This is a genomic window from uncultured Pseudokineococcus sp., assembly GCF_947495735.1.
Classification (GTDB): domain Bacteria; phylum Actinomycetota; class Actinomycetes; order Actinomycetales; family Quadrisphaeraceae; genus Pseudokineococcus.
Window position 1 is genome coordinate 1 of sequence record NZ_CANMAA010000018.1, and the last position, 56,997, is coordinate 56,997.

At 76.8% G+C, this 56,997-nt stretch carries 49 protein-coding genes and 2 riboswitches (1 of these 51 only partly in view); of the genes, 23 read left to right on the forward strand and 26 right to left on the reverse strand.

Features of this window, described 5'->3' with window-relative positions; translation table 11 throughout:
* Positions 1–175: 175 nt before the first annotated feature.
* Positions 176–655: a MarR family transcriptional regulator gene (locus tag Q0848_RS17070; protein WP_366146665.1), complete on the reverse strand. Its 480-nt coding sequence runs from the start codon at positions 653–655 to the stop codon at positions 176–178.
* A gap of 122 nt (positions 656–777) precedes the next feature.
* Here Q0848_RS17070 and Q0848_RS17075 point away from each other — a divergent pair, with 122 nt between their 5' ends.
* From Q0848_RS17075 to hemQ, 3 genes are all read left to right on the forward strand, one after another.
* Positions 778–1,047 carry a hypothetical protein gene (locus tag Q0848_RS17075; protein WP_299039702.1) on the forward strand — a complete coding sequence of 90 codons (270 nt, stop codon included), beginning with the start codon at positions 778–780 and terminating at the stop codon, positions 1,045–1,047.
* A 104-nt stretch (positions 1,048–1,151) separates the two neighbouring features.
* Positions 1,152–2,054 (forward strand): sulfurtransferase, encoded by a 903-nt coding sequence (locus tag Q0848_RS17080; RefSeq protein ID WP_299039704.1) that lies wholly within the window; start codon positions 1,152–1,154, stop codon positions 2,052–2,054.
* An 86-nt stretch (positions 2,055–2,140) separates the two neighbouring features.
* A complete protein-coding gene (gene hemQ / locus Q0848_RS17085) occupies positions 2,141–2,791 on the forward strand; it encodes a hydrogen peroxide-dependent heme synthase (RefSeq protein ID WP_366146666.1) in 651 nt (216 codons plus the stop codon).
* Positions 2,792–2,910: 119 nt separating this feature from the next.
* Here hemQ and Q0848_RS17090 read toward each other — a convergent pair whose 3' ends face one another.
* The 5 genes from Q0848_RS17090 to pdxH all read right to left on the reverse strand — a co-directional run bounded on the left by Q0848_RS17090 (position 2,911) and on the right by pdxH (position 8,553).
* Positions 2,911–3,552 (reverse strand): recombinase family protein, encoded by a 642-nt coding sequence (locus Q0848_RS17090; protein ID WP_299039707.1) that lies wholly within the window; start codon positions 3,550–3,552, stop codon positions 2,911–2,913.
* Positions 3,553–3,701: 149 nt separating this feature from the next.
* Positions 3,702–4,202 (reverse strand): HNH endonuclease, encoded by a 501-nt coding sequence (locus tag Q0848_RS17095; protein ID WP_299039709.1) that lies wholly within the window; start codon positions 4,200–4,202, stop codon positions 3,702–3,704.
* A 520-nt stretch (positions 4,203–4,722) separates the two neighbouring features.
* Entirely contained in the window at positions 4,723–5,775 is a 1,053-nt protein-coding gene (locus Q0848_RS17100) for a C40 family peptidase (protein ID WP_299039710.1), read from the reverse strand.
* Between the two features lie 5 nt (positions 5,776–5,780).
* Positions 5,781–5,969, reverse strand: a riboswitch (cyclic di-AMP (ydaO/yuaA leader).
* 336 nt (positions 5,970–6,305) lie between these two features.
* On the reverse strand, positions 6,306–7,040 hold the full coding sequence (locus Q0848_RS17105; protein WP_299039711.1) for a metal-dependent transcriptional regulator: 735 nt from the start codon (positions 7,038–7,040) through the stop codon (positions 6,306–6,308).
* A 706-nt stretch (positions 7,041–7,746) separates the two neighbouring features.
* On the reverse strand, positions 7,747–8,553 hold the full coding sequence (pdxH, locus tag Q0848_RS17110; RefSeq protein WP_299039713.1) for a pyridoxamine 5'-phosphate oxidase: 807 nt from the start codon (positions 8,551–8,553) through the stop codon (positions 7,747–7,749).
* Positions 8,554–8,647: 94 nt separating this feature from the next.
* On the opposite strand from pdxH, the gene Q0848_RS17115 reads away from it, so the two are divergent.
* The 4 genes from Q0848_RS17115 (at position 8,648) to Q0848_RS17130 (ending at position 13,722) form a co-directional block, all read left to right on the forward strand.
* A complete protein-coding gene (locus Q0848_RS17115; protein WP_299039715.1) occupies positions 8,648–9,778 on the forward strand; it encodes a citrate synthase in 1,131 nt (376 codons plus the stop codon).
* A gap of 61 nt (positions 9,779–9,839) precedes the next feature.
* Positions 9,840–11,018, forward strand: a complete 1,179-nt coding sequence (gene serC / locus Q0848_RS17120) for a phosphoserine transaminase (RefSeq protein WP_299039716.1) — start codon at positions 9,840–9,842, stop codon at positions 11,016–11,018.
* A gap of 110 nt (positions 11,019–11,128) precedes the next feature.
* On the forward strand, positions 11,129–11,956 hold the full coding sequence (locus Q0848_RS17125) for a 1-acyl-sn-glycerol-3-phosphate acyltransferase (protein WP_299039720.1): 828 nt from the start codon (positions 11,129–11,131) through the stop codon (positions 11,954–11,956).
* 5 nt (positions 11,957–11,961) lie between these two features.
* The gene (locus tag Q0848_RS17130; RefSeq protein ID WP_299039723.1) at positions 11,962–13,722 is read left to right on the forward strand and encodes an FAD-binding oxidoreductase; all 1,761 of its coding nucleotides are present in this window, start codon (positions 11,962–11,964) and stop codon (positions 13,720–13,722) included.
* Between the two features lie 86 nt (positions 13,723–13,808).
* On the opposite strand, the gene Q0848_RS17135 is transcribed toward Q0848_RS17130, so the two are convergent.
* The 4 genes from Q0848_RS17135 to Q0848_RS17150 all read right to left on the reverse strand — a co-directional run bounded on the left by Q0848_RS17135 (position 13,809) and on the right by Q0848_RS17150 (position 17,276).
* Positions 13,809–14,714: a dienelactone hydrolase family protein gene (locus Q0848_RS17135; RefSeq protein ID WP_299039725.1), complete on the reverse strand. Its 906-nt coding sequence runs from the start codon at positions 14,712–14,714 to the stop codon at positions 13,809–13,811.
* A 286-nt stretch (positions 14,715–15,000) separates the two neighbouring features.
* Positions 15,001–15,294, reverse strand: coding sequence for a hypothetical protein (locus Q0848_RS17140; RefSeq protein ID WP_299039727.1), 294 nt, complete (start codon positions 15,292–15,294; stop codon positions 15,001–15,003).
* Between the two features lie 111 nt (positions 15,295–15,405).
* Positions 15,406–16,728: an MFS transporter gene (locus Q0848_RS17145; protein WP_299039729.1), complete on the reverse strand. Its 1,323-nt coding sequence runs from the start codon at positions 16,726–16,728 to the stop codon at positions 15,406–15,408.
* Positions 16,725–17,276 (reverse strand): MarR family winged helix-turn-helix transcriptional regulator, encoded by a 552-nt coding sequence (locus tag Q0848_RS17150; RefSeq protein ID WP_299039731.1) that lies wholly within the window; start codon positions 17,274–17,276, stop codon positions 16,725–16,727. The genes Q0848_RS17145 and Q0848_RS17150 overlap by 4 nt, the downstream gene beginning before the upstream one ends.
* A 104-nt stretch (positions 17,277–17,380) precedes the next feature.
* On the opposite strand from Q0848_RS17150, the gene Q0848_RS17155 reads away from it, so the two are divergent.
* The 3 genes from Q0848_RS17155 (at position 17,381) to Q0848_RS17165 (ending at position 20,306) form a co-directional block, all read left to right on the forward strand.
* The gene (locus Q0848_RS17155) at positions 17,381–17,683 is read left to right on the forward strand and encodes a DUF2530 domain-containing protein (RefSeq protein ID WP_299039733.1); all 303 of its coding nucleotides are present in this window, start codon (positions 17,381–17,383) and stop codon (positions 17,681–17,683) included.
* 9 nt (positions 17,684–17,692) lie between these two features.
* Positions 17,693–18,565: an LLM class flavin-dependent oxidoreductase gene (locus tag Q0848_RS17160; protein WP_299039736.1), complete on the forward strand. Its 873-nt coding sequence runs from the start codon at positions 17,693–17,695 to the stop codon at positions 18,563–18,565.
* 91 nt (positions 18,566–18,656) lie between these two features.
* Complete coding sequence (locus Q0848_RS17165; protein WP_299039738.1) at positions 18,657–20,306, forward strand: peptide chain release factor 3; 1,650 nt, start codon at positions 18,657–18,659, stop codon at positions 20,304–20,306.
* A 70-nt stretch (positions 20,307–20,376) separates the two neighbouring features.
* Here Q0848_RS17165 and Q0848_RS17170 read toward each other — a convergent pair whose 3' ends face one another.
* The 5 genes from Q0848_RS17170 to Q0848_RS17190 form a co-directional block, all read right to left on the reverse strand.
* Positions 20,377–20,859 (reverse strand): hypothetical protein, encoded by a 483-nt coding sequence (locus Q0848_RS17170; RefSeq protein ID WP_299039740.1) that lies wholly within the window; start codon positions 20,857–20,859, stop codon positions 20,377–20,379.
* A 10-nt stretch (positions 20,860–20,869) separates the two neighbouring features.
* Positions 20,870–23,860 carry a GH92 family glycosyl hydrolase gene (locus Q0848_RS17175; RefSeq protein WP_299039742.1) on the reverse strand — a complete coding sequence of 997 codons (2,991 nt, stop codon included), beginning with the start codon at positions 23,858–23,860 and terminating at the stop codon, positions 20,870–20,872.
* 146 nt (positions 23,861–24,006) lie between these two features.
* The gene (locus Q0848_RS17180) at positions 24,007–27,654 is read right to left on the reverse strand and encodes a hypothetical protein (protein WP_299039743.1); all 3,648 of its coding nucleotides are present in this window, start codon (positions 27,652–27,654) and stop codon (positions 24,007–24,009) included.
* 14 nt (positions 27,655–27,668) lie between these two features.
* The gene (locus Q0848_RS17185; protein ID WP_299039744.1) at positions 27,669–28,439 is read right to left on the reverse strand and encodes a DUF3027 domain-containing protein; all 771 of its coding nucleotides are present in this window, start codon (positions 28,437–28,439) and stop codon (positions 27,669–27,671) included.
* A gap of 3 nt (positions 28,440–28,442) precedes the next feature.
* Positions 28,443–28,823 carry a cold-shock protein gene (locus tag Q0848_RS17190; protein ID WP_299039745.1) on the reverse strand — a complete coding sequence of 127 codons (381 nt, stop codon included), beginning with the start codon at positions 28,821–28,823 and terminating at the stop codon, positions 28,443–28,445.
* 280 nt (positions 28,824–29,103) lie between these two features.
* Between Q0848_RS17190 and Q0848_RS17195 the strand changes: the two genes are divergently transcribed.
* The gene (locus Q0848_RS17195; RefSeq protein ID WP_299039747.1) at positions 29,104–30,459 is read left to right on the forward strand and encodes a hypothetical protein; all 1,356 of its coding nucleotides are present in this window, start codon (positions 29,104–29,106) and stop codon (positions 30,457–30,459) included.
* Entirely contained in the window at positions 30,456–31,268 is an 813-nt protein-coding gene (locus Q0848_RS17200; RefSeq protein WP_299039749.1) for an aspartate/glutamate racemase family protein, read from the forward strand. The genes Q0848_RS17195 and Q0848_RS17200 overlap by 4 nt, the downstream gene beginning before the upstream one ends.
* A 157-nt stretch (positions 31,269–31,425) precedes the next feature.
* On the opposite strand, the gene Q0848_RS17205 is transcribed toward Q0848_RS17200, so the two are convergent.
* Positions 31,426–32,109: an HAD family hydrolase gene (locus tag Q0848_RS17205; protein WP_299039751.1), complete on the reverse strand. Its 684-nt coding sequence runs from the start codon at positions 32,107–32,109 to the stop codon at positions 31,426–31,428.
* Between the two features lie 293 nt (positions 32,110–32,402).
* Between Q0848_RS17205 and Q0848_RS17210 the strand changes: the two genes are divergently transcribed.
* The 3 genes from Q0848_RS17210 (at position 32,403) to Q0848_RS17220 (ending at position 38,704) form a co-directional block, all read left to right on the forward strand.
* Positions 32,403–35,417: a S8 family serine peptidase gene (locus tag Q0848_RS17210; protein WP_299039753.1), complete on the forward strand. Its 3,015-nt coding sequence runs from the start codon at positions 32,403–32,405 to the stop codon at positions 35,415–35,417.
* Between the two features lie 171 nt (positions 35,418–35,588).
* Positions 35,589–38,060, forward strand: a complete 2,472-nt coding sequence (locus Q0848_RS17215; protein WP_299039756.1) for a helicase-associated domain-containing protein — start codon at positions 35,589–35,591, stop codon at positions 38,058–38,060.
* A 56-nt stretch (positions 38,061–38,116) separates the two neighbouring features.
* Entirely contained in the window at positions 38,117–38,704 is a 588-nt protein-coding gene (locus Q0848_RS17220) for a hypothetical protein (protein ID WP_299039758.1), read from the forward strand.
* 81 nt (positions 38,705–38,785) lie between these two features.
* Here the strand turns inward: Q0848_RS17220 and Q0848_RS17225 are convergent, their stop codons facing one another.
* Positions 38,786–40,003: a glycosyltransferase gene (locus Q0848_RS17225; protein WP_299039760.1), complete on the reverse strand. Its 1,218-nt coding sequence runs from the start codon at positions 40,001–40,003 to the stop codon at positions 38,786–38,788.
* Positions 40,004–40,181: 178 nt separating this feature from the next.
* Between Q0848_RS17225 and Q0848_RS17230 the strand changes: the two genes are divergently transcribed.
* On the forward strand, positions 40,182–41,846 hold the full coding sequence (locus Q0848_RS17230; protein ID WP_299039762.1) for a DNA repair helicase XPB: 1,665 nt from the start codon (positions 40,182–40,184) through the stop codon (positions 41,844–41,846).
* A 442-nt stretch (positions 41,847–42,288) separates the two neighbouring features.
* Here Q0848_RS17230 and Q0848_RS17235 read toward each other — a convergent pair whose 3' ends face one another.
* Both Q0848_RS17235 and Q0848_RS17240 read right to left on the reverse strand, forming a co-directional pair.
* On the reverse strand, positions 42,289–43,170 hold the full coding sequence (locus Q0848_RS17235) for a hypothetical protein (protein WP_299039764.1): 882 nt from the start codon (positions 43,168–43,170) through the stop codon (positions 42,289–42,291).
* Positions 43,171–43,181: 11 nt separating this feature from the next.
* A riboswitch (cyclic di-GMP riboswitch) is annotated at positions 43,182–43,257 on the reverse strand.
* Between the two features lie 163 nt (positions 43,258–43,420).
* Positions 43,421–44,485, reverse strand: coding sequence for an AraC family transcriptional regulator (locus tag Q0848_RS17240; protein WP_299039766.1), 1,065 nt, complete (start codon positions 44,483–44,485; stop codon positions 43,421–43,423).
* 117 nt (positions 44,486–44,602) lie between these two features.
* On the opposite strand from Q0848_RS17240, the gene Q0848_RS17245 reads away from it, so the two are divergent.
* On the forward strand, positions 44,603–45,448 hold the full coding sequence (locus tag Q0848_RS17245; RefSeq protein ID WP_299039769.1) for an NmrA family NAD(P)-binding protein: 846 nt from the start codon (positions 44,603–44,605) through the stop codon (positions 45,446–45,448).
* Positions 45,448–45,894 carry a DUF1772 domain-containing protein gene (locus Q0848_RS17250; RefSeq protein WP_299039771.1) on the forward strand — a complete coding sequence of 149 codons (447 nt, stop codon included), beginning with the start codon at positions 45,448–45,450 and terminating at the stop codon, positions 45,892–45,894. Before Q0848_RS17245 ends, Q0848_RS17250 begins: the two co-directional genes overlap by 1 nt.
* A gap of 634 nt (positions 45,895–46,528) precedes the next feature.
* Here Q0848_RS17250 and Q0848_RS17255 read toward each other — a convergent pair.
* Entirely contained in the window at positions 46,529–46,960 is a 432-nt protein-coding gene (locus Q0848_RS17255) for a VOC family protein (RefSeq protein WP_299039773.1), read from the reverse strand.
* Positions 46,961–47,063: 103 nt separating this feature from the next.
* Here Q0848_RS17255 and Q0848_RS17260 point away from each other — a divergent pair, with 103 nt between their 5' ends.
* Positions 47,064–48,101, forward strand: a complete 1,038-nt coding sequence (locus Q0848_RS17260) for a YafY family protein (RefSeq protein ID WP_299039775.1) — start codon at positions 47,064–47,066, stop codon at positions 48,099–48,101.
* Positions 48,102–48,284: 183 nt separating this feature from the next.
* Here Q0848_RS17260 and Q0848_RS17265 read toward each other — a convergent pair whose 3' ends face one another.
* From Q0848_RS17265 to Q0848_RS17275, 3 genes are all read right to left on the reverse strand, one after another.
* On the reverse strand, positions 48,285–49,466 hold the full coding sequence (locus Q0848_RS17265; protein ID WP_299039776.1) for an SDR family oxidoreductase: 1,182 nt from the start codon (positions 49,464–49,466) through the stop codon (positions 48,285–48,287).
* A gap of 118 nt (positions 49,467–49,584) precedes the next feature.
* Positions 49,585–50,565: a sugar phosphate isomerase/epimerase gene (locus Q0848_RS17270; protein WP_299039779.1), complete on the reverse strand. Its 981-nt coding sequence runs from the start codon at positions 50,563–50,565 to the stop codon at positions 49,585–49,587.
* A gap of 77 nt (positions 50,566–50,642) precedes the next feature.
* On the reverse strand, positions 50,643–51,449 hold the full coding sequence (locus Q0848_RS17275; protein WP_299039781.1) for a TIM barrel protein: 807 nt from the start codon (positions 51,447–51,449) through the stop codon (positions 50,643–50,645).
* A 148-nt stretch (positions 51,450–51,597) separates the two neighbouring features.
* Between Q0848_RS17275 and Q0848_RS17280 the strand changes: the two genes are divergently transcribed.
* Positions 51,598–52,620: a Gfo/Idh/MocA family oxidoreductase gene (locus Q0848_RS17280; RefSeq protein ID WP_299039782.1), complete on the forward strand. Its 1,023-nt coding sequence runs from the start codon at positions 51,598–51,600 to the stop codon at positions 52,618–52,620.
* Positions 52,621–52,830: 210 nt separating this feature from the next.
* Here Q0848_RS17280 and Q0848_RS17285 read toward each other — a convergent pair whose 3' ends face one another.
* A complete protein-coding gene (locus tag Q0848_RS17285) occupies positions 52,831–53,940 on the reverse strand; it encodes an adenosine deaminase (RefSeq protein WP_366146667.1) in 1,110 nt (369 codons plus the stop codon).
* Positions 53,941–54,196: 256 nt separating this feature from the next.
* Positions 54,197–54,757 (reverse strand): helix-turn-helix domain-containing protein, encoded by a 561-nt coding sequence (locus Q0848_RS17290; protein ID WP_366146668.1) that lies wholly within the window; start codon positions 54,755–54,757, stop codon positions 54,197–54,199.
* Between the two features lie 91 nt (positions 54,758–54,848).
* Between Q0848_RS17290 and Q0848_RS17295 the strand changes: the two genes are divergently transcribed.
* The 3 genes from Q0848_RS17295 (at position 54,849) to Q0848_RS17305 (ending at position 56,402) form a co-directional block, all read left to right on the forward strand.
* Positions 54,849–55,574, forward strand: coding sequence for an AzlC family ABC transporter permease (locus Q0848_RS17295; RefSeq protein ID WP_366146663.1), 726 nt, complete (start codon positions 54,849–54,851; stop codon positions 55,572–55,574).
* Entirely contained in the window at positions 55,571–55,891 is a 321-nt protein-coding gene (locus Q0848_RS17300; RefSeq protein WP_299039788.1) for an AzlD domain-containing protein, read from the forward strand. The genes Q0848_RS17295 and Q0848_RS17300 overlap by 4 nt, the downstream gene beginning before the upstream one ends.
* A 307-nt stretch (positions 55,892–56,198) precedes the next feature.
* Positions 56,199–56,402, forward strand: a complete 204-nt coding sequence (locus tag Q0848_RS17305; protein WP_299039790.1) for a cold-shock protein — start codon at positions 56,199–56,201, stop codon at positions 56,400–56,402.
* 450 nt (positions 56,403–56,852) lie between these two features.
* Here Q0848_RS17305 and Q0848_RS17310 read toward each other — a convergent pair whose 3' ends face one another.
* Positions 56,853–56,997, reverse strand: the 3' end of a protein-coding gene (locus Q0848_RS17310; protein WP_366146669.1) for a DUF305 domain-containing protein. 386 nt of this gene lie beyond the right edge of the window; only the last 145 of its 531 coding nucleotides appear in the window; its start codon lies off the right edge, out of view; the stop codon is at positions 56,853–56,855.

Genomic DNA, 56,997 nt, shown 5'->3' on the forward strand with positions numbered 1-56,997 from the left:
GCACTCGGTTCTGAAGGACGCGTTTTTGACGCACCCGCCGAAGCCTCTCTAGCCGAGTGCTCCAAAAACCATCGGATTAGGCCAGGGACACTCCAGTAGGAGGATCCCCACAAGGGCCGCTCGGGCTGCCGGAGTCGAGAGCTGCGCGGGCCAGCTCGAGCCCTCAGAGCTGACGTCAGGGTGTCGCGTGCTCGACGGCTCGCAGGACCGGGACGAGGGCCTGGTGCAGGGTGATGAGCTGGTCCTGGCTCAGGCCGAGGCGGGCCACCACCTCGTGAGGGACGGCCTCGGCGCGCTGGCGCAACGCTCGTCCTGCCGGGCTCAGGCTCACGACCACCGACCGCTCGTCGTCCTGGCTGCGCTCCTTGGTCACCAGCCCCGAGACGGTCAGTCTCTTGACCAGCGGCGACAGCGTCCCGGAGTCCAGCTGGAGCAGCCGCCCGAGCTCCTTGACCGACAGCCCTCCGTGCTGCCACAGCGCCAGCATCACCAGGTACTGCGGATGGGTCAGCCCCAGCGGTTCCAGCGCCGGTCGGTACAGGCCGATCACGTTGCGCGAGGCCACCGCCAGGGCGAAGCAGACCTGCCGGTCCAGGGCCAGCGGGTCCTCGCTCGGCACCGCCTCCTGGGCCGCCGGTGTGGGCCTCGCCTCGATGGTCACACCGAGAGCGTACGGGACAGTCGTGTACCGTTCGGTTGTACGCAACTGAACCGTGCACCGTTTATCTGCGCGCTGTGCGCGGCGCCGCACGGTCCACGAAGGCTTGAGGAGCAGGGATGGCGAAGTCGAACGAGCAGTCGTGGCTGGCGCGGCTGGAGGCCACGTTCAAGCGGATCTACGGGCCCGCGGAGGTCGACTCCGCCAGCCAGCTGGATCCGCACGCGGCCAAGCGCCTGCAGGGCATCAACGGTGACTTCGAGGTTCGCCGCGACCGCAACGGGCGTAACTACCTCGTGGCCCGCCCGGCCGCACAGCCCCCGGCGCCCCAGGACGGCGCCCGATCTGGCGAGGGCGACGGCGAGCCCACCGACCGACCGCGCCGGTAGAGCACCACCGACCACCCACCCCCGGACCACCCGTCCCGCGGGCGCCTGAGGAGTCCTCAGCACGCGCCCGGGTCGGTCCCCCGCACCGACCCGATGGAGACTTCGTGACGCTGCCCCGAGACGCCCACCCCAAGTTCGCCGAGTACGCCCACCCCGAACGTCTGGTCAGCACCGACTGGCTGATCGACCACCTGGGCGAGCCGGGCCTGGTCGTCGTCGAAAGCGACGAGGACGTCCTGCTCTACGAGACCGGCCACATCCCCGGCGCCGTCAAGGTCGACTGGCACACCGACCTCAACGACCCCGTCACCCGCGACCACATCGACGGCGAGGCCTTCGCCGCCGTGATGGCCAGCAAGGGCATCAGCCGCGACACGACCATCGTGATCTACGGCGACAAGAACAACTGGTGGGCCGCCTACGCCCTGTGGGTGTTCACCCTGTTCGGCCACGCAGACGTCCGGCTGCTGGACGGCGGGCGCACCGCCTGGGAGGCAGCAGGCCACGACTACACCACCCAGACGCCGCAGCCCACCCCCGCGGACTACCCCGTCATCGAGCGCGACGACTCCGCGATCCGCGCCTTCAAGGACGACGTGCTGACCTTCCTCGGCGGCCAGCTTCTGGACGTCCGCTCCCCCGAGGAGTACACCGGCGCCCGCACCACGATGCCGGCCTACCCCGAGGAGGGCAGCCTGCGCGGCGGGCACATCCCCGGCGCCCAGTCAGTCCCGTGGGCCCGCGCGGCCGCCGAGGACGGCACCTTCAAGCCCCGCGCCGAGCTTGAGGCGATCTACCAGGGCGAGAAGGACCTGACCCCCCAGGAGCCGGTCATCGCCTATTGCCGCATCGGGGAACGCTCCAGCCACACCTGGTTCGTGCTCCACCACCTGCTCGGCTTCCCCGACGTGCGCAACTACGACGGCTCCTGGGTCGAGTGGGGCAACGCCGTCCGGGCGCCCATCGCCGTCGGACAGGACCCGGGCACCCCCGCGGTGGGCGCGTGAGCGAGACGAGCACCGGCCAGGCCACCCCGACACCCCCCGCGTCGGCCCCCGAGACGCCCCCGTCGTCGGCGGAGGTCAACGCGACGATCCGCTACACGATGTGGTCGGTCTTCCGCGCCGTGGACCACCTGCCCGACGACGAGCGCGACGCCGCGACGCAGGAGCTCGAGCAGCTGCTCGCCGCCGACGAGGACGTCGTCGTGCGCGGCCTCTACGACGTCAGCGGCCTGCGGGCCGACTCCGACCTCATGGTCTGGTGGCACGCGCCGACGGTGGAGGCGCTGCAGGCGGCCTACCACCGGCTGCGCCGCTCGGCCGTGGGTCAGGTGCTGGAGCCCGTGTGGTCCTCCACGGGGATCCACCGGCCGGCCGAGTTCAACAAGGGCCACGTCCCGGCCTTCATGGCCGGGGAGGAGCCCCGCGGCTACCTCTGCGTCTACCCGTTCGTGCGCTCCTACGACTGGTACCTGCTCGACGACGCCGACCGCAAGAAGATGCTGCGCGACCACGGCATGGCCGCCATGCCGTTCCCGGACGTGCGCGCCAACACCGTGAGCGCCTTCGCCCTCGGGGACTACGAGTGGCTCCTGGCCTTCGAGGCCGACGAGCTGCACCGCATCGTCGACCTCATGCGCGAGCTGCGCGCCACCGAGGCCCGCCGCCACGTGCGCGAGGAGCTGCCCTTCTTCACCGGCCCCCGCGTGAGCCCCGAGCAGGTCGTCGCCCGCCTGCCCTGAGGACCCCATGGGCGATAGTCGCCGAGCTCGGCTCCGGCCTCATCACGATGCGCGCCCCGAAGGCGCCGAGCGGGGACGGGGCTGCACGTGGGCGTCCAGCAGGGGGCAGAGGCGAGCAGTCACGACGTCGCCTGAACACCTCCCTCAGGACCGCCTGCGTCCGGCCGAGGTCCGGCGGTGATCTGCTCGGACGGCCGGGGTGGCAGGTGCCGGTACAGGCTGGTGCGGGCGATGCCGGTCTTGGCGACGATGTCGGCGATGGTGTGCCCGCCCTCACGCAGGTGGACCGCGTAGGCCAACTTGTCGGGGTCGACCACGGTGGGCCGCCCGATCCGGCGGCCCTTGGCCGCGGCGACCGAGCGGGCGTGCGCGGCGCGCTCCACGGTGTAGGTCCGTTCCATCTGCGCGAAAAGCGCGAGCAGCACCACGGCCAGCTGCGCCATCGGGTCCTCGGGACGCGAGGAGTCCACCCGGATCGGGTCGGCGAGGTTGCGCACGCCGACGCCGGCGTCGGTGAGCTCGTGGATCAGGTTCAAGGTGTCGCGGACGGTGCGCCCGAGCCGGTCCAGGGTGTGGACGACGATCACGTCGCCGGGGCGGGCGTAGGCCAGCGCGGCGCGCAGCCCGGGCCGGTCAGTGGTGGCCCCGGACTTCTTGTCGAGGTAGATCCGCTCCCGCGCGACGCCGGCCTCGACAAGAGCCTCGACCTGGCGCTCGAGGTCCTGCTTGGCCGTCGAGACCCGCGCGTACCCGATGTCCACGCCCCCGACCGTACCGGAGGTCAGCGCCGTACGGTCGATGCGGGACGGTGTTGTGGGGCTGGCTTTTGGGACGCCTTACGGCCTCTCCAGCGACTGCAGGGCGGCCCCTCGGCAGGCCGTCCCACTTCCAAGGAAGTGGGACTGTCCGGCTACGCCACCTCGGCGGCGACGGGCAGGTAGTCCGACCAGCCCGGGCGGCTCTCGACGCCCGTGAGGACCCACGCCGGGCCGACGGGCGCGACGGGACGGGTCCGCAGCGCCCAGCCCATCTCCTCCGGCGTCCTGCTGCCCTTGAGGCCGTTGCAGCGCAGGCAGCAGGCGACGAGGTTCTCCCAGGTGTCCCGCCCGCCGCGGCTGCGCGGCAGCACGTGGTCCACGGTCGTCGCCGACCGGCGGCAGTACGCGCACCGGCCGCCGTCGCGGCGCAGCACCCCCCGCCGGGAGACGGCGACGCGCCGGAGGTGGGGCACCCGCACGTAGCGCGTCAGGATGATGACCGAGGGCCTCGGCAGGCTCAGGGTCGCCGCGACGACGGGGACCTCGTCAGCGGCCAGCACGACCGCCTTGCCCGCGAGGACGAGCACGACGGCCCGCTTGAAGGAGACGACGCCGAGCGGCTCGTAGCCGGCGTTGAGGACGAGAGTGCGCATGACGACCCCGATCTGCCCGCGCCCGGCGCCGCGCACCGGGACACGAGCGCTCGCTCCGCGGCTGGAGTGCGCGCGGAGGGGAGGACGCACGACGGCGCCGACCAGCAGTGGTCGACGCCGTGGGGTGCGGGGAGTGCGGGGCTGACGCGCAGCCGGGTGGCCACGGGCAGCTGAGCGCCCCCGTCGAGCACCTGGCGGGGGCACCGCGGCGCGACCCGGCCCTGGAGCGGGCTGGACGCGCCGGTGCTGCCGCCACGAGACCTCCTCGACGGGGCCGGCCGCGGAGGTCCGCCGCCGACGCCGTCACGGTACGACTCCAGGGCCCTCCCGTCACGGGGGTTGGGAGGACGTCCTGCGCCCGCCGTCCGCCCGTCATCGCCGCTCCACCGCCCGGACGCCCTCCGCGTCGTCCGTCGCGACCCGCGGACGACGACGGCCCGCCACCCCGTGCGGGGTGGCGGGCCGTCGCGGCGAGCTGCTCGAGAGCCGGCTCAGGAGGCGGGCTCAGCAGCGGGCGTCCTCAGTAGCGGACGAAGTAGACGTCCGAGGTCCACATGTCGCGCAGGGACACCGACTTGCCCGGGCGGGGCGAGTCGTACCACTGGTTGCCGCCGGCGTAGATGCCGATGTGCGAGCCGTCCGAGACGACCGCGAGGTCACCGGGGCGCGCCTCCGAGCGGGAGACGCGGGTGCCCGCGGCGCCCTGGGCGGCGGCGGTGCGGGGCAGCGAGACGCCCGCCTGCGCGAAGACGTACTGGGTGAAGCCCGAGCAGTCGAAGCCGGACGGCGACGTGCCGCCGTAGGAGTAGGGCGTCCCGACGTACTGCGCGGCGATGTCGAGGACGGAGCCGCCCGCGCTCGAGGACGCCGAGCTGCCGGCCGAGTCGCTGGACGAGCTCTCCTGCGACGAGGACTCCTCGGAGGAGCCGCCCGAGGACGAGCCCTCCGAGGACGACTCGTCGGAGTCGTCGGACGACGAGCCGCGCTCGGAGTCCCGGGAGACGGCCCGGGTCTCCTCGCGCTCCGAGGACGCCGTCTCGTCGGAGCCCTCGGCGCCGGACTCCCCTGCCTCGGACGAGCTCCCGTCCGAGGAGGAGGACTCGTCGGACGAGCTCTCGTCGGACCGGTCCTCGTCGGCGGAGTCCGCCTCGACCGGCTCCTCCACGACCGGCGCGGGGGGCGGCGGCGGGGGCGGCGGCGCCGTGACGCCGGGCGCCGCGCTGCGCGCGAAGGTCACGGGCACGTCGGCCGCGACGACGAGCGCCTCGGTGACGGCGGGCTCGGCGACGGCGGCCTGCGGGGCCTCGACGCGCTCGGCCGGCGCGGTGAGGGCGGGCTGGGGGCGCGGCTCCTCGACGAGGGGCTCGGCGCTGGAGGTCGTGACGCCCAGGGTCATGACCAGACCGGTCGAGGCGACGACGACGGCGCCGCGGCGGGCGACGCCCCCGGCGCGGGCGGCGACGGCCTCGGTGAGCCCGCTGAGGGGCGTGCTGACCGGCCCAGGAGCGGCGTGCCGGGCGCGGTGGCGTCCGGCGACGGGCGCAGGGGCGTGCGAGGGGGCGTGCAGGGGCACGGGGTGTGGCCTCTCCCAGTCGCCTACGAGGTGAGCTGTCGGGTTCGGGTGGGAGCCACCCGGCCGTCTCTCCACGGGAGAGACCGGCTTCACCCCGAGGACCCGCGAGGGCCCGACCTCGCGGTCGGACCGATGTCGCGGGACCGGAAGTGGGTCCCCCGCCCCTGCCTCGTCGAGCTCGGTGGGACCTGCGACCCGGCGGCAGGGCTCGGCGCTCCGGGGCAGGCGCGCCCGGGTCCCCGGGCAGCGGCGGGAACGTAACCCACGGACACCCGCCGCGTCACATCCCGGTAACGGCGCGGCGTGGCGTCGGCGACATGCCGTGGTCGACATCACGCAGGGTGAGGTAAACCGCCGTCGCCCACCGGAGGGGTACCCGGCCCCGCTACCGACGGGCGGACGTGCGCGAGCGCCGACCCCCGAGCGGTCGTCATCCGCCGCTCGGAGGCGCGTCGTCGACTGCGCCCCCACGACCCGGCCGAGAGATGGTCAGGGGCCGGGAGCCCCTGTCGTCCCGCCCGAGCCGCTCCTCAGACCGCGGGCGCCACGAACACGTGGGAGGCGACGGAGTCCAGCAGCTCGAGACCGACCTCGGCGCCCTCGACGGCGACGACGACCGAGCCCTCGGAGCCGCGGCGCGCGGACGGGCGGCGCTCCAGCGTCACGGCGCTGCCCGGGCGCACCGACGCCGCGGCCAGCTGCGCCATCACCACGTGGTCGTACTGGACCGGCTCGCCGAGCCGTCGGACGACGAAGGAGCCGCTCCCGGACTCGCTGGCCTGGACGAGGGACACCACGCCCTCGAGGAAGGACGTCGTGGCGGCGCGCGCCGCGTCGGGCTCACCGCCCTCGAGCTCGCCGAGCCCCGGGATGGGGTTGCCGTAGGGCGACTCCGTCGGGTGGTCCAGCAGCTCCACGAGCCGCTTCTCGACGCGGTCGCTCATGACGTGCTCCCAGCGGCACGCCTCCTCGTGGACGTACTCCCAGTCCAGGCCGATGACGTCGGTGAGCAGGCGCTCGGCGATGCGGTGCTTGCGCATGACCCGGGTGGCGAGCGTGCGCCCGTGGTCGGTCAGCTCCAGGTGGCGGTCCCCGCTGACGACGACGAGGCCGTCGCGCTCCATGCGGGCCACCGTCTGGGAGACCGTCGGGCCGCTCTGGGAGAGCCGCTCGGCGATGCGCGCCCGCAGGGGGACGATGCCCTCCTCCTCGAGCTCGAAGATCGTGCGCAGGTACATCTCGGTGGTGTCGATGAGGTCGCTCACGCGGTGCCCTCCGTGTCGTCGTCCTCGCCCGCGCCCGTGCTCTCGCGCCGCGCCTGTCACCCGCCCCGCACCGGTGCGGACCTGGGCCCTCCTCGGGCTCGGCGCGCCGGTGCGACGTCGGGCTGTCTGGAACGATCCTAGAGTGGCGCGGCCCGCCCCGGCGCCCCCCGACGCCCGTCCGCCCCCGGCCGCCCGCGCGCTCGTCCGGACCCCGCCGCGCCTCGCCGCCGAGGCGCCCGCGGCCTCCTGCACGACGTCGGGGAAACCTCTGGCGCGGACCGCGGAGGCCGTCGTACGGTGCGCGGACACGAGAGAGGAGGTGGTCCTACCAGTGGTTGACAACAGGACGCGTGAGGTGGCTGCCCGCTAGCCGCCCGAGCACATCGGACGACGCTGCCCAGCAGTCGAGTCCGGCCGCCGACCGGGGAACAGTCCCCGGCCCGACAGAGGCGACCGGCGAGATCCAGGCAGCCACCGCAGCCCCCGGGTGCCGTGCCCGTCCAGCACGGCGCGACGTCGACGGCCCGCCGCCGACGTCGGCCCCGGGGGCTGTTCCGCGCCCGGCCCCCGGCGCGCGCCCCACCCGCGAAGCAGACGCCTCCTTCACCACGCGGAGGCGCCACACCGCGAAGCAGACGCCTCCTTCACCACCTGGACGCCCCTCGCGGCGAAGCAGACGCCTGCTTCACGGCAGAGGCGCGGCGGCTCAGGGCTGCAGGCGGGCGAGCTCCCAGCCACCGGCGTCGTCGAGACGCGCGGGCTCCCCCGTGCGCGAGGTCCACGCGGCGCGGTCGTGCAGGCGCGAGGCGCGGCCGGCCCAGAGCTCGACGGACGTCGGGAGCACCCGGACCCCGCCCCACGACGGCGGCAGCGGCACGTCCCCCCCGGCGAAGCGCTCCTCCAGCTCGGCCACGCGCTGCTCCATCGCCGCGCGGCTGGCCACGCGCTCGGACTGCGCGGACGCCCACGCCGCCACCTGCGAGCCCCGCGGCCGCTGGGCGAAGTAGGCCGCCGACTCCTCGCGGGTCAGGCGCTCGACGGCGCCCCGCAGGCGCACCTGGCGCGACATCGCGTGCCACGGCAGGACGAGCGCCGCCCGGGGGCGGGCCTCCAGCTGCCGGCCCTTGGCCGAGGCCAGGTTCGTGTAGACGACGGCGCCGCGGCCGTCGAGGCCCTTGAGCAGGACCGTCCGCGCGTCCGGCACCCCCTCGGGGTCCACCGTCGCCAGCACGACGGCGCCCGGCTCGACGACCCGCTCGTCGGCGGCCGCCTCGGCGTACCAGCGCTCCAGCAGCTCCAGCGGGGGCACCGGCGGGTCCGCCCGCCACAGCGGGGCGTCGTCGTCGAGGCCGGCACCGGTGTAGGCCACCCGCGCCGACGGGTCGACCACCGGCGGCCGCGCGGGACCGTGCTCCGGAGCGCCTCCCGCGGGCTGCCGGGCGCCGCCGTCCGCGACCGGTGCGCCGTCGCCCGGCGCCCGATCACCCCCACCGCTGCCCAGCCCACCGACCACGCCGGGCAGAGTAGGCCCGCGGCCGCGACGGTGCGCCGCGGGCGGCACCACCTCCAGACCGAGGGGTCGGCGCCGGTGACAAGGGGGAGGGTCCGTGCACGACGACGACGGCCGCGCGCCCGCGGAGGGTCGCGGGGGCCAGCACGACAGCGGGACGACGCGGCAGGACGGCCGCGCCGGCCTGGCCCGCGAGGCGGCGGTGGTCGCGAGGGTCGCCGGCGGCACCCGCGTCAGCGAGACGGGCCCCGGCGTCCTGCGCTACCGCGGTCGCGACGTCGCCGACCTCGCGGGGCGCGTCCCGTTCGAGGAGGTGTGGGGCCTGCTGGTCGACGGCGCCCCGCCGGCGCGCGGCGGCGTCGGCCCGCTGCCGCCCGCGGAGCCCTTCCCGCTGCCGGTGCGCACCGGCGACGTCCGCGTCGACGTCCAGAGCGCGCTGGCCCAGCTGGCGCCCGTCTGGGGCCTGGCGCCGCTGCGCGACACGACGCCCGAGCGGGCGCGGGAGGACGTCGCCCGGGCGAGCGTCCTCGCCCTGAGCTTCATCGCCCAGTCCGCCCGCGGCCCGGACGCCCCGATGGTCCCGCAGCGCCGGGTGGAGCAGGGGGCCACGACGGCGGAGCGGTTCCTCCTGCGCTGGCGCGGCGACGTCGACCCCGACCACGCGCGCGCCCTCGACGCGGGCTGGACGGTGCTCGCCGAGGACGGCCTGACGCCGGCCACGCTGACCGCCCGCATCGCCGCCGCCAGCGGGGCCGACGCCGCCGCGTGCCTGTCCGCCGCGGTGGGGACGATGAGCGGCCCCCTGTGCGCCGGCTCCCTCCCCCGGGTGCTGCACGTGCTCGACGCCGTGGACCGCAGCGGTGACGCCGACCGCGTCGTCGCCTCGGTGCTCGACGCGGGGCACCGCCTCATGGGCTTCGGCCTCCACGGGCGCAGCGGGCCCGACCCGCGCGTCCCGCTGCTGCGCGACGCCGTCCGCGCGCTCGCCCCGGCGCGCCTGCCCAGCGCCCTCGCGCTCGAGGAGGCCGGCGAGGCCGCCCTGGCCGAGCGCACGAGCCCCGACGACGAGGGCCGGCACCCCTCGGCCAACGCGGCCCTGTGGGCGGCCGTGCTGCTCGACGGCGCGGGCGTCCCCGCGTCGATGCTCACCCCGCTCGTCCTGTGCGCGCGGACGGCCGGGTGGTCCGCGCACGTCGTCGAGCAGCACGCCGACGACCGGGCGCGGTGACGCCGGACGCCCCGCGCGCCGTCCGGCGCGCGCCCGCGCCTGCGAGAGGATGGGGGTCGTGATGAGCCTCGCCGGGACCGCAGCGACCGCACCGCCCGCGGCGGCGGTGCCCGACCTGCGCGTGCCCGACCTGCGCGTGCCCGCGGGGCTGCTGCCCGCCGACGGCCGCTTCGGGTCGGGCCCGAGCCGCGTGCGCCCGGCGCAGGTCGACGCGCTGTCGGGCCTGGCGACGTCGGTCATCGGCACCTCCCACCGCCAGGCGCCGGTCAAGGACCTCGTGCGGCGCACCCGCGAGGGCCTCGCCGCCCTGCTGGGCGCACCGGACGGCTACGAGGTCGTCCTGGGCAACGGCGGGTCGACGCTCTTCTGGGACGTCGCGACGGTCGGGCTCGTGCGCGAGCGCGCGCAGGCGTGCGTCTACGGCGAGTTCACCGCCAAGTTCGCCGCCGCGCTGGCCGCGGCGCCCTTCCTCGCCGAGCCGGACGTCGTCCGCGCGCCGAACGGCTCGCTGGCGCTCCCGCGGGCCCGCGAGGGCGTCGACGTCCACGCGTTCGCCCACAACGAGACCTCGACCGGCGTGCTCGCCCCCGTGCGCCGGCCGGAGGGCGCCGGCGACGCGCTCGTCGTCGTCGACGCCACCTCGGCGGCGGGCGGTGTGCCGGTCGACCTGGCCGAGACCGACGTCTACTACCTCGCCCCGCAGAAGGCCCTGGCCTCCGACGGCGGGCTGTGGCTGGCCGTGTGCTCGCCCGCCGCGCTGGCGCGGGCCGAGGAGGTGGCCGCGCTGGGGCGCTGGACGCCGTCCTCGCTCTCCCTCCCGCTCGCCGTCGCGAGCAGCCGCCAGGACCAGACGCTCAACACCCCGGCCGTGATCACGCTCGCGCTGCTCGTGGACCAGCTGGAGTGGCTGCTCGCCCAGGGCGGGCTCGCCTGGGCCGCCGAGCGCACCGCCGCCTCCAGCGGGCACCTGTACGCGTGGGCGGACGAGCGCGAGTGGGCCCGGCCCTTCGTCCCCGACCCGGCGCACCGCTCCCCCGTCGTGGGCACCGTGGACCTGCTGCCGCCCGTCGACGCCACCGCCGTGCGGGCCGTCCTGCGCGCCAGCGGCGTCGTCGACGTCGACCCCTACCGCGCGCTGGGGCCCGACCAGCTGCGCGTCGGCATGTTCCCCGCGGTCGACCCCGCCGACGTCCAGGCGCTGACCGCCTGCGTCGACTGGGTCGTGGAGCGGCTCTCGTGAGAGGCCCCCTCGGCGGCCGGCACGGCGTCGCCCCGGGCGGCGCGGCGCGCGCCCGCGCCGCGGCCCGTCGACAGCCCGCGTCGCGGGACGCTGTCCGTAGGCTGCCCGCCATGTCACGCACCGCAGCGTGGGCGGTGGACGGCGCCCGCTTCGTCCTGCAGCGCCTGGTCCTCCGGCCTCTCGTGCGCGGCGTCGTCTCGGTCGACATCGAGGGCACCGAGCGCGTCCGCGACCTGGAGCCGCCCTTCGTCGTCGTCGCCAACCACTCCAGCCACCTCGACGCGCCGCTCGTGCTCGGGGCGCTGCCCCCGCGGCTGAGCCACCACCTCGCCGTCGCCGCGGCGGCGGACTACTTCTTCGACGCCCGCTGGCGCGCGCGCCTGACGGGGCTGGTCTTCAACGCCTTCCCCGTCGACCGCAGCGGCACCCGCGGCAGCTACCGCGGGCTCGCCGCGCAGCTCCTCGACGAGGGCGTGCCGCTGCTGCTCTTCCCCGAGGGCACGCGCTCGCGCGACGGGTCGATGGCGCCGTTCAAGGTGGGCGCCGCGGCGCTGGCCGTCACCCGCGGCGTCCCCGTCGTCCCCGTGGGGCTCGTCGGCGCCTACGACGCCATGCCGCGGGGCCGCAGCTGGCCGCTGCCCGGTCGGCCCCCGGTGCGGGTCGTCATCGGGGACCCGCTGCACCCGCGCGACGGCGAGAACGCCCGCGCCCTCACCCAGCGGGTCGCGCTCGCGGTCGAGCGCCTCGTGCGCGGCGAGGACGAGGCCGACGGCGAGGGCGAGGGCGGCCCCGGCGTCGTGTCGGTCCTGGAGACCGAGCGCCCCCGCGACGGGCGCCCCGCGGACGCGCAGCCGGACGGCGGGGGCACCCCGGACGGCAGCGCGCCGCCGCCGGACGGGGACCGCGACCGGAGCGGTCCCGACGCGCAGGCATCATGAGCCCCATGGACGACGCGGCGACCCAGCAGACCCCCTTCGACGCACCGGGGACGTCACCGCGCACCGACCAGGCCGCGCAGGACCGCCTCGAGGGTGACGGCGCCACCGGTGTCCAGCACATGAAGTGGTGGGGCTGGGGCCGTGAGGGCGTCAGCTTCGACCACCGCGACAAGCCGAAGCTGCGGCCCTTCGTCATCGATCGGGTCGGCATCGACCTCGACACCCCGGGCCGCGCCGCGCTCGACTTCGACCAGCTGCCCGTCCCGGACAGCCGCGCGCCGCAGGAGCTCCTCGACGCCCTGGCCGCCGCCGCCGGCGCGGACCACGTGCAGACCGGCGCCATGGAGCGCGTGGTCCACACCTACGGCAAGAGCCTGCGCGACCTCCTGCGCCTGCGCGCCGGCGACCTGCCCCGCACCCCCGACGTCGTCGTCTACCCCGGGGACGAGGACGCCGTGCGCGCCGTCGTGGACGCCGTGGCCGGCGCCGGGGCCGTGCTCATCCCCTTCGGCGGGGGCAGCAGCATCTCCGGGAGCCTGCACCCGGACGCCGGCGAGGAGCGCCCCGTCGTCTCCCTCGACCTGGGCCGGATGAACCGCGTCCTGGAGGTCGACGAGCACTCGCGCCTGGCGCGCGTGCAGGCCGGCGTCCTCGGGCCCGACCTGGAGGACCAGCTCGGCGCCCGCGGCTGGACGATGGGCCACGTCCCGGACTCCTTCACCCACTCCACGCTCGGCGGATGGATCGCGACGCGGTCCAGCGGCGCGCAGTCGGACAAGTACGGCGACATCGCCGACCTCACGCGTGCCCTGCGCGTCGTGCAGCCCGGTCGCGTCGTCGCCACCCGCCACGTGCCCAGCGAGGCCACCGGCCCGAGCGTGCGCGACATGCTCATCGGCTCCGAGGGGCGCCTCGGCGTCATCACCGAGGCCTGGGTGCAGGTGCACCGCCTGCCCGAGCAGCGGCAGATCCTGGGCTACTTCTTCCCCTCCTTCGAGGCCGGGATCGCCGCGATGCGCGACATCTCCGCCAGCGACGCCTCGACGGTGCTCACGCGCGTCTCCGACCCGAACGAGACCGCCTTCTCCTTCGCCACCGGCAAGCGCAGCCGCGGGGTCTCGCACCTCGTCAGCTCGGGCCTGAAGACGGTGCTCAAGCGGCGCGGCTGGGACCTGGACTCGATCTGCCTGTCCTTCGTGGGCTACGAGGGCGCCCCCTCCTTCGTGAAGGCGAACCAGGGGATCGTCAAGGGCATCGTCAAGGCCCACGGCGGCATCGTCGTCGGCAAGGGCCCCGGGACGCTGTACGACCAGAAGAAGTTCGACACGCCCTACATCCGCGACTACATCCTCGACCGCGGCGCGCTGGCCGACGTCTCGGACACCGCGGCGCCGTGGTCGGGGCTCCTGCCCCTGTACCGGCACGTGCGCGAGGAGGCCGACCGCGCCTTCGCCCGCGTCGGCGTCAAGGGCTGGATCATGTGCCACCTCTCGCACAGCTACCACGGCGGCGCGTGCCTGTACTTCACCTTCGCCTTCGCCCAGACGAGCGAGACCCCGCTCGTGGAGTACGACGTCGTCAAGGGCGCCATCCAGCAGGCGTTCGTGGACTCCGAGGGCACGCTCTCCCACCACCACTCGGTGGGCACCGAGCACGCGCAGTGGCTGGCCCAGGACATCTCCCCCGCGGGGCGCGCGATGCTCGGCGAGCTCTTCGCCGCGGTGGACCCGCAGCGGCAGCTGAACCCGGGCGCGATCGTCGACTGAGGCGCCCCGCTCTCCCCGGTCGCGACCGGGGGGAGCACGCCCCGCCGGGACGTCGACCGAGGACTCGAGCCCCCCGGTGGGGCGGGTCAGCCGACGCGCGTCGTCACCGCTCCGCCCGCGCCGACCCACCCGACGGGAGCGCTGCTGCTCGAGGGGACCGGCTCGTCGTCGGCACCGGTCAGCGGGGCCGACGCGCTGCCCGCCACCTGGTCGACCACCTGGTCGGCGTCGTCGACGCCACGGCCCCGCAGGTGCTCGTCGAAGAAGCCGAGGATGCGACGTCGCGCGTCGGCCGAGGCCTCGTGGTCGTGCGAGACGCCCATCACCCGGCGCATCACGGGCACCAGGGGCGAGGTGTCGGCGGTGCGGGTGATGAACCCGTGCTGGACGCCGTCGTACTCGCGGACGTCGTGGGGGACGCCGGCGCGCGACAGGGCGCCCTCGACCCGCGCGGCGGCGCCCGCCAGCAGGCGGTCGGCGCCGCCGAAGCTGGCCACGACCGGGCAGGCGCCCTGGACGGCCGCGTCGAGCGCGGCGTCGTCGTCCGGGAGGATCCCGTAGTTGACCGACGCAGCCGACCACCCGGGCCGACCGGCGAGCAGCAGCGCGAAGCCGCCGCCCATGCAGAAGCCGATGACGCCGACGGTCCCCGTGCAGTCGTCCCGCTGGGCGAGCGCGGCGCGGGCCGACTCGAGCCGCTCGAAGGCGGGCCCCTCGCCGCGGCCCAGCTGCTGCATCGTGCGCGCGACGCACGGCACGCGGCCCCAGCCCTGCGTGCGCCCGTCCCTGCTGTAGAGGTCGGGCAGCAGGGCCACGTGCCCGGCGGCGGCGAGCCAGTCCGCCTGGTCGCGCATGTCGTCGGACATGCCGAACGCGTCGTGGACGACGACCACGCCCGGCCACGGCCCGGGGTCGCGCTGCGTCGCGACGGGCGTCGAGAGGTACGCCGGCATCGTCGAGCCGCCGGGACCGGGCACCGAGGTCGTCGTCATCCCGGCACTCTCGTGCGGGGACCCGGCGATCGCGACCCGGGAGCGCGCTGCCGGACCGCCCCGCCTCAGCCGCGCCCGTCGTCGTCCTCGGCCGGGTGGAGCCAGCGGCCGACCAGGAGCAGGGCCAGCTCCCAGACGAGGAAGGCCGCGCAGAAGGCGGCTGCGGTCAGGACGACCCGCAGGAGCCAGGGTCCCGCGAGAACCCGTCCTGCAGCACGAGCGTCGCGACGGTGCTCCCCGTCGCGTAGACCACGGCCCACCGGTGCCGCCGCTCGGGACGCACGGCTCAGCGCCGCGAGGGGACCCTCAGCGAGGCGCGCTCGGTCCAGGCGAGGCCCAGGGACGCCACGACGACGGCACCCCACAGGGGCAGGAAGCCGCCGAAGCCGTCCTGCTCCGGCACGCGCGCCGACAGGAGCTGGTGCAGGACCACGCCGACCGCCAGCCACGCGAGCCCGGCGACCCAGCGCCGTCGCCGCGGCGCTCCGTGCCACGACGGCACGAGGCCCTCGCGCCGCTGCGCGTCCGGGTCGGCCCTCAGGCCGAGCCAGGCCACTGCTCGCCGTCCCCTGCCCACCACAGCGCTCTCCCCCGTCGGCGTCGACGTCCGGGTCGACCGTACGTGCCCGGGCGCGAGGTGTGGGGGCTCCACTGGCCTGGCATGGCCGCAGATCGGGGTCGCAGTGGGGCGTCAGGCCGCGGGGCGTGCGGCCCGCCCGCCGGCGGCGTCGAGGGACTCGCGGGCGGCGCGGCGGTCGTCGGGGTGGAGCACCTGCAGGTGCGGGTGGCCGTGCACGCGGTAGCGGATCTTCAGGTCGTCGTGGCGCAGGACCCACAGGACGGCGAGGCCGGTGACCAGCAGCGCCGAGATGCCCCCGACGTAGATGGTCCAGCGGGCGCCGAAGGTGTCGCCGAGCCAGCCGAGGAGGGGCGAGCCGATCGGCGTCCCGCCCATGAAGACCATCATGTAGAGCGCCATGACGCGCCCGCGCATCGCCGGCTCGGTGGTGGTCTGCACGAGCGTGTTGGCCGCCGTCATGAGCGTCAGCGCGGTCAGCCCCACGGGGATCAGCGAGACGGCGAAGGACCAGTACGTCGGCATGCTGGCGGCCACCATCGCCGCGACGCCGAAGGCGCCGGCCGCCCCGAGCACCAGCCGCAGCCGCACCTGGGCCCGCCCCGCGGCGAGCAGCGCTCCGGAGAGCGAGCCGATGGCGAGGATGGAGCCGAGGATCCCGTACTCGGCGGCCCCCTTGTCGAAGACCTGGGTGGCCACCAGCCCCGTGGTCAGCTGGTAGTTCATGCCGAGCGCGCCCACCGTGCCCATGACGACGAGCACCAGCACGAGGTCGGGCCGGCCGCGCACGTAGCGCAGCCCCTCCCGGATCTGGCCCTTGCCGCGGCCCGCGAGCGGCATGGGGTGCAGCTCGGAGGTCCGCAGCAGCGCCAGCGCCACCACCGTGGCGGCGAACGACACCGCGTTGATGAGGAAGACCGGGCCGGTGCCGAAGGCCGCGATGAGCAGGCCCGCGACGCCCGGGCCGACGAGCCGGGCGCCGTTGAACGACGCGCTGTTGAGGCCCACCGCGTTGCCGAGGTGGTCCGCCGGCACGAGCGCGGCGACGAAGGTCTGGCGCGCGGGCGCGTCGAAGGCCGTCGTGATGCCCAGCAGGGTCGCCAGGGCGTACACGTGCCACAGCTGGGCGAGGTCGGTGAGGACCAGCAGCCCGAGCACGAGGCCCCACAGGCCGGAGAGCCCCTGCGTGAGCATGAGCAGCTTGCGCTTGTCGAAGCGGTCGGCCACGACGCCCGCGTAGGGACCGAGCAGCAGCATCGGCAGGAACTGCAGCCCCGTGGTGATGCCGACGGCGACACCCGAGCCGGCGGTGAGGACCTGCAGGACGAGCCAGTCCTGGGCGACGCGCTGCATCCACGTGCCCACGTTGCTCACGAGGGCGCCGCCGAACCAGATGCGGTAGTTGGGGATGGACAGGGAGCGGAAGGTCGCGCTCACGGCGCCACCACCCGGCGCAGGATGGCGGCGGCCTCGGCGAGGACCGCGCGCTCGTGCGGGCTCAGCTGCGCGAGGCGCCTCGTGAGCCACTGGTCGCGGCGGCGGCGCGTGGCCTGCAGCAGGTCGCGCCCGGCCTGCGTCGTCTCGACGAGGACCTGGCGGCCGTCCTGCGGGTGCGGCCGGCGGTCGACGACGCCGGCCTCGACGAGCGCGGCGATCGTGCGCGTCATCGACGGCGGCTGCACGTGCTCGGCCTCGGCGAGGGCTCCCGGCGTCGTCGGCTCCAGGCGCTCGAGCAGCGCGAGCACCGAGTACTGGCTGTCGGGCAGCGCGTCCTCGGCCCGCTCGGCGCGGATGCGGCGCACGGAGCGCATGAGCGCGACGCGCAGCTCGGCGGCGAGGGCGGAGGGACCGGTGCCCGGCGCCCCCGGGCGCCGGGAGGACGGCGGGACGGCGCCCGCCGGAGCCGTGCCCGCCGGGGCGCTGGTGGACGGAGCCGGTGCGGGCGGGGCCTCGCCCGGGGCGCGGGTCTGCAGGCGCTGCGGCACCTCGTGAACGTACGTCATTACCCGGGCTAACGACATCCGGGGGCGGGGGCATTCCCCCTGCTCGGGCCTGGAGGACGCGCCCGGGGGCGCACTACGGTGCGGACGTGAAGTTCGCCGGCCTGCCCATGGAGGAGCGACCCACGCCACCCGCGCCGCGCACCGACGACCGCCTGGCCGCGCTCGCCGGGACGCTCGTGTGGGCGGTCTCCCTCGTCGTCGTGCTCGTGGAGCGGGACTCCCTGGTCGCCGACGACCGCGGCTGGTGGGTGTGGTGCTGCGTCGCGGGAGTCCTCCTCGGCCTCGTGGGCCTCGTGCACCTGCAGCGCCGCGAGATCCGCTACCGCACCGCCCGGCGCCGGGAGCGGCGCACCGCGCGCTCGGGGCTCACTGACGGGTCCCAGCCCTAGGGTCGCGCCATGACCGACCTCGGTGCCGTCTTCCTGCCGCAGCTGCCGCCCGAGCGCCTGCGCGAGGTGGCGCAGGCCGCCGACGCCTCCGGGCTCGACGAGCTGTGGCTGTGGGAGGACTGCTTCTTCGAGGGCGGCGTCTCCACCGCCGCCGCGGCGCTCGCGTGGACGGAGCGGGTGCGGGTCGGCGTCGGCCTGCTCCCGGTGCCGCTGCGCAACGCGGCCCTCGCCGCCATGGAGATGGCGGTGCTGCACCGCACCTTCCCCGGCCGCGCCGAGCTCGTGGTGGGCCACGGCGTCCAGGCGTGGATGGGTCAGGTCGGGGCCCGCGCCGCCTCGCCGCTGACGCTGCTCGAGGAGCACCTGGTCGCCCTGCGCCGCCTCCTCGCCGGCGAGGAGGTGACGACGTCCGGCCGCTACGTGCAGCTCGACGGGGTCCGCCTGGACTGGCCGCCGACCGAGCCCGTGCGCGTGCTCGCCGGCGCCGAGGGGCCCAAGACGCTGGAGCTGAGCGGGCGCGCCGCCGACGGCACCGTCCTCGTGGCCGGCACGACGCCGGAGCGCCTGCGCAGCGCGCGCGAGCGCGTCGACGCCGGGCGCGAGGCCGCCGGGCGGCACGACCACCATCGGGTCGTCGTCTACCACCTGGCCGCGACGGGGCCCGGCGCGGCCGAGCGCCTCGCCGGCAGCCGCGCGGCGTGGGACCTCCCGGACGCCGAGGACGTCGCCACGGCCGGCTCCGCCGAGCAGGTGGCCGACGCCGTGCGCCGCCTGGGCGACGCCGGGGCCGACGTCGTCGTGCTGCAGCCGACGGCGGACGAGCCCGACCCCGCGGGCTTCGCCGCCTGGGCCGGCGACCAGGTGCGCCCGCTGCTGGCCTGAGGCCCCGCGCGGCGGAGAGGGCCGGGCGCGCCCGACGCGGCAGCCGCGCGCGTCGGGGAGGATGGGGGCGACCGACCACGACAGGACAGTGATGACCAGCAGCGCCCCCACCGCTCCCGGAGCCGGCTCCGAGGCCGCCCCCCTCTCCGACGCCCCCTCCTCCGACGCCCCGAGCCGCCACGCGGCGGCGCGGCGCACCTTCGCCGTCATCAGCCACCCCGACGCGGGCAAGTCGACGCTCACCGAGGCGCTCGCCCTGCACACCGGCGCCGTCAACCGCGCCGGTCACGTCAAGGGCAAGGCCGGGCGCGCGGGCGTGGTCTCGGACTGGCAGGAGATGGAGCAGCAGCGCGGCATCTCGATCTCCTCGGCCGTGCTGCAGCTGGACCACCAGGGCCACGTGCTCAACCTCGTCGACACCCCCGGCCACGCCGACTTCTCCGAGGACACCTACCGCGTCCTCGCGGCGGTCGACTGCGCGATCATGCTCGTCGACGCCGCCCGCGGCATGGAGCGCCAGACGCGCAAGCTCTTCGACGTCTGCAAGCACCGCGGCCTGCCCGTCCTCACCGTCATCAACAAGTGGGACCGCCCCGGGCGCGAGGCCCTCGACCTCATGGACGAGGTCGCCGAGGTCACCGGCATGACGCCGACGCCGCTCACCTGGCCCGTGGGCGTGGCCGGGGACTTCCGCGGCGTGGTCGACCGGCGCACCGGCGGGTACACCGCCTACACGCGCACCCCCGGCGGCGCGACGATCGCCGTGCAGGAGCACCTGAGCCCCGAGCAGGCCGACGAGCGCGAGGGCGAGACCTGGACCACCGCCGTCGAGGAGGCCGAGCTGCTCGCCGTCGAGAACGGCGAGCACGACGAGGAGGCGTTCCTCGCGGGCCGCACGACGCCGGTGCTGTTCGCGGCCGCCGTCCTGAACTTCGGCGTCGACCACCTGCTGGAGGCGCTGCTGGAGCACGCACCGGCGCCCGGCCCGCGCCCGGACGTCGCGGGCGAGCCGCGGGCGCTGGACACCGGCTTCTCCGGGCAGGTCTTCAAGATCCAGTCGGGCACCGACCGCGCCCACCGCGACCGCGTGGCGCTCGTGCGCGTGTGCTCGGGCCACTTCGAGCGCGGGACGCCCCTGACCGTCGCGCGCACGGGGCGCACGCTGACGACCAAGCACGCCCAGCACCTGCAGGGCGCCACCCGCACGAGCATCGAGGAGAGCTGGCCGGGCGACGTCGTCGGTCTCGTCGGCGCTGCCGGCATCGAGGTCGGCGACACGCTGCACGCGCGCGGCGCCGTGGAGTTCCCGCCCATCCCCTCCTTCGCGCCCGAGCACTTCGTCGTCGCCCGGCCCGCCGACCTGTCGCGCTCCAAGCAGTTCCACAAGGGCATCGCCGAGCTCGACGCCGAGGGCGTCGTCCAGGTGCTGCGCTCGGACCTGCGCGGCGAGCAGGCGCCCGTGCTCGCCGCCGTCGGCCCGCTGCAGCTCGAGGTCGCCGTCCACCGCATGGCCGGCGACTTCAGCTGCCCGATCAAGACCGAGTCGCTCTCCTACAGCGTCGCCCGCCGCACGACCCGCGAGCACGTGCAGGCGCTGACCCAGCAGCGCGGCACCGAGGTGCTCGAGCGCCGCGACGGCGACCTGCTCGCCGTCTTCACCGACGTCTGGCGCCTGAACGGCGTCGTCCGCGAGCTCCCGGACGTCGTCCTCGAGCCGCTCGTCGCCGACACCACCGGCTGAGCGCGCGAGACGACCTGCAGAAGTCATCGCCGTCGCACCCGGCAGGCGGCTGACGTGCGGTGACGCTGCGTCAGCCGGACTTCTGCAGGTCGCCTGGCGCTCGTCGCCCCCCGGGCGGGTCCGCGCGCGCCGCCAGCACGGTCAGCACCGCCGAGACCGCGGCGATGACGAGCCGCGGGTGGGCGGCGCCGCGACGGCGCAGGAACGCCTCCGCCTCGCGGTCGAGGGCGAGCGCCAACCACTGGACGCCGGCGGTGAGCACGGCGGCCGCGGCGGGGAGAGCGGCGCCGGAGGGCAGCCCCGCCTCGGCGGGCAGCACGGCATCGGCGGGCCGCGGCGACCTCGCGGGGGCGGCAGCGGACGGCGAGGGCTCGTCGGGCCCCTGGCGCTGGCCGACCGCGACCGCCGTCGCGACGAGGGCCGCGGGAGCGCCGACCAGCACCGCCCTCAGCACCCCCGTCGCGCGCCCGACGGGCACCAGGCCGCCCAGGCCGCCGACGACCGCGGCCGTCACCGGGCTGCGCAGCACGGTCTGGACACGTGAGCGCTCCATCGCCCGGACCCTAGCGAGCGGTCGCGGGCCCGGCCCCGTCCTGCAGCGCCGCGACGGGGCCGGTCGCCTCGGCCGGCATCCCGTGGTCGACGGGCCGGTCCTCCGGCGCCGTGCCCCACGCCCGGTCGGGCTCCTCGCCGACGGCGACGCGGACGTGTCCGCCCTCGAGCAGGACCGAGGCGGGCAGCCACGAGCGGCTCCACGGCCGGCCGTCGACCCGCACGCCCCGGACGTGGACGTCGGCGCGGGAGGCCTGCGGCGCCGTGATGGTGGTCGTCGGGCCGCCGTCGCGGTGGATCCGGACCTGGGTGAAGGTCGGGCTGGAGATCAGCATCTCGCCGCGGCTCGGCGTCTGCGGGTACAGGCCGATCGCGCCCCAGACGTACCAGGCGGACATGGTCCCGAGGTCGTCGTTGCCGGGGAGCCCGCCGGGGCCGGTCGTGTAGACCTCGTCCAGGTAGGCGCGGACCGTCTCCTGCGTCTTCCACGGCTGCCCGAGGGCGTTGTAGAGCCACGGGACGTGGATGCCGGGCTCGTTCGTGGGGTCGTAGCCCTCCGGCCCGCCGGTCGCCCACGAGCCGTCGTCGTCGTGGAAGAAGTCGTCGAGCCGCTCGACGGCTCGCTCCTCACCGCCCATGAGCTGCGCCAGCCGGGCGACGTCGTGCTGGACCATCCACGTGTAGGTCGCCGAGGTGCCCTGGGCGAAGCCCACCTCGGTCCCGGGCGAGAAGGGCTCCACCCAGGAGCCGTCAGCGTTGCGCGCCTGCTGGTAGCCGTCGTCCGCGGTGGCCTCGGGGTTGAAGGTGTTCTGCCACCAGCCGGCCCGGTCGGTGAAGGTCTCGGCGACGTCGTCGCGTCCCAGCCGGCGCGCCCAGTCCGCCAGGGCGTAGTCCGCGGTGGCGTCCTCGAGCGTCTCCGCGGCCCCGCCCCAGCAGTGGCAGTCGTCCTGCGGGGCGTAGTGCAGGTCGAGGTAGGCGGCGAGGTTCGGGCGCATGCCGTGGCACTGCCCGGGGCAGCCGTAGTCCGAGAGCCCCTCGGGCCGGGGGACGGTCGCCTGGCGCACGAGGGAGTCGAACGCGGCCTCGACGTCGAAGCCGTCCACGCCGAGGGCGTGCATGCCGGCGAGCGTGGGCGCGCTCGGGTCCCCCGTCATGACCCTCGTGGCGCCGTTGACGTGGATCCACCGGTCCCAGACGCCGTCGTTCTGCTCGGAGAGGTTGAGCAGCGACTGGGCGAAGTCGCCGGCGACCTCGGGCTCGAGCAGCGCCAGCAGCTGCGTGTGCGCGCGGTACTGGTCCCAGCCGGAGAAGTTGCCGTACTGGGCCTCCTGGCCCTCGACCACGCGGTGCACCTGCTGGTCGCCGCCGGGGTAGGTGCCGGCGACGTCGCTGGTCACGTTGGGCTGCAGGAACGAGTGGTACAGCGCCGTGTAGAGCTTCGTCAGGTCCTCGGGGGTGCCGCCGCGGACCTGGACGCCCTTGAGCTGGCGGTCCCAGAGCCGGTCCCCCGAGCGGGCGACGCGCTCGACGGTGTCCCGGGGGCGCAGCTCGGCGGCGAGGTTCTCCTCGGCCGCCTCGGCGCTGGTGTAGGACAGCCCGACCCGCATGGTGACCGGCCCCTGCGCGGGGTCGAAGCCGACGTACCCGCCGGAGCCGCGGCCCGCGCGCGCCGCACCGGTCTCGAAGGTCTCGCCGCCGCTGGCCTCCAGCGTCCCCGGGCGCAGCTCGCCGTCGACCCAGGTGCCCGTCGTGGTGAAGTCCTGGTCGAAGTGCGCCGTGAAGTGCAGCCGGTAGTAGGAGTACTTGTTGCTGCCGCCGCCGTTGCCGCGCCGGCTGCAGAAGCCGCCGGTGAGCACCGACCCAGAGACGGTCCGGGCCTCGGGGTCGATGCGGACGTCCGCGTCCTCGCTGCCGTTCAGGGAGTTCGACGTGCGGAAGAGCAGCCGCGCCGGCTGGTCCTCCGGGAACTCGAGGGTGCCGACGCCGGCGCGGGTCGTGGCGGCGAAGTCCGTCGAGACGCCGTTGGCCAGGTCCAGGGCGTACCGACCCGGCTCGGCGACCTCGTCGGCGTGGGAGAAGTCGCTGGCGTAGACCGCGTCCGTCGTGTCCGCGCTCGGCGAGGACGTCACCTCCCCGACGTGCGGGAACACCGGGACGTCGCCGGAGGCCCCGGGGTAGCAGCCCGCGCCGTTGACGTGCGTGAGCGAGAACCCCCGCAGCCGGGTGGTGTCGTAGGCGTAGCCGTTGCTGCCGCCGGTCGTCGTCTGGTCGCCCCGGGTGGTGGTGGGCGACCACGACAGCATCCCGAAGGGCCGCACGGCGCCCGGGTAGGTGTTGCCCCCGCGGGCGGAGCCGATGAGGGGGTCGACGTACCCGGTGACGCTGGTGCCGCGAGGCGCGTCGAGGTAGCCGGGCGGCGGCGAGAACGCCGACGACGGCACGACCTGCTCCGCGAGCTGCGGGCTCGACCACCGCAGGACCAGGTCCGCCTCGCCGGTGACCTGGACGTGCTCGACCCGGATGTCGTGGGCGCGGTCGGCGCTGAGCTCCACCGGGGCGCTGGTCTGCTCGACCTCCCCCTCGTCGGCCCAGCGGTCGAGCACCGGCTCGCCGTCGACGAGGACGCGGAAGCCGTCGTCCCCGGTGGCCGAGAAGGTGTAGGTCGCCGTGGCGGGAGCGCTCAGCCGACCGGTCCACCGCGCCGCCACGTGCTCCCCGCGCCCCGCCACCCGCTCGTAACGGTCGCGCAGGTCCGTGAAGTCGATCGCGTCGTCCAGGACGGTGCCGCCCCGCTGCGCGAGGTCGCGCGCCCCGGGCGCCGAGGACGTGAAGTACTCCCCCACGAGGCCGTGCACGGCGTCGTCGACCGGGGCCGCCGCGGGGGCGCCGGGAGCCGCGGCCCGCGCTGCGGGGGCGGCGACGCCGAGCGGCACCAGCAGCGCCGTCGCCGTGAGGGCCGCCGCGGTGGCGAGCAGGGCGGGGACCGGACGTCGAGCGCTCACGTGCTCTCCAGGGACTCAGACCAGTGCGACCGGGCCAGCGAAGCACCGAACCGGTAGACGACGGGCGAAGGGGACGAGTCCATCCGGTGCTGAGTCATCACCGGGGCCGCACGTCGGGCCGACGACGGTCGAGAGGGAGGTCTGCGTCAGGACCCGGGCCGCTGGGTGACGCGGACCTCCACCTCGACGGGCGAGGGCGCGTCCAGGGCGACGTCGACCAGCAGCGCCCAGGCGGGAGCGGGACCGGCGGGCGCGGGCAGCCCCGCGGCGAGGAGCAGGTCGGTCAGGGCCGAGCGCGCGGACCAGGCGCCGGCCGCCCAGGCCAGCGCCCGCCCGGCGCCGCGGGCGTCGACCGCGGAGGCCGTGGCGGGCTCGCGGTCGGACACCGCCGACGCGACCCAGGCCTCGACGCGCTCGCCGTCGACGACGAGCGCGTCGTGGAGCACGAGGCGCACCTCCTCCGCGGCGGGGTCGCCGGCCAGGCCCAGGAGCGCGCGGACGGCGTCCGGGAGCGCCACCGCGCGTCCGGTGCTCTCGACGCGGCCCGGCAGGTCGTCGGCCGCCAGCGGCAGGTCGAGCAGCTCGGCCACGAGCTCGCCGGTGCCGCGCGGGACGAGGAGCGCCGGCCCGCACGCCGGGTGCGCCGCCGCGAACGGGTCGTCGACGACGCGAGGCTCCTCCCGGCGCACCGCGGTGCCGTCCGCGGCCAGGCACGCGAGGCGCTCGGGCACGTCCAGCACGACGGGCCCGGCCGCACCGGCGTCCGCGACGCGCTCCGCCAGGGCCCGCCACGCCCCGAGCAGCGCGGCGGTGCCGGCGGGACCGCCGGGCACCGACGGCGGGTCGAGCACCGCGGCCCAGGCCCCGGCGTCCAGGTCCTCCCAGCCCGCCACGACGCCGGTGGCGGCCCGCCACCCGGGCGGCAGGGCCGCTCCCCCGGGCGGCGGCGCGGGCAGCAGCGCCCGCAGGGCGGGCGGGGCGTCCGGGTCGGCGCAGGCGGCCCCCCGGTCATCAGGGGTGCCGGGGCGCAGCACCTCCGCCAGGACCACGGCGGTCGGGGACGCCACCACCGCCGTCTCCCCTCCTGGCCCGCGCAGCCGCAGGCGCGGGCGCAGGACGGCGGCGGCGCGGGGGCCCTCGAGCGCGGCGGCCAGCACGGCGACGACACCCGACGCGCCTCCCGTGCCGTCGTCGTCGTCCTCCTCGGGCGCGACGAGGTCCAGGTCGCGCACCAGCGCCACCTCGTCGGCGACCCACCCTCCGGCGCCCTGCGCGACCTCCTCCGCGGCGTCGAGCCAGCCCGGCGCCGCGTCGACGAGCTCCTCGGGCGGGTCGTCCAGGTCCACCTCGTCCCAGAGGAGGACGCCCGCCGACCCCGTGACCCCCACCGCCACGAGGGCGCTCGCCGACCAGCGCTCGAGGAGGTCGGCGGCGAGGGGCGCCACCTCGTCGGGGTCGAAGAACGCCGCGGCCGGCGAGCCGGGCAGGACGAGCGAGGCCGCGGGGGCCAGCTCGTCGCCGTCGTCCCGCAGGGGCAGGTCGAGCAGCCACGCCCGGGCCCCGGGCACGACGCCCACCGGCGCCGGCCCGGCGGGGAGCTCGTCCGCGCCGTCGGCCGTGACCCAGCCGAGCACCGCGGCCGCCAGCGCGTCGACGACGTCGTCCGGGTCCGCCGGCTCCGCCCGGTTCGCCGGGCTCCCGGCGCCGAGGCCCTCGACGAGGTCGTCGAGGTCGTCTTCGGCGAGGGCCTCGGCGACCGCGCGGACGGCGCCCGCGGTCGCCGGGTCGTCCAGCAGCGCCGCGGGCCCCGCCGGCACCGCGCCGAGGCGCTCGAGCAGGGCGGCCGCCGCCGGGTCGGCGCCGGCCCGCGGGTCGATCAGCCGCAGCCCGTGCTCGGCCAGGAGCGCTGCCACCGCCCTGTCCGCCGCACCGGTGCCGCCGACGACGTCGACCGCGGCGGGCCCGGCGAGCAGCGCCCCGCGGCAGCCGCGCACCCAGCGCCCGCCCGCCAGCGGCACGGGCAGCCCGGCCAGCGCCTCGCGCGCCCGCTGGTCGAGGGCCAGGGGGGCGAGCGCGGCCGCGAGCGCCCGCCACCGCGCGAGCCCCGCCCCCGGCTCCCCCGCCGCACCGTCCTGGTCGTCCCCCGTCGCGTCGCCCCAGGTCGCGTCGCCCCAGGTGGCGTCGTCCTCGGTCGCGTCGTGCCAGGTCGCGACATCGTCCGCCTCCGCCGCGCCCGGCGACGGGACCCCGCCGAGGTCCTCCCCCGGGGCGGGCAGCGGCCAGCCGTCGACGAGGTCGGCCAGCGCCAGGCGTCCGACGCCGAGCACCTCCAGCGCCGCCCGGTGCCGCCGGGGCGCCGCGACGAGCGCGGGCTCGGCGGCGGCGAGCGCCGCGAGCGCGTCGGCGTCCGGCGGGGTGCCGCCGTCCTCGAGCGCCAGGGCGCGCGCGCCGGGCAGCAGCCGTCCCGCACCGCCGGCCGCGGGGACCAGCAGCGGGACGTCCGGCAGGACCTCGTCGAGCACCCGTCGCAGGGCGGTGTCCACCCAGCCGGCCGACGGGCCCACGGGCACGAGGTCCAGCGGGTCGGGGAGGCCCTCGTCCTCGTCGTCGCCGGCGGTCCGCTCCGCCGCGACGAGCCCGAGGAGGTCCGCGTACGCCGCCCCGGCCTCGCGCAGCACGGCGGCCGCGGCCGGACCGGGCTCGACGTGGCGGCGCGTCGGCTCCAGCGGCAGCCCGGCCACCAGGACGGCCGGCCACGGCAGCGGCTCGTCGGTGGGCGTGGGGGCCAGCAGCACGCCCTCCCCCGCCGCGGCGACCGGCGCCGACCCGAGGGCCGCGGCCAGCGGGTCGAGCGGCGCCAGCCGTCGCGGCAGGGCCCACGCGAGCGACCACCGCGGGTCCGCCTGCTCCTCCGCGGGCCGACCGGCGAGCACCGCCGGTGCGTGCGTCCCCGTGCGGCGCACCACGACCCAGCGCTCGGCGACGTCGCGCAGCACCCGCGCCGGGGCGCCGGACCGCTCGAGCACCACCTCCCCGAGCGCCGGCAGCGCCAGCAGCAGCGGGTCGTCGACGGCGTCGAGCAGGCGCACGACCCCGTCCACGGCCGCCTCGCGCAGCGGCAGCGCGACGACGGTCGACCACCCGGCGTCCAGCAGCGCGACGGCCTCCGCGCCACCCGGCACGTCCTGCGGCCCCACGGCGAAGGGGGTGCGCAGCACCGGCAGCGAGGCGCCGCGGCGGCCGACCTCCGCGGCCAGCTCCCCGCCCGCCTCCTCCGCCGCCTCGTGCAGGAGCGCGGCAGCCCGGGCCCGGTCGAAGGCGACGCCCCCGGCCGCGGTGAGCAGCGCCGGCGCGTCGCTGACGCCGAGCACGGCCGTGAACCCGACCCCGAAGCGCCCGACGACGCCCTCCGGAGGGAGGTGCGCCCCGCCCGGGGCGCCCGCGGGCTGGGGTCGCTTGGTCGAGGCCCGCAGGCCCGAGAGCGCCCGCACGCCCGCCGCGTCGAGCGGGGCACCGGAGCTGGCGGCCAGCAGGACGGGCGGGGACGACGGCGCGGCGGGGAGCAGCCGCAGCAGCAGCCGCCCCCGGCCGGCCTCGCGCCCGCGGACGGCGGCGTCCGCGGCGTTCTGGGCCAGCTCGACGAGCACGCGGTCGCGGTAGCCCCCGCGCGCCAGCTCCTCCTCGGCGTTGGCGTCCTCGCGCAGCCGGTCGGGAGCCGCCGCCCAGGCGGCGAGCGCGCGGCCCGCGAGGGCCTCGCAGCCGAACGGGTCGGCGCCGACGGGGCCGGGCGCCACGGCCGTCCCGCCGGTCAGGCGACGGGGAGGACGTCGAGCACCTGGTCGTCGACGACCGGCGCGGGCACCTGCTCGCGGCGGACCTCGACGTCGGTCTCGCTGTGGGCGCCGCACCCGTGGTCGACGCTGACGACCGTGCCGTCCGACGGCGACCAGCCGTTCGCGCAGACGCCGAAGACCTGGCGCATCGCGCCCGGCAGGGGCAGGAAGAAGCCGCAGCTGCCGCAGCCGGCGGCCGAGACGCGGGCGCTCTCGGCCCCGGGGCCGTGGTCGCCGTCGTACCAGCGCCGGGCGGCCTCGGCCCGGCCGTCGCGCGAGAGCACCCGTCGGCGCCCGAGGCCCAGCTCGTGCACCGCGACGGCGTCGACGTCCTCCTCGCCGGTGGCGGCGAAGCCGGCGACGAGGCGGTCGTCGTCCTCGAGCCGGGGCAGCACGTCCGTGGGACCGACGTCGCCCGGCTGGATCCGCTCGGCCCAGGGCAGCCAGGTCGGGGCGAGGACGGCGTCGTCGCCCGCCACGAGCTCGGCCTCGCAGACGGTGACGACGCGGGCGCGGGGCGCGCGCGCGACCGTCACGGCCCACCGCCAGCCGTGGTAGCCGGCTGCGGTGCAGGCGAAGTCGTGCGTCAGCAGGCGGTCGCCCTCGACGCGGACGCCCAGGTGGTCGCCGACGAGGCCCTCACCGCGGGGGCCCAGGCCGGCGACCTGCTCCGCGGCCTCCCGGGCCAGGTCGACGGCACCGGCGAGCACGGCGTCGGAGGCCGGGGTGCGGCGGCGGGGGGGCACGCCTCAGCCCTCCAGGTCGTCGGCGACGCGACGCAGGACGGTGGCCACCTTGCGCCCCGCGGAGCGGTCGGGGTAGCGCCCGCGGTGCAGCTGGTTGGAGACGTCGTCGAGCAGCCGGATGAGGTCCTCGACGATGACCGCCATGTCCTCGGCGCCCTTGCGCGTGCCGGCCACGACGGACGCCGGCGCCGCCACGACGCGGACCGAGAGCGCCTGCTTCCCGCGGCGCCCGTCCGCGACGCCGAACTCGACCTTCGCGCCGGGCGCGACCGTGCTGCCCGCGGGCAGCGCCGAGGCGTGCAGGAAGACCTCCTCGCCCTCCTCGGAGGCGATGAAGCCGAACCCGCGCTCGGCGTCGAACCACTTGACCCTGCCTGTCGGCACCCTCGTCCGTCCTCGCGTCGTCCTGGGCCGGGCGGCTCCCCGCGGAGGGCGCCTGCGCCCCCCGCGGCGCGGAGGGCCGGCGACCCCGGGCGGGCCCGCTCCGGCGTGCACCCGCCAGGCTAACCGCCCCGGGCCGCGGCGCGCCGCGCGGCGGGCCGGGCCGGGCCGCCCGACGGGCTAGCGTCGCGGGCGCGCCCGCCGCCCCCGCGGCCGGCGCCGACCCGACCCGACCTGGCCGCACCGCCCCGCGAGCGCGGCCCACGAGCCCCGGAGCCACCGCATGCGCCGCCCGTCACCGCCCGCCCCGTCGCAGCCGCCGGTCCAGCCGGTGGTCCTCGGCGGGGACATCGGCGCCTACAGCCTGGCCCGCGCCGCGCACGAGGCGTACGGGGTGCGCACGGTCGTCGTCTCCTCGGTGGCCACGGGGCCGGTGCGCCGCTCGAAGATCGTCGAGCACGTCGTGGTGCCGGGCGTCGACGACCCCGCGGTCGCCGTCGCCGCGCTGCGCCGGGTCGCCGACGACCACCGGGCCACGGGCTCGTCCGCCCCGCTGCTGCTGCTGGGCAGCGCCGACCGCGCCGTCCGCCTGCTGGTCGAGAACCGCGCGCAGCTGGAGGACCGCTTCGTCCTGCCCTACGTCGGGCGCGACCTGCTGGACCGGATGACCGACAAGGAGGGCTTCGGCGCCGTGTGCGCCGAGCTGGGCATCCCCTCCCCGCGCACCGTCGTCGTCGACGTCCAGCGCGACGCGCGGGCCACCGGCGGCCCCGGGGTCGACGTCGCCCGCACGGTCGGCGGCGGCGAGCCGCTGACCTTCCCCGTCATCGCCAAGGCCGCGAGCACGACGGCGTACGCCGAGGTGTCCTTCCCCGGCAAGCAGAAGGTCTTCACGGTCGCGGACGCCGCCGCGCTGGACGACCTCGTCGACGTCCTGGCCCGCGCGGGCTACCGGGGCGCCTTCCTCGTGCAGGACCTCGTCCCGGGCGACGACTCCGGCATGCGGATCCTCACCTGCTACAGCGACCGCACCGGGCGGGTGCGCTTCTCCGCCTTCGGCCGGGTGCTGCTCGAGGAGCACACGCCCGGCGCGCTGGGCAACCCCGCCGGCATCATCACCGGCCGCGACGCGGAGGTCGCCGCGCAGGCCACCCGGCTGCTCGAGCACGTGGGCTGGACCGGCTACGCCAACTTCGACCTCAAGGTCGACCCGCGCGACGGGCGCGCGGTGTTCTTCGAGCTCAACCCCCGCCTCGGCCGCAGCAACTACTACGTCACCGCGGGCGGCCAGAACCCGATCGAGCTGTACGTGCGCGAGCACCTCCAGGGGCTGGACCCGCTGCCGCCGGGCGCGCCGGCCGAGCCCGACGAGGAGCGCCTCTACACGGTGCTGCCCCCGCGGCTGCTCCTGCGCTACGTCGCCGACCCGGCCCTGCGGGCGCGCGTGCGCCACCTCGTCCGCTCGGGCCGCGCGCTCGACCCGCTGCGCTACGGCCCCGAGAGCGACCCGCGGCGGCTGGCCTACGTGGCGGCGGCGCACCTGAACCAGCACCGCAAGTTCCGCCGGCACTACCCGCTCGAGCGGGCGCGGGCGATCCGCGAGGAGGCCGAGGCCCTCACCCGGCGGGCGGGCGCGTGAGCGCCGACGCGGCCGGGCGGGCCGCCGAGCACCCCCTCGTCGGCGTCGTGGGCGGCGTCGGGCCGCTGGCGACCGTGAGCTTCCTCGACACCGTCGTCCGGCTGACCGAGGCCGACCGAGACCAGGACCACGTCGACCTGCTGGTCCTCCAGCACGCGAGCATCCCCGACCGGACCGCCCACATCCTCGGCGCGTCCGAGGAGGACCCCGGCCCCGTCATGGCCGAGGACGCCCGCCGCCTGGAGCGCTGGGGCGCGGGCTTCGTCGTCGTGCCCTGCAACACCGCCCACCACTACACCGCGCAGATCGCCGAGGCGGTGCGCATCCCGGTGGTCAGCATCGTCGGCGAGACGACGGCGGCCGCCGTGGCGCGTCGCCCCGGCCTGCGCGCCGCGGGCGTGCTGGCCACCGAGGGCACGGTGGCCGCGGGCGTCTACCAGCGCGCGCTCGAGGGCGCCGGCGTGCGCGCGCTCGTCCCCGGCGCCGCGGGCCAGGCCGTCGTCACCGGCGTCATCTACGACGGCGTGAAGGCCGGCGCGCCGGTGGACCTGGCGGGCCTGCTCGCCGTGGCCGAGCGCCTGCTCGCCGACGGCGCCGAGGTGGTGCTGCTCGGCTGCACCGAGCTCTCCGTCGTGGCCGAGGCCGCCGGGCTGCTGGACGACCCGCGCTTCGTCGACTCCCTCGACGCCCTGGCGCGCAGCACCATCACGCGGGCCGGCCACCGCCTGCGGGAGCACCGGGCGCCGAGCCCCGCGGCGGCCCCCACCCGGTCAGCGGACGTCGACGCCGACCGGGTCACCGAGCGCTGACCCCCCGCACCTCGTCGGCACCCTGTCGCCCGGGACGCCCCCTCACGGCGAGATGCCGACGACGTGCCCGGCGGGGCCGGCGCCGACGGGCGGGGCCCTGGTGAGCCGGAGCCCTGGTGAGCCGGCCCTCTGGTGAGCCGGTCCCCGTGAGCCGGCTCTAGTGAGCGGGCACCGCAGCGGTCCAGCGGGCCAGCCACGCGGGGAAGCCGCCGAGGTCGGCCAGCACCTCGTCGGCGCCCGCGAGGTGCTCAGGACCGTGCGCCCCGGTCGCCACGGCGACGGCGGTGGCACCGGCCGCGCGGGCGGCCTCGACGTCCGCGGGGTGGTCGCCCACGTAGGCACCCGCCCCCTCGGCGCGCAGCGCGCCCGCCTTGGCGACGCCGAACAGGTCCCCCGCCACGGCGGCGACGAGGTCCTCCAGCCCCGCCCAGGCGAGGACGCGGCCCACGGCCTCCTGCCGCTTGGCGCTCACCACGACGACGCGGCCGCCGGCGTCGACCACGGCCTGCAGCGTCGCCCGCGCGTGCGGCATGGGCCCCACCAGCGGGTGGCCGCCCTCGCCGTCCGGTCGGCGGTCCTGCGCGCGGTAGCGCGCCGCCACGTCCTCGACGAGCGCCGGGTCGGCGCCGACGGGCAGCAGCGCGGCCAGCGTCCCGGTCAGCGGCAGCCCGCGGGAGGCCTCCGCGACGGCCTCGTCGAAGGGCAGGCCGACCTCGGCGAGCGCCGCGCGCAGGCACGAGCTGATGCGGGGCCCCGAGTCGACGAGCGTCTGGTCGAGGTCGAAGCCCACGACGGGGGCGCTCGCCCCGTCCCGGACGGGGGCGGCCGCGTCGATCGTCACCGGGGCAGCGTACGGAGCGGCCCGACGGCGCCGGACGAGCCCGGCCAGCAGCGGGAGCACAGACGTGGACAAAAGCCACGATCTGGGTCGAGTCGCGCGACGCTCGGTCACCTCCGATCCCGACGCGTGACGGCCCGGACCTCGCCGGCAGCCTTGACGTACGCCGGGAGCCGGGGTCCCATACCCCCGAGCGGGTGATGCAGAGCGTTCTGGTCGTCACCCGCAGTGCCGGCGTGCGCGCCGGCTGCCCCTCGCCGGCCCCGGCCGGTCCTCTCCCACCAGGAGGCTCCTCCGTGCACCCACGCCCCTCCCCGAGCGCGCGCTCCCGCCGCGCTGCGGCGACGCTCACCGGCCTCGGCCTGGTCGTCGCCACCGTCGGCGCCGTCGGCCCGGCCACCGCCGCACCGCTCGCCCCCGACACGGCAGCCCTGCAGTTCGAGGACGGCCGCTACGTCGTGACGCTGCTGCAGGAGCCGGCGGCCACCTACGACGGCGGCGTGGCCGGCCTCGAGGCCACCAAGCCCGCCGAGGGCGAGAAGCTGGACGCCGAGAGCCCGGCGGTGCAGGAGTACCAGCAGTACCTGGAGGAGGAGCAGGCCGAGGTCGCGGACGTCGTCGACGCCGACGTCGAGTACCAGTACACGGCCGCGGTCAACGGCTTCTCGGCCGACCTCACCGCCGAGCAGGCCTCCGCGCTGTCCCTGCAGCGGGGCGTCGTCAGCGTCGAGCGCGACGTGGCGCTGGACGTGGACACCATCGACAGCCCCGAGTTCCTCGGCCTCTCCGGCGAGGACGGCGTGTGGGCGCAGCTCGGCGGGCCCGACGCCACCGGCGAGGGCGTCGTCGTCGGCGTCATCGACTCGGGCATCACCCCGGAGAACCCCTCCTTCGCCGGGGAGCCGGTCACCGGCACCCGTCCCGGCGGCGTGGGCAGCACGTTCCGCACCGCCAGCGGGAACATCGGCGTCGTCAAGGCCGACGGCGAGGTGTTCGAGGGCGAGTGCGAGGTCGGCGACACGTTCACCGCCGACCTGTGCAACAGCAAGCTCGTCTCGGCGCGCTACTTCGCCGACGGCTTCTCCAGCACCGTCGCCCCGGAGGACTACGCGGAGTTCGAGACGCTCTCGCCGCGCGACGGCGACGGCCACGGCACGCACACCGCCGGCACCGCCGCCGGCAACGACGGCGTGGAGATGGTCGTCGACGGCCGCAGCTTCGGCTCCGGCTCCGGCATGGCCCCGGGGGCGAAGGTCGCCTCCTACAAGGTCTGCTACTCCGACGTCGACCCCGAGACCGGCGGCTGCTACACCTCCGACTCGGTGGCGGCCATCGACCAGGCCGTGCTCGACGGCGTGGACGTCCTGAACTTCTCGATCTCCGGCTCCACGACGAGCTCCATCGGCGCGGTGGAGATGGCCTTCATGTCGGCCGCCTCGGCGGGCGTCTTCGTGGCGGCCTCGGCGGGCAACTCCGGCCCGGGCGCCTCGACGGTCGCGCACAACAGCCCGTGGCTGACCACGGTGGCCGCGAGCACGCACCACTACTTCTACGGCACCGTGCAGACCGGTGACGGCGAGCAGTACCGCGGCATCTCCGTGACGGCGCCGCTGCCCGAGGGCGCTCCCGCCGTCCTCTCGACCGAGGTCGGCCTGGCCGGCGCGGCGCCGGCCGAGGTGGCCCTGTGCTACCCGGGCACGCTGGACCCGGCGCAGGTCGCGGGCACCGTCGTCGTCTGCGACCGCGGCGCGATCGCCCGCACCGAGAAGTCCCTCGCGGTGGAGCAGGCCGGCGGCGTCGGCATGGTGCTCGCCAACACGGTCCCCTCCAGCGTCGACGCCGACGTCCACTACGTGCCCACCGTGCACGTGGACGAGGTCGCCGGTGCCGCCGTCAAGGCGTACGTGGCCTCGGCGGAGGAGCCGACCATCGCGCTGCTCGAGGGCGACCAGACCGGCCAGGAGCCGCAGGCCGCCCCCGTCATCGCCGGCTTCTCGAGCCGCGGGCCCGCCGCCGCCCACAACGGCGACCTGCTCAAGCCCGACATCTCCGCCCCCGGCGTCAGCGTCCTCGCCGCCGTGGCCCCCGGCCCCAGCGGCGGGCGCGACTTCAACTTCCTCTCCGGCACCTCGATGTCGAGCCCGCACGTGGCCGGCCTCGGCGCGCTGATCCTCGGCGAGCGCCCGGAGTGGAGCCCGATGGCCGTCAAGTCGGCCATGATGACGACGGCCTACGACCTGGTGGACGAGGCCGGCGCGGGCGACACGAACCGCTTCAACGGCGGAGCCGGCCACGTGGACCCGACCCGCTTCCTCGAGCCGGGCCTCGTCTACGAGTCCGACGTCGACGACTGGCTGTCCTTCCTCGAGCGCACCGAGGAGGTCGACTTCGAGATCGACGGGATCGACCCGATCGACGACGCGTCGAACCTCAACCAGGCCTCCATCGCCGTCGGCGCGCTGGCCGGTCGCCAGACCGTCGAGCGCACCGTCACCGCCACGACCCCGGGCGTCTACCGGGTGCAGGCGGACATGCCGGGCTTCGACGTCCGGGTGACGCCCCGCGTGCTCAACTTCACGAACGCCGGGCAGAGCAAGACCTTCAAGGTCAGCGTGTCCCGCACCTCGGCCCCGCTGGACCGGTTCGGCCAGGGCACGCTGACCTGGCAGGGCCGCGGCCTCTCGGTCCGCTCCCCGATCGTGGCCCAGCCCGTCAACGTCGCCGCCCCGACCGAGGTCTCCGCCTCGGTCGCCGACGGCTCGGTCAGCTTCGACGTCACCCCCGGCACCTCGGCGCCGGTCGACATCTCCGTCGACGGCTTCGTGCCGGGGACGCGCCAGCGCGGCGACGTCGTGGCGGGCTCGCCCATCGTCGCCGGCAACCCCTCGACGGACCTGGTCACGGTCGAGGTGCCCGCGGGCACCAGCGTCGCCCGGATGGACCTGACGGCGGGCGAGGGCGCGAGCGACCTCGACCTGTACGTCCTCGGCCCGAACGGCCGCGAGGTCGGGCGCAGCGCCACGGGCGACCAGGACGAGCAGCTCACGCTGCGCGACCCGGCGCCGGGCACCTACCGGGTGCTGGTCCACGGCTACTCCACGGCCCCGACGGGCGGCGCCTACACGCTGGACTCGTTCGTCGTGGCGGGCTCCGAGGGCAACGCCACCGCCACCCCCGACCCGCTCACCAACCGCCCGTCGTTCCCGCGGGAGCTGACGGTGCGCTGGGACGGGCTCCAGGAGGGCACCGCCTACCTGGGCGTCGTCCGGTACTCGGGCTCCTCGATCGAGACGGTCGTCTCGCTCGACTGACCCCCGCACTGCCCCCGGCCGACGGCCGGGACGCACGAGACGACGGCCCGGTCCGAGCACCCGCTCGGGCCGGGCCGTCGGCCGTCCGGCCCCCGCGCGCCCCGGCGCCCGACCGCCCCGACGTGCGGGCCCGTCACGCGCCGTGCCGCTCCCTCGCCTAGCGTGGTGCGGATGCCTCCGCCGCCCGCCGCCCCCGGCTCGTCCGCCCCGTCGTCCGGGTCGTCGGGCGGGCGCAGCCGCGCGCCGCGCAGCCTGGCCGACGACCTGCGGGGCCGGGGCGAGGACGCGCTCGTCGCGCTGCTGCAGGGGCGCCCCGACCTCGCGACGCCCGTGCCCGCCGACACCGGGGCGCTGTCGGTGCGGGCCAGCACCCGCCACAGCGTCCAGCGCGCCGTCGACGCGCGCAGCCGCGCCGAGCTCGACGTCCTCGCGGCGGTCGTCGTCGCCGCGGGGGGCGGGGGCGGCTCGACCACCACGGCCGCCGTCGCCGCCGCGTGCGGGCTGCCGCAGACGCGCACCGCCCCCGTGCTGGCCCGGCTGCGCGAGCTGGCCCTGCTGTGGGGCACCGCCCGCGAGCACACGGCCGTCTCCGTGCTCGCCGACGCGCTGGGCCCGCACCCGGCCGGGCTGGGACCGCCGGTCGCCGACCTCCTCGACCAGGCGCCGTCCGTGCGCCCCCGGGTGGAGGTGCTGGGCCGCCTGCTCGAGGTGCCGGCCGTCGAGGGCGTCGACGCCCTGGCCGCCCGCCTCGCCTCCCCCGAGGCCCTCGCGGCGCTCCTCGACGCCGCCCCAGCGGGCACGGGCGACCTGCTGTCCCGCCTCGACGCCGGGGGCCCGCTCGGCCAGGTCTCCCGGGCGCGCCGCGACGTCGACGCGGGCGCCGAGCGCGGGGACGTCGCCCCGCTCGACTGGCTGCTGGCCCGCGGCCTGATCGTGCCGGTCGGCGACAGCCGCGTCGTGCTCCCCCGCGAGGTGGGGCTCGCGCTGCGCGAGGGGCGCGTGCTGCGCGAGCCCGCGGCCCTCGAGCCGCCGCCGCTGCCCACCCGCGCCGTCCCCGCGGGCCGCCGGGACGCCCTCGCCGGGGGCGCCGCGGGCGAGGCCGTGCGGCTCGTCGACGCGCTGGGCCGCTCCTGGGGCCAGCGACCCGCGTCCCTGCTGCGCTCGGGCGGCCTCGGGGTCCGCGAGCTCGCGCGCGCCGCGACCGAGCTCGAGGTCGACGCCGGCACGGCCGCGCTCGTCGTCGAGCTGGCCGCGGCCGCCGGCCTCGTCGCCGAGGACGGCGAGGCCGACCCGGCCTGGGCCCCGACGCCACGCTACGACGCCTGGGCCGACGGCAGCACCGGCGAGCGCTGGGCGGCGCTGGCGTCGGCGTGGGTGGCCATGCCGCGGCTGCCCTCCCTCGTCGGGGGGCGTGACGACCGCGGCAGCGCCCGCGCCGCCCTGTCCGACGCCGTCGCCCGGCCGCAGGCCGCCGTCGTGCGCTCGCTGCTGCTGCGCGCGCTCGGGGAGGTGCCCGAGGGCGAGGGCGCCTCGGCCCCCGACCTCGCCGACCGCCTGGCCTGGCAGCGGCCCCGCTGGGCCCCGGCGCGCGACGCCGAGCTGCTCCGCGCGCTCGTCGAGGAGGCCTCGTGGCTCGGCGTCGTCGGCTCCGGCGCGCTGTCGGCCGCCGGCCGCGCGCTGCTCGGGGACGGCGGGACGGCCCCCGGCGAGGACGACGAGGGGGCCCGGCGCCGCGCGGCCGCGGCCGCCGTGCTCGACGAGGCCCTGCCGACCCCGGTGTCGGAGGTGCTGCTGCAGGCCGACCTGACCGCCGTCGCGCCCGGCCCCCTGGAGCGAGACCTGGAGCTCGAGCTGTCGCTGGCCGCCGACGTCGACTCCCGCGGCGGGGCCACCGTCTACCGCTTCGACGGCGGCACCGTGCGCCGGGCGCTCGACGCCGGGCGCACGGCCGACGACGTGCTCGACTTCCTGAGCCGCATCTCGGCGACGCCGGTGCCGCAGCCGCTGACCTACCTCGTGCGCGACGTCGCCCGCCGGCACGGGCGCGTGCGCGTCGGCTCGGCCGGCGCCTACCTGCGCAGCGACGACGAGGCCTCGCTGGCCGAGCTGCTCGCGGAGCGGCGCGCCGCGGCGCTCGGCCTGCGACGCCTGGCCCCGACCGTCCTCGTCTCGCGCGCCGACGCCTCGGAGGTGCTGCGCGTCCTGCGCTCGCTCGGCCTGGCCCCCGCCGCCGAGTCCTCCGACGGCGCCCTCGTGCTCGACCGCCCGACCGTGCGGCGGACCCCGCCGCGGCGCCTCCCGCGGCCCGCCCCCGCGCAGACCGCGCCCGACGACGCCACGGCGCGCAGCGTCGTCGCCGCCCTGCGCGCGGGGGACGAGGCCGTCGCCGCGGCGCCGCCCCCGCCGCCGGGCGCCCCGCTCGTGCCGCCGGCGGACCCGGCCGTCTCGCTCTCGGAGCTCCGCCGCGCCGCCGCGGACCGACGGCCGCTGTGGGTGGGCGTCGTCGACACGACGGGCGGCCCCAGCCGGGTGCACGCCCAGCCGCTGTCCGTCGAGGGCGGGCGCATCACGGTCCGCGACCTCACCACCGGCGCGGTCCGCGTCCTGTCCGTCCACCGCGTGACGGGCACGGCGCCCGGCTGAGGGGATCGGCGCCGCGGGGGTAGCGTCGGGCTTCCGCACCGACGCAGGAGGCAGCCGTGAGCCACCCGGAGCCGCAGGACCGTCCGGACCGCAGCTGGCGGGAGCCCAGCCGCGACGTCCCGACGGGCGACTACCCGTACGGCCCGGGCGCCGCGGGCCCCGCGCAGAGCCCCTGGCCCGGCTCCGCCGACGACCGGACCGGCGCTCGGGCCGACGCCCCCGCCGGCGACGGCGGGTGGGGGGCCCCCTCGGACCCCTGGACCTCGGGCGCGCGCGACGGCGGCGCCTCGCCGGTCCGCTACGGCGGGGACCGGCCGCAGCACGAGGACCGCTACGGCGGCGGCGCGACGAGCAGCGCGGGCCTGCCGACGTCGACCGTGGTGCTCCTGGTCGTCTCGGGGCTCGGCGTGTTCACCGGGTTCGCGACCCTGGCCGGCGTGCCGGCGCTCATCCTCGGGATCGTGGCCGCCACCAGCGCCGCCACCGACCGCGAGCGCGCCGAGCGGCTGACCCGCACCGGCTGGATCGTGTTCGTGGCGATCATCGCGGCGAGCCTCCTCCTGCTGGTCCTGGCCTTCGTGCTGGGCATCGCCGTGCTCGGAGGGCTCAGCGGGCTGGCCAGCACGGGCTTCGGCGGCTTCTAGCCGGGCGGCCGCGCCGTCCCCGGGCGAGCCGGGGCGACAGTCGACCGGCGGCGCCCCCTCCAGGTGCTGCGCGCGCTCCCCTCAGGCGCGGCGCGCGGTGCCCGACCGGGTGATGAGCTCCAGCGCGCTCCCGCACCCGTCCTCGGCGGCCATCGCGCGGGCGGCGGCCGCCAGGCGCTCCGGCTCGGCGCCGGCGGCCAGGGCCCGGCCGAGGCGCTCCGCGGTGAGGCGGCGGGCGGGCACCGGCCGCGCGGCCAGGCCCTGGCGGTGCAGGCGGGCGGCCCAGAAGGGCTGGTCGGCCAGGAAGGGCACGGGGACGGACGCCACCCCCGCGCGGACGGCCGCGTGCGCGGTGCCGGCGCCGGCGTGGTGGACCGCGGCGACGCACCGGGGCAGCACCGCCTCGTGCACGACCTCGGCGCGGACGAGGACGTCCTCGCCGGTCCGGCCGGGCGGCAGGCGCAGCCCGCCCCAGCCCGTCACGAGCAGGGCGCGGCGGCCGGCGGCGCGGACGGCGTCCAGGACGACCTGCGCCCGGTGCTCGGCGTCCCCCGCGGCCATCGACCCGAACCCGGCGCAGACGACGTCGCCCCGCGCGAGGAAGTCGTCGAGCTCGGCGTCGGCCCGCGTCGCCCCGGCGGGGGCGGGCTCGTGCCAGGCGCCGGTCACCACCGTGGTGGCCGGCCAGTCCTGCGGTTGCGGCAGCAGGACCGGGCTGACGGGCACCAGCGTCGTCACCGGCGGCGGCAGGGGGCCGCGGGCGGGTAGCCCGAGCCGGGCGCGGACGTCGCGCAGCGCCCCGGCGGCCACGGACGACGCCGCACCGACCACCCGGTGGGTCAGGGGGTTGAGGGGTCCGAGGTCCCGCCCGCCGAGGCCGGCGGCGGGGAACTCGCGCGTGGGCGTGAGGGTCGGCACGATCTCGACGAGGACGTGCGGGACGCCGAGGTGCGCGGCGGCGAGCGGTGCCGAGAGCACCTTCGGGTGGTGCACGAGCACGTCGGGCCGGAAGTCCAGGGCCGCGTCGACGGCCGAGGACAGCACCGCGGCCAGCATCGGCGCGACCGTGCTGCGGTAGGAGCGCAGGGCCGCCCACGGCGAGACGCCCTGCCGGCGGACGAGCTCGGCGAAGTCGCCGTCGAGGACGGCGACCTCCACCCCGCCGGCGCGCGCCTCGGCGACGAACTCGCGGGTGACCGCGAGCCGGACCTCGTGCCCCTCGGCGCGGGCGCGGCGGGCGAGCGCCAGGAAGGGGACGACGTCACCGCGGCTGCCCGCGGTGAGGAGCAGGACGCGCACGTGGGCCTCCTCGGACCGCGCCGACGTGCGACCGGAGCGGTGCGCACGCACGCGATCCTCCTCGTCGGCCGCCGCCCGCGGCACGGGAAGCCACGGACCGCGCTCGTGGTTGGGCCTGAGGTCGGCACGGGCGCCCCCGCGCGCCGTGCGCCCGCTGCACCAGCCCGGAAGGACTCGCGTGAGCGACGGACCCCTCATCGTCCAGAGCGACAAGACCCTGCTGCTCGAGGTCGACCACCCCGACGCACCGGCGTGCCGCAAGGCCATCGCGCCGTTCGCCGAGCTGGAGCGCGCGCCCGAGCACGTGCACACCTACCGGCTCACGCCCCTGGGCCTGTGGAACGCCCGCGCCGCCGGGCACGACGCCGAGCAGGTCGTCGACGTCCTGCTCGAGCACTCGCGCTACCCGGTGCCGCACGCGCTGCTCGTCGACGTCGCCGACACGATGGACCGCTACGGGCGCCTGCAGCTCGTGGACTCTCCCACCCACGGCCTCGTGCTCCACGCGGTGGACGTCCCGGTGCTCGAGGAGGTGCTGCGCAGCAAGAAGGTCGCCCCCCTCGTCGGCGAGCGCATCGACGGCAGCACCGTCGCCGTCCACCCCAGCGAGCGCGGCAACCTCAAGCAGGTCCTGCTCAAGCTGGGCTGGCCCGCCGAGGACCTCGCGGGCTACGTCGACGGCGAGGCGCACCCCATCGACCTCGACACCGCCGGCTGGCAGCTGCGGCCGTACCAGGCCGAGGCCGTCGACGGCTTCTGGGACGGCGGCTCCGGCGTCGTCGTCCTGCCCTGCGGCGCCGGCAAGACGCTCGTCGGCGCGGGCGCCATGGCCAAGGCCCGGGCGACCACGCTGATCCTGGTGACGAACACGGTCTCGGCGCGGCAGTGGAAGGACGAGCTGATCAAGCGCACGTCCCTCACCGAGGACGAGATCGGCGAGTACTCGGGCACCCGCAAGGAGGTCCGGCCGGTCACCATCGCGACCTACCAGGTGCTCACGACGCGCCGGAAGGGCGTCTACCCGCACCTGGAGCTGCTCGACGCCCGCGACTGGGGCCTGATCGTCTACGACGAGGTGCACCTGCTCCCCGCGCCGATCTTCCGGATGACGGCGGACCTGCAGGCGCGCCGGCGCCTGGGCCTGACGGCGACGCTCGTGCGCGAGGACGGCCGCGAGGGCGAGGTGTTCTCCCTCATCGGCCCCAAGCGCTACGACGCGCCGTGGAAGGACATCGAGGCGCAGGGCTACATCGCCCCGGCGGACTGCGTCGAGGTGCGCGTCACGCTGCCCGACAGCGAGCGCCTGCTCTACGCGACGGCCGAGCCGGAGGAGCGCTACCGGCTCTGCGCGACGACGGAGTCCAAGACGCGCGTCGTCCAGCGCGTCGTGGAGGCCAGCAAGGGCGAGCAGGTCCTCGTCATCGGCCAGTACATCGACCAGCTCGACGACCTCGGCGAGCGCCTCGACGCGCCGGTCATCAAGGGCGAGACGTCGGTGGCCGAGCGCCAGCGGCTCTTCCAGGCCTTCCGGACCGGCGAGATCTCCGTCCTCGTCGTGAGCAAGGTCGCCAACTTCTCCATCGACCTGCCCGAGGCCAGCGTCGCCATCCAGGTCAGCGGGTCCTTCGGCTCGCGCCAGGAGGAGGCCCAGCGCCTCGGCCGCCTGCTGCGCCCCAAGGCCGACGGGCGCACCGCCCGCTTCTACACGGTGGTCTCGCGCGACACCCTCGACCAGGACTTCGCCGCCCACCGGCAGCGCTTCCTCGCCGAGCAGGGCTACGCCTACCGGATCATGGACGGCGACGACGTCCTGTCGGGCTCCCTGGAGCCCGACGGCGCCTGACCCACCACGAGCACGGACACGAGAGCGGGGAGATCGAGCTGACCGCCCCTGACGACCCCCGCGCCGCCGCCGGGCGCTCCCTGGCCCGTGCGGCGGCGGAGCGGGAGGCGCGTCGCGCCGCCCTCGACTCCGCCGAGGCCGACTACGCCACCAGCCACGCCGCGGCGCTGTCGGCCGGCTGGACCCCCGCCGAGCTCGCGAAGATCGGGCTCGACGAGCCGGGCGTGCGGACGGGGGCGCGCCGCGCGCGCCGACGCCGTCCCCCGGCGTCGTCGGCGGGCGGGGGCGTCGGCGCTCGGCCGTGAGCCGACGTGGGCCCGCGTCGGCCGGTGGCACCCCCGCTGAGCCGGCGCAGGTGCTGGTCCGGGACGACGCCCGGCTCCGTCCTCGGTCCAGGGACGGAGCCGGGCGTCGTGGCGGGGTGGGACCTCGCTGCTGCGGCTCAGCTCGCGGCGCTGCGGAGGGTGTTCTCCTCCAGCACGCCGCGCTCGACGTCGAGCTCGACGACCTCGGCGCCCTCGACCAGGTCGGCGGTGGTGCCCTCGCGGTCGTCGGTCTCCTGCTCGCCCTCGTCGTCGGTGGTGACGACCTCGACCTCGATCTCGGTGCCGGTGGTGACGCGGAAGGTCAGGGTGGTGCCGGTGATCACCAGGGCGCCGGTGGCGGCGTCGAAGGAGGCGATGACGCCGAAGGTGTCGCCCTCGTCCTCGTCGGGGCGCCCGTCGCGGTCGCGGTCGCCGTCGCAGCGGTCGTCGGCGGCGTCGTCCTCGTCCTCGTTGACCTCGCCGTCGCGGTCGCTGTCCTCCTCGCCGTCGAGGAGGCCGTCGTCGTCGGCGTCGGCGTCCTTGGCGGCGAGCTTCAGCTCGTTCTCGTCCTCGTCGGCGACGTGGTCGCGGTCGAGGTCGTCGTCGTCGCCGGCGCAGGTCTCGCGGGCGTCGTCCTCGTCCTCGTTGGCGACGCCGTTGCGGTTGTGGTCCTCGTCACCGTCCGGGATCCGGTCGCGGTCGGTGTCGGTGTCGGTGGGGTTGGTGCGGGTGGTGCGCTCGTCGGCGTCGTCGTGGCCGTCGTCGTCGGTGTCCTCGTCCCGGGGGGAGGTGCGCAGCTTGTGCTCGGCGAGGTTGTTGAGCCCATCGGCGTCGGCGTCGGCGCGGGCGTCGGCGGCCTTCTTGGAGTTGAACTTGTGGGTCGCCTCCCAGGCGTCGGGCATCCCGTCGCGGTCGGTGTCGACCGCCGCGCGCGGCGGTGCGGCGACGGCGGGGGCGGACAGGCCGGTGAGCAGGGCGCCGGTCAGGCAGAGCGGGAGCAGGACGGTGCGTGCGTGCATGGGACAGCCTCCTGGGTAGCTGGGCCGCCTTCTAGAAGGCCCCTGGCTTTGCGTCCCCGCCTCGCGGCGGGTTTGCCCTGATGTGGAGCGCAGCCGGGTGGCTGCCTCAGCCCAGACAACGGCAGACGACACCCTCGACGCCATCTCCTCAACCCTTCAACCACCCAGAGAGAGGCTCCCCAGCGCCCGGACGGACCAGCGCCGGTGCGAGGAGAGCCGCACGAGCGGAACTCCTCCGCACGCCGTCCCCTCACCGACTGCCTGCCGGAGCCTCGACCGACGCCCGCTGCTGCTGGCGACGGCGCTCCAGGTGTCCGCCGACGATCGGCGACCAGGACGCGGCCAGGGCACCGGGCGCGGTCGCCTGCGCGGGCGGCCCGAGGCGGCGGTGCCGGTGGGCGGTCGGGGTCAGGCCGTGGTGGCGGGTGAACGCGGCGCTGAGGGCGTAGGGGGTGCTGTAGCCCACGCGCCGTGCGACGGAGGCCAGGGTGGCGGCGGGCTCGAGCAGGAGGTCGGCGGCCAGGTCCAGGCGCCAGGCGGTGAGGTAGGTCATCGGGGGCTGGCCGACGAGGGCGGTGAAGCGGCGGGCGAGGGTGGCGCGGCTGGTGGTGGTGGCCGCGGCCAGGGCAGCGACGGTCCATCGGCGTGCCGGCTGGTCCTGCAGCAGGCGCAGCGCCGGGCCGACGAGGGGGTCGGCGGCGGCGGCGTACCAGCCGGGAGCGGTGACGTCGGGCCGGTCGAACCAGGCCCGCAGGGCGGTGACGAGCAGCAGGTCGAGCAGGCGGTCCAGGACGGCCTCCTGCCCGGGGGCCTCGGAGGCGACCTCGGAGGCGAGCCAGGTCGCGACGGGCCCGGTCGTGCCGGTGGCGGGGACGACGACGGCGGGCGGCAGGGCCTCGAGCAGGCGGCTGCTGACGGCGGCGTGGTCGGTGTAGGTGCCGGTGACCATCCGGGTCGCCCCGGCGGCGACGTCGGGTGAGCCCCAGACGCGGGCGCCCCGCCAGCTCAGGCTTACCTCGGCGCCGTCGGGGGTGGTGCAGGTCTGCCCGGGGCCGATGACCGCCTGCGGCGGTGTGCCGGGGGCGTCGGCCATGACGTACGGGGCCGGGCCGCGGACCACGGCCACGTCTCCCGGTCCGAGCTGCTGCGGTGGCGCGTGCTGGGGCAGCAGCCAGGCGGCGCCGGTCACGAGCGCGACGACGGTCAGCGGGGCGCCGTCGGCCACCTCCAGCGCCCACGGCGGGGACAGGTCGCTGCGCAGCACGAACGCACCGCGGGCGCGGGGCCCGGCCAGCAGGCCGGCCAGGGGGTCCACGACCGAGCACGCTAGGACCCCGCCGCACCGTGGCGCACCCCTCGTGAGACGCCGGCGCATGCCCTCGCGCGTCCGGCCCATGTCCTGCGCGCACGCCGGGGGCGTTGGCTGGGACCCATGACGACACCAGCGCGCACGACCGACGACTCCCGGCCCGTCCTGGTCCTCGGGGGCACGGGCACGACGGGCCGCCGCGTGGCCGACCGCCTGCGACGGTCCGGACGCCAGGTGCAGGTCGGCTCACGGGCGGGGTCCCCGCCGTTCGAGTGGACCGACCCGGCCACGTGGGCGCTCGTGCTCGAGGGCGTCGGCGCGGTCTTCGTCGTCTGCTCCCCCGACCTCGCCGCCCCCGGAGCCCCGGACGTCGTCACCGACCTGGCCCGGGTCGCCCTCGATCGGGGAGCGGGGCGCCTGGTGCTGCTGTCCGGGCGCGGAGAGGCCGAGGCCCAGCGCGCCGAGGCCCAGGTCCGCGCCCTGGCCCCGGACCTCGTGGTGGTGCGGGCGAGCTTCTTCATGCAGGACTTCGACGAGAAGCTCCTCCTCGAGCAGGTCCGCGCCGGCCTGGTCCGGCTGCCGGTCGGCGCGGTGCGCGAGCCCTTCGTCGACGTCGAGGACGTCGCCGACGTCGCGACCGCCGCCCTGCTGGACGCCCGGCACGCCGGGGCGACGTACGAGGTCACCGGCCCGCAGATGCTGACCTTCCCCGACGCGCTGGCGTGCATCTCGGCCGCCCTGGGCCGGCCGGTGCGCTACCAGCAGGTGCCGGTGGACGCCTACCGGCAGGGGCTCGAGGACCAGCACCTGCCGTCCGAGGTGGTGGACCTGCTCGTCTACCTGTTCACCGAGGTCCTCGACGGCCGCGGCGAGCACCTCGGCCACGGGATGCAGGAGGCGCTGGGCCGCGCCCCGCGGACCTTCGCCGACTACGCCCATCGGGTCGCCGCCAGCGGGGGGTGGGGCTGATGCGAGGTCTCGTCCTGGCCGCCGGGATCGGGTCGGCTCTGGTCGGTGGCGTCTTCTTCGCCTTCTCGGCGTTCGTCCTGCCCGCTCTCGGGCGGCTGCCCGCCGCCGACGCCGCCGCGGCGATGCGCTCGATCAACGTCCTCGCCGTCCGCCCTCCCCTGATGGTCGCGCTCTTCGGCACCGCGGCGGCATGCGCCCTCACCGGCGTCCTGGCGCTGCGCCGCGGCGACGGCTGGGTCGCCGCCGGGTCCGCGACGTACCTGGTCGGCGTCGTCCTGGTGACCGTGGCCGCGAACGTCCCGCTCAACGACCGCCTCGCCGGCCTCCAGCTCGACGTCACCGCCTACGCCGAGGCCTGGGGCCGGTGGAACCACGTGCGCACCGCCGCCGGCGCCGTCGCCGCAGCCCTGCTCCTCGGGCCGCACGCAGCCGACCCGTCGTCATGACGCCACCGCACGGGTCCGCGGCGGGGCTCAGAGGTGCGTCCACCGCGAGGTCGGGTCACGACGGTGCAGGTGACCGACCGGGCCCGGTCGGGGGTGGCGTCGCGCCCGTCGCCGTCCGGCGGGCGTGCGCCACGGCCCGCGGGCAGGACGCCGCACGCCTCGGCGAAGCCCGCACCGTGACATGACTGCTTCCCCCAGGGCTGCCGGCCGGACCAGGAGACAGCCGCTCAGGGCTACTCAGGGCTGCTCAGGAGGCGACCCACCACCGGCGCTCCGGCCCGCCCCTCGGCGACGCCACCACCGACGGCGCCGGGCCGGACGGGACGGGCGTCCGGTGGTGGCGCGCCGAAGACGGCCAGGACGCGGTGCGGGACGGCCTCGTCGGTGAGGTGGGCGGCGCGACGCCGAGCTGCTGTGGGGCACGGGCCGAGGCCTCCTGCCGCAGCGCCGCACGCGGCGACGGCGGAGGCGGGCCGTGGCGCGCGAGCACGAGGTCCTCGGTCAGGACGGGGAGCCGGCCGGCAGCGGATGGCACCCGCACCGAGCCGCGTGGTGAGGTCCCGCCGCGCCGCGCCGCGCCGCGCCGAGAGCCGGGCTGGGGCGAGGGCCGCTGGTCCCTCGCCCCGAGCAGCCGTCAGCCGTTGTAGGGCGGGAGCACGTCCAGCACCCAGGTCACCCCGAAGCGGTCGGTGACCATCCCGTAGAGCGGCGCGTAGCCGGCGGGGGCGAGGTCGGCGCGCACCGTCCCCCCGACGGTCAGCGCCTGCCAGCAGCTGGTGATCTCCTCGGCGTCGTCCCCGCGCACCGAGACGTACACCGCGTCGGTGCCCGCGTCATGGGCCCGCCCCGGCGGCACGTCGAAGGCCATCACCGAGAACCCGTTGGGCGCACTGACCCCGCCCCACTTGATCTGCTCGGCCACCGCGCCGTCGGCGGCGTCCTGCTCGTCCCCGCCCTGGGCGAAGGTGAAGGCCATGACCTGCCCGCCGAACACGGACGCGTAGAAGTCCAGCGCCTCAGCGGCCTGGCCGCGGAAGTTCAGGTGCGTGGTGGTGGTGATGCTCATGGGGTGCTCCTCGGCCGTGTGCGCCACCCCTGCGGTGGCGACGACAGGACACTCCCCGATGAAGAGGACAGGTCGAGTCCTCTTCTTCCGTCACCATGGCGGCATGACCGAGAGGACCGGGACCTCGTCGCGGCTGCTGACCCTGCTGTCCCTGCTGCAGGCGCGCCGGGACTGGCCCGGCGCCACCCTCGCCGAGCGGCTGGACGTCACGCCTCGCACGGTGCGCCGGGACGTCGACCGGCTGCGCGAGCTCGGCTACCCCGTGCAGGCGTTCAAGGGTCCCGACGGCGGCTACCGGCTGGGCGCCGGCTCCGAGCTCCCGCCGCTGCTGTTCGACGACGACCAGGCCGTCGCCCTCGCCCTCGCCCTCCAGCTCGCCGCCACCAGCGGCGCCGGCATCGGGGAGGCCGCCGCCCGCGCGCTGACCACCGTGCGCCAGGTGATGCCCGCTCGGCTCCGGCACCGCGTCGACGCCGTCCAGGTCACCCCCCTGGCCCGGAGCGCCACCCCGGACGTCGACCCGGCGGTCCTGGTCGCGCTCACCGCAGCCGTCCGCGCCCACGAGGTCCTGCGCTTCGACCACACCACACCTGATCGGTCAGCCGCCGCCCCACCCGCTGCGGACCGGTCGTCGGCAGCCACCCGAGGCCAGGACCCCGCCCCGCCCCGCCGCGTCGAGCCGCACCACCTGGTCGCCCGCGACGGACGCTGGTACCTGCTGGCCTGGGACCTCGACCGCGGGGACTGGCGCACCTTCCGCGCCGACCGGCTCGTCCCCCGCATCCCGACCGGGCCCCGCTTCACCCCCCGCCAGGTGCCCGGTGGCGACGTCGCCACCTTCGTCGACAGCGTGTTCAAGGGCTCCACCAGCGGCTCGGGGAGCTGGCCGTGCACCGGCACCGTCGAGCTCGCCCTGCCGGCCGCCGACGTGACCCCCTTCGCCCACGACGGCGTCGTCGAGCCCCTCGGACCCGAGCGCTGCCGGCTCACCCTGGGCGCCTGGTCCTGGGTCGGCGTCGCCGCCGCCGTCGCCCGCTACGACGCCGACGTCCTCACCGCCAGCCCCCCGGAGCTCGCCCGCGCGTTCGCCGTCCTGTCCGGGCGGTTCGCCGCCGCGGCGGCGAGCAGCACCGGCGGCTGACCACCGGCGCCCCGCCGCTCCCCGTCACCGGCGCAGGGCCTCGAGCCGCGCTGCCGGCCTGCTGGGGTCAGGACGACCTCCGCCGAGGTCCTCGACGACCGCCTCGACGTCGTGCACGAGGTCCTCCGGGAGCCGGGCTCCTCCCGGTGCCGGGGACCGGGAGGAGCCGCTCGTGACCGGTGCTCAGGGGACGAGGCGCTCCGCGCGGTAGGCGTCGACGCGGCGCAGGAGGGCGCGCTCGGTGCTCACCCAGCCCGTGTACCCGAGCAGGCGGCTGCGGGTCATGTCCGCGACCACCTCCATGGGCCGCCCGAGGTCGGCGTCGGTGTGCCACCAGGACGCCACCCGGGCCAGGTCGGGCTCGACCAGGTCGTGCGCGGCCACGAGCTCGGCCCAGACGCCCTCGGCGCCGGCCATCTGCTCCTCCAGCGGCGCCGGCTCCTCCCCGGGGCCCTGCGCCTCGACGCCCAGGTGCGCGGCCAGCGACGGCCACAGGCGCCGCCAGCGCACGACGTCGCCGTCGACCACGTTGTACGCCGCGTCCGCCGCCGCCGGGGTCGTCGCCGCCCAGAGCTGGTGGTCGGCCAGCAGGTCCGCGTCGGTGAGGTCGACGACGCCGTCCCACTGCGCGCGCGACCCCGGGAAGACGAGCGGCCGCCCCAGGTGGCGCTGCACGCCGGCGTAGGCGCCGAGCGTGGAGGCCATGTTCATCGCGTTGCCGACGGCGTGTCCGACGACGGTGTGCGAGCGGTGCACGCTCCAGGAGAACCCGTCTCGCTCGGCCGCGGCGAAGAGCTCGTCCTCCTGGGCGTAGTAGAAGTTGTCCACGGGCAGGCGCGCGGCGTCCTCGAGGAACGGCGTGTCGGGCATCTCACCCTGCCCGTAGGCCTCGAAGGGCCCGAGGTAGTGCTTGAGGCCGGTGACGAGCGCCACGTGCCGCAGCGAGCCCTGGGCGCCCAGGACGGCGAGCAGGTCGCGGACCATCCCGCCGTTGACGCGGATGTTCTCGGCCTCGGTCGCCTGCCGCGCCCAGGCGCCGATGAAGACGTGCGTCGGGCGCAGGTCGGCCAGCGCCTCCTCGAGCGAGGCCCGCGAGGTGAGGTCGGCGGCCACGTGCGCGGCGCGCCCGTCGGCGGGCGGGCGGCGGGACAGGCCCGTGGTGCGCCACCCCGCCTCGACGAGCTGGCGCACGAGCGCGGAGCCGGTGATGCCCGTGGCGCCCACCACCAGGGCGTGGGCGCCCTCCGACGGCTCCCGCACCGGCGTCGGGGCGCGGTCGGTGCCGGGGTCGCCCGCCCAGCGCGCGCCGAGGTCGACGGACGCGGCGGAGGCCTGGGACGAGGACGCGCTCTCGGGGGTGCTCATGCCGTCCCAGCACCCGCGGCGAGCGCGCTGTTCCGGCGCCGAGCCGGACGCTCCGACGCCGGAGCCGTCGCCGAGGTCGGGCGGGACGGCGGTGGGCAGTCGGCCGGCTGGTGCCGGCTCAGATGGCGGCCGGGCGCCAGTCGGCCGGTGCGCGCAGCGCGACCTGCTTCAGGAGGCCGGCTGCGCGCTCGACGCCCTCGCGGGAGCTCACGAGGGCGTCCTCGTGCTCGATGCTGAGCACTCCGTCGTAGCCGGCTGCGCGCAGGTGGTAGACGAAGTCGGCCCAGAACGTCGCACCCCGGGGGTGGCCCAGTCCGAGGGTGACGTAGTTCCAGGCGCGCTCGCCGGGGCGGGTGATGTCGGTGGTGTCCAGCAGCCCGTCGCGGGCGGCGGGGCCGTGGTTGACGCGGATGTCCTTGGCGTGGACGTGGGTGATGTGCGGGCCCAGGGCACCGATGACGCTCGGGATGTCGGCGCCCATCCACATCAGGTGGGACGGGTCGAGGTTGGCGCCCACGACCCCCTCGCCGACGGCGTCGGCGACGTGCTCGACCAGGCGCAGCAACCCCGAGACGTCGTGCACCAGCTGCGCTCCGCAGGCCTCCACGGCCAGGCGCACCCCGTGCTCGTGGGCGAAGGCCGCCAGGTCGCGCCAGTAGGGCAGGGCGACCTCGTCCCACTGGTAGGCCAGGACGCGGAGGTTCTCCGGTGGCCAGGCGGTGGTGACCCAGTTCGCGCTGGTGTCACCGGCGGCGCCGGCGGGCAGCCCGGACATCAGCACGACGGTCGGCACCTCCATCAGGGCCGCGGCGCGGATGGTGTCGCGCACGACGGAGTCGTGGGCGGGCCCGGTGAGCGGGTGCAGCTGGTTGCCGTTGGCGTTCAGGGCGCTCAGCGCCAGACCGCGGTCGCGGACCTGGCTCAAGAGCTCGTCGCGCCGGCTGGGCCCGGCCAGCAGGTCGGGCAGATCCAGGTGAAGAGCCCGCGACCAGCCGCCGGTGGCGATCTCCACCTCGTCCAAGCCCAGGTGGGCCGCGAGGTCCAGGACGTCGGTCAGGGGCAGGTGGCCCAGGGAGTCAGTGATCAGACCGATCTTCACGTGCTCGTCTCCTCGACGTCGTGGGCGCGCGCCCGGTCAGGTGGTCGGCGGTGCTCCTGCCCGCTCCGGCGTCCTCGTCAGACGTCCGGGCACGGGGCGGGTGGGTCTCCGCGGAAGGCGTCGCGGAAGTCCGCCAGCGCAGCGTCGACCTCGCCGCGGGCGTAGGCCTCGAGCGCGACGACGCCCTCGTAGCCGCCCCGCCGCAGGGCGGCGGCGACGGCCGGGTAGTGGATCTCCCCGGTGCCGGGCTGGCAGCGGCCCGGGACGTCGGCGACCTGCACCTCCCCGATCAGCGGCAGGGCCCGCTCGACGAGCTCGACGAGGTTCCCCTCGCCGATCTGCGCGTGGTAGAGGTCGAGGTTGAGCCGCAGGTAGGGGGAGTCGACCGCCTCCACCAGGGCGATCGTGTCGGCGGCCCGGGCGAAGGGGACACCGGGGTGGTCGACGGCGGTGTTGAGGTTCTCGAGGACGAAGACCTGCTCGTGCCGCTCCCCCAGCGCCGCCAGCCGGTCGAGGGTCCGCAGCGCCCGCAGCCACATCGCCGGCGTCGCCCCGCTGCTCGGGACGACGGGCAGCCCGCCCGGGCCGAGCCCGGTGCCGTGCACGTTGAGGCGCTCGACGCCGAGCGGCCGAGCGGCGCGGACCGACTCCTCGGCCGTCGCCAGCAGCCGAGCGGCGCCGTCCGGGTCGGCCAGCGCGCCCTCGACGTAGCCCGTCATCGAGGAGAACCAGACGCCCTCCTCGCGCAGGACGGCCAGCGCCCCGAGATCCGCGCCCCGCCAGTCCCACAGGACGACGCCGTAGCCGGCCGCCCCCAGGCGCCGCACGCGCTCGGGCAGCGGGAGGTCGGTGAAGACCATCTCCGCGCAGACCGCCAGCCTCATCCGGCCACCTCCTCGTGGTCCCGCCCGCGTCGACGCCGCCGCGACACCTGCTGCAGCGTCGGTGCTGACGTCACATTGTCGTGACAACATAGCGCTCGACGCGGCGCTCGACACGGGCGCAGGCCCTGCTCGACGACGAGGAGACCCCGTGGACACCCGCCACTCGCAGCCCGTGCGCATCGCCCTCATCGGCAGCGGCCGCATCGGCCAGGTGCACGCCGCCAACGTCGACCGCGCGCGCGGCGCCGCGCTGCAGGTCGTCGCCGACCCGGTCCTGCCGGGCGCGCAGGCCGTCACGGCCCGCCACGGCGGCCGGGCGGTCACCGACGCGCTCGACGCCGTCCACGCCGACGACGTCGACGCCGTCGTCATCGCCTCCCCCACCCCCACGCACGTCGACCTCATCGGCGCCTGCCTCGACGCCGGCCGTCCCGTGCTCTGCGAGAAGCCCGTCGACCTGGACATCACCCGCGTCGACGGGCTCCGCGCACGCGCCCGGACCGCCGCGGTCCCGGTCGCGCTGGGCTTCAACCGCCGCTTCGACCCGCACTTCGCCGAGCTGCACCGACGGGTCACCGCCGGCGAGGTCGGCCCCCTGGAGCAGCTGGTCATCACCAGCCGCGACCCCGAGCCGGCGCCGGCGGAGTACCTGCGGGTCTCCGGCGGGATCTTCCGCGACATGACCATCCACGACCTCGACACCGCACGCTGGTTCGTGCCCGACGTCGTGGCCGTCACGGCCGTGGGCCTGCGCCAGTTCTCCGACGTCATCGCCGGCCTGGACGACTACGACGGCGCCGTCGTGACCCTGCAGGGGGCGGGTGGGGAGTCGGTGACGATCATCAACTCCCGGCACTGCGCGGCCGGCTACGACCAGCGGCTCGAGGCGACGGGCCCGTCGGGCACCTTGTCGGTCGGCAACGTCACCGACACCCTCGTGCGGTCCTCGACCGCGGCCTCCGGCGACGCGGGCCCCGCCTTCCAGCGCCCCTTCCTCGAGCGCTACCGGCAGGCCTACGCCGCCGAGCTCGAGGCCTTCCTCGACGCCGTCCGCGGAGCCCCCCTGACCTGCCCGGGCTTCGAGGACGGACGGGCGGCGCTGCTGCTCGCCGACGCCGCCGAGACCTCGGCCCGCGACGGCCGGACCGTCGCCGTCGACCTCAGCGCCTGAGCCGCCCCCAGGACGGGCTCCTGGCGCTCGGGCTCGCGGACGACCGGCGCCCCTCGGGAAGGGGACACCGCCCTCCCCTGACGGCTCGGGCGTGTCGCGTCGACGCGGACCGCGCGGACGTCCCCGCGGCCGGCGTCCCGGCGTCGAGCACTGGTCGTCGCACCGCAGGCGCCGTCCGAGACGGGGGGAGCGCCTGAGGCCCCGGTCGGCTCAGCCGTCGGCTCCGGAGGCGCTGTCACGCGCGACGGCGAAGCCGGTGCGGACCGTCTCGGCGAGGTCGGCGCGAGCGGGGGCGGGCAGGAAGGCGGCCCGGGCGGCGTTGAGCTGGAACTCCTCGAGCTCGGCCAGCCCGTAGCCGAAGGCCTCGACCAGGGCGGCCAGGTCGGCGGTGAGCGTGGTCGCGCTCATCAGCCGGTTGTCGGTGTTGACCGTGACCGCCATCCCGCTGCGGTGCAGCAGGTCGAACGGGTGGTCGGTCATGCGATGACCCCAGTGCGCGAAGGCGCCGGTGTGCAGGTTGGAGGTGGGACTGAGCTCGAGGGCGATGCCGCGGTCGCGCACCCACGTGGCCAGGGGCCCCAGGACGGGACGGCCGTCGACCTCGGTGATGTCCAGGGCGAGGCGGACGCCGTGGCCCAGGCGCAGGGCGCGCCCGTCCAGCAGGGCGGAGGCGATGCTGGGCAGGTCGTCGGCCTCACCGGCGTGCACCGTGATCGGCAGGTGCGCGGCGGCGAGGCGCTCGAAGGCGGCCCGGTGGGCGCTGGGCGGGAAGCCCTTCTCGGGCCCGGCGATGTCGAAGCCGACCACCCCGCGGTCGCGGTGGCGCAGGGCGAGCTCGGCGATCTCGTCGGACCGGTCGCCCTGGCGCATGGCGCACAGCAGCAGGGTGACCGTCGTCGAGCCACCCGCCGCGCGCACCTGCGCGGCGCCCGCCTCGAGCCCCGCCAGGACAGCCTCGACAGCGCCGTCCAGCGACAGCCCGGCGGTGGCCGACTGCTCGGGCGCCCAGCGCACCTCGCCGTGGACCACGCCGTCGGCCGCGACGTCCAGGACGTACTCCCTGGCCACCCGCTCCAGGCCGGCCGCGTCGCGCATCACCGCGGTGGTGATGTCGAAGGAGCGCAGGTAGTCCACCAGCGACCCGGTGGTGGACTGCCCCAGGAACCAGGCGCCGAGCTCGTCGGCGTCCGTGGTCGGCAGCTCCAGGCCCGCGGCTCCGCCGAGCTCGATGATCGTCTGCGGTCGCAGGGCCCCGTCGAGGTGGTCGTGCAGGCTCACCTTCGGCAGCGCCCGCAGCACGGACTCGCTGGGGGCCTGCACGGCGGGGGAACCCCCGGTGCTCGGGCTGGTCGGTGCGCTCACGTCGTCTCCTGGGTCGGTGTGCTCGGTCGGCGCGCCGTCCGGCGCGGCTGCCCCGCGCGAGCAGGGACGTCCGGGCCGACCGGCCCTGGTGCCGGGTCCGGTGACAGCCTGGTGCACCGCGGGTCCGGACCAGGCCGGGGTGGTCGCTCGGGTGGTCTGCGCCGCGTCGACGACCGGGGCGGCTACCTCAGCCGCCCGCAGACGTGATGGCGCCTCAGGCGTGCTCGGAGACGAGCACCGCCGTCGTGCCCGGCTCGAGGGCGGCGAAGACGTGGGGGCCGTCCGCGGGGTAGCTCACGTAGTCGCCCGGCCCGAGCTCCACGGACGCCGACGAGGGCCCCACCTCGGCCCGGCCCGTGCACAGCACGACGTGCTCGCGGACCCGGGGCAGGTGGGCCTCGGACCGCTGCGGGGTGCCCGGCTCCGCCACGAGCCGGTAGACGTCGCGGCGCACGCCCGGGGGGCACGGCGCCAGGAGCGTCGCGAGGTAGTCCGAGCTCTCCGACTCGAGGACGAGCCCCTCACCCGCCCGCACCACCTGGACGACGGGCGCCTCGTCCTGGAGCAGCTGGGTCACCGGGACCTCGAGGGCGGTCGAGAGCGCCCACAGCGTCTCGATGCCCGGGTTGCCGGTGCCCTGCTCCAGCTGGGACAGCGTCGACTTGGCCACGCCCGCCAGCCGTGCCAGCTCGGTCAGGGACATGTCGCGCCGACCCCGCTCGCGGACGAGCGCGCGCGCGATGACGTCGAGCGGTGCGGTGGTGCGCCGGTCCATCGGGTCCTCCGTGGCGGTCACGAGTCGTTCGCTCTGCCGGTCGTCATGGACGACTTGACGAACGACGACGGGTGCGACCACTGTACCGATCATGCGTTCGCCGTACCGAACAGCGCTGACTCGGGTGGGTCTGGAGCCCGACCTCGCCCGCGACGCCGGCGTGGCCGCCCTGGCCGCCGGCGTGGTCGGCGTCGCCTTCGGCGCGGTGTCCGTCGCGGCGGACCTGCCGCTGTGGGCGCCGGTCCTCATGTCGGTCGTCGTCTTCGCCGGCGCCTCGCAGTTCCTCCTCGTCGGCCTCCTGGCCGCGGGTGCCGGACCGCTCGCGGCCGTGGCCGCCGCCCTCCTCGTCAACGCCCGGCACCTGCCCTTCGGCATGGCCCTGGCCGACGTCGTCGGGCGCGGCGGGCCGTGGCAGCGGGCGCTCGCGGCGCACCTGCTGATCGACGAGAGCGCCGCGATGGCGCTCGCGCAGCGCGACCCGGGCCGTCGCCGCCGCGCCTTCTGGGCGTGCGGGCTCTTCCTCTTCGCCGCCTGGAACGTCGGCGTCCTGGCCGGCGCGACAGCGGGCTCGGCGCTGGACACGACGGCGCTCGGCCTCGACGCCGCCCTCCCCGCGCTGCTGCTCGCCCTCGTGCTCCCCGCCCTGCGCGACGACGCCGGCACCCGCCGCGCGGCGCTGGCGGGGGCCGTGCTCGCCGTGGTCCTCACGCCCGTGCTGCCCGCGGGCCTGCCGGTGCTCGTGGCGCTCCTCGGGCTCGTCCTGCTCGGCCGGACCCGCCCCGCGACGCCCGTGCGCGTGCCGGAGGTGAGCGCGTGAGCACGGCCGGGCTGCTGCTCGCCATCGCCGTCCTCGGCGCCGGGACGTGGGCGATGCGCGCCGCGGGCCCGTGGCTGCGCGCCCGCACCGAGCTGCCCGCCGGCCTCGAGCGGGTCGTCACCGCGGCCGCCGTCGTGCTGCTGACGGCCCTCGTCGTCACCTCGGCCGTCCTCGCCGACGGCGGCCCGGCGGGGGTGGCCCGACCCGCGGGCGTGCTCGTCGGCGGCCTGCTCGCGTGGCGCAGGGCGCCGCTCGTCGTCGTGGTGGTCGCCGCAGCCGCCGCCGCGGCGCTCCTGCGCCTCGCCGGCCTGCCCTGACAGACGGGACGGCGGCGTCCCCTGGGCGCGGACGCCCCCACTCCCCGCGGCACGGTCGCCCTGCACGCCCGCGACCCCGAGGCGCGCTGACGGCCCCGGTCCAGACGACTGACCGCCCCACCGGCGGAATGCACGGCCCCGCCGAGACGCTGCAGCCCCTGGTCGTCCAGTTCCGTGTGTCGTGTTCGCCACGTCCCCGGTAGCAGTGCGGCGGTGGTCGGGCCTCGACGAGCGAGGTCGCGACGCCGCCGCGTGGGTCGGCCGGTCCCGCACGGTGCGGGACCGACACCCGTGAGGAGTGGTTCGCATGGCACAGGGAACAGTCAAGTGGTTCAACGCCGAGAAGGGCTTCGGCTTCATCACCCCCACCGACGGCGGCGCTGACCTCTTCGTCCACCACAGCGAGATCGACGCCCAGGGCTATCGCAGCCTGGACGAGGGCCAGACCGTGGAGTTCGAGATCGGCCGGGGCCAGAAGGGCCCCCAGGCCCAGGGCGTCCGCGCCGTCTGATCCCCGACGTGGGACCGAGCCCCCTCGGGGCCTGACCCACGAGCACGACCGGAGCCCGCCCGCCCCCTCCGGGGCGGGCGGGCTCCGCCGTGTCCGAGGACCCACCCAGCCGGCGTCGTGAGCAGCCGCTGCCGGCGCGGCTGCGCGCGGTGCGGCGGACGGCGACGCGGACGACGTCGTTCGTCGCGGCAGCGTCGGCGGGTGCGGAGGTCCGCGCGTCGACGTCAGCCCTCACCCGCAGCACCCGTCACCCGCGGCTCGCCCGACTGCTGCGCCGAGGACCACGCCCCGCCCTGTATGGCGCCTGAGCCCGTGACCCCCTGTCGCGCAGGGGCCTGCCGCGCGAGCAGGAGCAGTGCGCGTCGGTGGACCTGTCGGGGACGTCGTGGAGCCGGGCGGGCGCCACTGCCTCGACGCCTCGTGCTCCGTGGTGCGGCCGCCCCGCTGGACTCACCCCGCAGGAGGGCACTCGCGCAGGGTCGGGGGCTCGAACTCCGGCACCGGGCGCAGCTGCGCCTGCTCGAGCGTCTCGGCCTCGCCGTTCTCCTGGATGTCCTGGATGAGCCAGTCCATCTCGTCGATCTCCCGGATCTGG

Coding starts and splice junctions, on each gene's coding strand:
- Q0848_RS17075 (WP_299039702.1), top strand. CDS start 778: ATGGCGAAGTCGAACGAGCAGTCGTGGCTGGCGCGGCTGGAGGCCACG.
- Q0848_RS17095 (WP_299039709.1), bottom strand. CDS start 4,202: ATGCGCACTCTCGTCCTCAACGCCGGCTACGAGCCGCTCGGCGTCGTC.
- serC (WP_299039716.1), top strand. CDS start 9,840: ATGAGCCTCGCCGGGACCGCAGCGACCGCACCGCCCGCGGCGGCGGTG.
- Q0848_RS17125 (WP_299039720.1), top strand. CDS start 11,129: ATGTCACGCACCGCAGCGTGGGCGGTGGACGGCGCCCGCTTCGTCCTG.
- Q0848_RS17130 (WP_299039723.1), top strand. CDS start 11,962: ATGGACGACGCGGCGACCCAGCAGACCCCCTTCGACGCACCGGGGACG.
- Q0848_RS17135 (WP_299039725.1), bottom strand. CDS start 14,714: ATGACGACGACCTCGGTGCCCGGTCCCGGCGGCTCGACGATGCCGGCG.
- Q0848_RS17160 (WP_299039736.1), top strand. CDS start 17,693: ATGACCGACCTCGGTGCCGTCTTCCTGCCGCAGCTGCCGCCCGAGCGC.
- Q0848_RS17165 (WP_299039738.1), top strand. CDS start 18,657: ATGACCAGCAGCGCCCCCACCGCTCCCGGAGCCGGCTCCGAGGCCGCC.
- Q0848_RS17170 (WP_299039740.1), bottom strand. CDS start 20,859: ATGGAGCGCTCACGTGTCCAGACCGTGCTGCGCAGCCCGGTGACGGCC.
- Q0848_RS17195 (WP_299039747.1), top strand. CDS start 29,104: ATGCGCCGCCCGTCACCGCCCGCCCCGTCGCAGCCGCCGGTCCAGCCG.
- Q0848_RS17215 (WP_299039756.1), top strand. CDS start 35,589: ATGCCTCCGCCGCCCGCCGCCCCCGGCTCGTCCGCCCCGTCGTCCGGG.
- Q0848_RS17235 (WP_299039764.1), bottom strand. CDS start 43,170: ATGCACGCACGCACCGTCCTGCTCCCGCTCTGCCTGACCGGCGCCCTG.
- Q0848_RS17245 (WP_299039769.1), top strand. CDS start 44,603: ATGACGACACCAGCGCGCACGACCGACGACTCCCGGCCCGTCCTGGTC.
- Q0848_RS17250 (WP_299039771.1), top strand. CDS start 45,448: ATGCGAGGTCTCGTCCTGGCCGCCGGGATCGGGTCGGCTCTGGTCGGT.
- Q0848_RS17255 (WP_299039773.1), bottom strand. CDS start 46,960: ATGAGCATCACCACCACCACGCACCTGAACTTCCGCGGCCAGGCCGCT.
- Q0848_RS17260 (WP_299039775.1), top strand. CDS start 47,064: ATGACCGAGAGGACCGGGACCTCGTCGCGGCTGCTGACCCTGCTGTCC.
- Q0848_RS17265 (WP_299039776.1), bottom strand. CDS start 49,466: ATGAGCACCCCCGAGAGCGCGTCCTCGTCCCAGGCCTCCGCCGCGTCC.
- Q0848_RS17275 (WP_299039781.1), bottom strand. CDS start 51,449: ATGAGGCTGGCGGTCTGCGCGGAGATGGTCTTCACCGACCTCCCGCTG.
- Q0848_RS17290 (WP_366146668.1), bottom strand. CDS start 54,757: ATGGACCGGCGCACCACCGCACCGCTCGACGTCATCGCGCGCGCGCTC.
- Q0848_RS17295 (WP_366146663.1), top strand. CDS start 54,849: ATGCGTTCGCCGTACCGAACAGCGCTGACTCGGGTGGGTCTGGAGCCC.
- Q0848_RS17305 (WP_299039790.1), top strand. CDS start 56,199: ATGGCACAGGGAACAGTCAAGTGGTTCAACGCCGAGAAGGGCTTCGGC.